The 53,454-nt window shown below is 58.1% G+C and carries 60 protein-coding genes, 1 pseudogene and 1 riboswitch (2 of these 62 only partly in view); of the genes and pseudogenes, 28 read left to right on the top strand and 33 right to left on the bottom strand.

Annotated elements, in window-relative coordinates; genetic code table 11:
• Together ACVWYZ_RS01030 and ACVWYZ_RS01025 are read left to right on the top strand one after the other, a co-directional pair.
• On the top strand, positions 1-599 hold the 3' portion of the coding sequence (locus ACVWYZ_RS01030) for an L-threonylcarbamoyladenylate synthase (RefSeq protein ID WP_457465550.1). 115 nt of this gene lie to the left of the window's left edge; the window shows 599 of its 714 coding nt (coding positions 116-714); its start codon lies off the left edge, out of view; it ends in the stop codon at positions 597-599.
• Positions 600-654: 55 nt separating this feature from the next.
• Positions 655-1,272 carry a PAP/fibrillin family protein gene (locus ACVWYZ_RS01025; protein WP_457465549.1) on the top strand — a complete coding sequence of 206 codons (618 nt, stop codon included), beginning with the start codon at positions 655-657 and terminating at the stop codon, positions 1,270-1,272.
• Positions 1,273-1,280: 8 nt separating this feature from the next.
• On the opposite strand, the gene ACVWYZ_RS01020 is transcribed toward ACVWYZ_RS01025, so the two are convergent.
• From ACVWYZ_RS01020 to trpC, 6 genes are all read right to left on the bottom strand, one after another.
• Complete coding sequence (locus ACVWYZ_RS01020) at positions 1,281-2,174, bottom strand: hypothetical protein (protein WP_457465547.1); 894 nt, start codon at positions 2,172-2,174, stop codon at positions 1,281-1,283.
• Positions 2,175-2,271: 97 nt separating this feature from the next.
• Positions 2,272-3,315 (bottom strand): sirohydrochlorin chelatase, encoded by a 1,044-nt coding sequence (locus ACVWYZ_RS01015; RefSeq protein WP_457465545.1) that lies wholly within the window; start codon positions 3,313-3,315, stop codon positions 2,272-2,274.
• Positions 3,316-3,345: 30 nt separating this feature from the next.
• Positions 3,346-3,481, bottom strand: a riboswitch (cobalamin riboswitch).
• 127 nt (positions 3,482-3,608) lie between these two features.
• On the bottom strand, positions 3,609-5,924 hold the full coding sequence (locus tag ACVWYZ_RS01010) for a heavy metal translocating P-type ATPase (protein ID WP_457465543.1): 2,316 nt from the start codon (positions 5,922-5,924) through the stop codon (positions 3,609-3,611).
• Between the two features lie 112 nt (positions 5,925-6,036).
• A complete protein-coding gene (locus ACVWYZ_RS01005) occupies positions 6,037-6,231 on the bottom strand; it encodes a cation transporter (protein WP_457465541.1) in 195 nt (64 codons plus the stop codon).
• A gap of 64 nt (positions 6,232-6,295) precedes the next feature.
• The gene (locus ACVWYZ_RS01000; RefSeq protein WP_414412982.1) at positions 6,296-6,535 is read right to left on the bottom strand and encodes a DUF5340 domain-containing protein; all 240 of its coding nucleotides are present in this window, start codon (positions 6,533-6,535) and stop codon (positions 6,296-6,298) included.
• A 65-nt stretch (positions 6,536-6,600) separates the two neighbouring features.
• The gene (gene trpC / locus ACVWYZ_RS00995; protein ID WP_457465539.1) at positions 6,601-7,521 is read right to left on the bottom strand and encodes an indole-3-glycerol phosphate synthase TrpC; all 921 of its coding nucleotides are present in this window, start codon (positions 7,519-7,521) and stop codon (positions 6,601-6,603) included.
• Positions 7,522-7,804: 283 nt separating this feature from the next.
• Between trpC and hmpF the strand changes: the two genes are divergently transcribed.
• The 4 genes from hmpF to fabD all read left to right on the top strand — a co-directional run bounded on the left by hmpF (position 7,805) and on the right by fabD (position 12,874).
• The gene (hmpF, locus tag ACVWYZ_RS00990) at positions 7,805-9,538 is read left to right on the top strand and encodes a pilus motility taxis protein HmpF (RefSeq protein WP_457465537.1); all 1,734 of its coding nucleotides are present in this window, start codon (positions 7,805-7,807) and stop codon (positions 9,536-9,538) included.
• A 339-nt stretch (positions 9,539-9,877) separates the two neighbouring features.
• Positions 9,878-10,996, top strand: a complete 1,119-nt coding sequence (gene plsX / locus ACVWYZ_RS00985) for a phosphate acyltransferase PlsX (RefSeq protein WP_457465535.1) — start codon at positions 9,878-9,880, stop codon at positions 10,994-10,996.
• A 5-nt stretch (positions 10,997-11,001) separates the two neighbouring features.
• Positions 11,002-12,003 carry a beta-ketoacyl-ACP synthase III gene (locus tag ACVWYZ_RS00980; protein ID WP_457465533.1) on the top strand — a complete coding sequence of 334 codons (1,002 nt, stop codon included), beginning with the start codon at positions 11,002-11,004 and terminating at the stop codon, positions 12,001-12,003.
• A 4-nt stretch (positions 12,004-12,007) separates the two neighbouring features.
• A complete protein-coding gene (gene fabD, locus ACVWYZ_RS00975) occupies positions 12,008-12,874 on the top strand; it encodes an ACP S-malonyltransferase (protein WP_457406024.1) in 867 nt (288 codons plus the stop codon).
• Positions 12,875-12,895: 21 nt separating this feature from the next.
• On the opposite strand, the gene nagZ is transcribed toward fabD, so the two are convergent.
• On the bottom strand, positions 12,896-14,410 hold the full coding sequence (gene nagZ, locus ACVWYZ_RS00970; protein WP_457465531.1) for a beta-N-acetylhexosaminidase: 1,515 nt from the start codon (positions 14,408-14,410) through the stop codon (positions 12,896-12,898).
• Between the two features lie 584 nt (positions 14,411-14,994).
• Here nagZ and ACVWYZ_RS00965 point away from each other — a divergent pair.
• Positions 14,995-15,864, top strand: a complete 870-nt coding sequence (locus ACVWYZ_RS00965) for a hypothetical protein (protein WP_457465529.1) — start codon at positions 14,995-14,997, stop codon at positions 15,862-15,864.
• Between the two features lie 35 nt (positions 15,865-15,899).
• Here the strand turns inward: ACVWYZ_RS00965 and ACVWYZ_RS00960 are convergent, their stop codons facing one another.
• From ACVWYZ_RS00960 to ACVWYZ_RS00935, 6 genes are all read right to left on the bottom strand, one after another.
• Entirely contained in the window at positions 15,900-17,084 is a 1,185-nt protein-coding gene (locus tag ACVWYZ_RS00960; RefSeq protein WP_457465528.1) for a class I SAM-dependent methyltransferase, read from the bottom strand.
• 76 nt (positions 17,085-17,160) lie between these two features.
• Positions 17,161-17,334 (bottom strand): hypothetical protein, encoded by a 174-nt coding sequence (locus ACVWYZ_RS00955; RefSeq protein WP_011433903.1) that lies wholly within the window; start codon positions 17,332-17,334, stop codon positions 17,161-17,163.
• A gap of 47 nt (positions 17,335-17,381) precedes the next feature.
• On the bottom strand, positions 17,382-17,933 hold the full coding sequence (locus ACVWYZ_RS00950; RefSeq protein WP_414358109.1) for an NAD(P)H-quinone oxidoreductase subunit J: 552 nt from the start codon (positions 17,931-17,933) through the stop codon (positions 17,382-17,384).
• 1 nt (position 17,934) lies between these two features.
• A complete protein-coding gene (locus tag ACVWYZ_RS00945) occupies positions 17,935-18,669 on the bottom strand; it encodes an NADH dehydrogenase subunit K (protein WP_457465577.1) in 735 nt (244 codons plus the stop codon).
• Positions 18,666-19,028 (bottom strand): photosynthetic/respiratory NAD(P)H-quinone oxidoreductase subunit C, encoded by a 363-nt coding sequence (gene ndhC, locus ACVWYZ_RS00940; protein ID WP_414424565.1) that lies wholly within the window; start codon positions 19,026-19,028, stop codon positions 18,666-18,668. The genes ACVWYZ_RS00945 and ndhC overlap by 4 nt, the downstream gene beginning before the upstream one ends.
• Before the next feature lie 100 nt (positions 19,029-19,128).
• Entirely contained in the window at positions 19,129-19,377 is a 249-nt protein-coding gene (locus tag ACVWYZ_RS00935; protein ID WP_011433899.1) for a hypothetical protein, read from the bottom strand.
• 404 nt (positions 19,378-19,781) lie between these two features.
• Here ACVWYZ_RS00935 and ACVWYZ_RS00930 point away from each other — a divergent pair, with 404 nt between their 5' ends.
• The 3 genes from ACVWYZ_RS00930 to ACVWYZ_RS00920 all read left to right on the top strand — a co-directional run bounded on the left by ACVWYZ_RS00930 (position 19,782) and on the right by ACVWYZ_RS00920 (position 22,340).
• On the top strand, positions 19,782-20,441 hold the full coding sequence (locus tag ACVWYZ_RS00930; RefSeq protein ID WP_457465525.1) for an XRE family transcriptional regulator: 660 nt from the start codon (positions 19,782-19,784) through the stop codon (positions 20,439-20,441).
• A gap of 454 nt (positions 20,442-20,895) precedes the next feature.
• On the top strand, positions 20,896-21,735 hold the full coding sequence (locus ACVWYZ_RS00925) for an OmpA family protein (protein ID WP_457465523.1): 840 nt from the start codon (positions 20,896-20,898) through the stop codon (positions 21,733-21,735).
• Positions 21,736-21,854: 119 nt separating this feature from the next.
• Complete coding sequence (locus ACVWYZ_RS00920) at positions 21,855-22,340, top strand: ATP-binding protein (RefSeq protein ID WP_414418594.1); 486 nt, start codon at positions 21,855-21,857, stop codon at positions 22,338-22,340.
• On the opposite strand, the gene ACVWYZ_RS00915 is transcribed toward ACVWYZ_RS00920, so the two are convergent.
• Entirely contained in the window at positions 22,337-23,467 is a 1,131-nt protein-coding gene (locus ACVWYZ_RS00915; protein WP_414352097.1) for a geranylgeranyl reductase family protein, read from the bottom strand. The genes ACVWYZ_RS00920 and ACVWYZ_RS00915 overlap by 4 nt on opposite strands.
• A 129-nt stretch (positions 23,468-23,596) precedes the next feature.
• On the opposite strand from ACVWYZ_RS00915, the gene ACVWYZ_RS00910 reads away from it, so the two are divergent.
• From ACVWYZ_RS00910 to ACVWYZ_RS00900, 3 genes are all read left to right on the top strand, one after another.
• Complete coding sequence (locus ACVWYZ_RS00910; protein ID WP_457465521.1) at positions 23,597-23,917, top strand: hypothetical protein; 321 nt, start codon at positions 23,597-23,599, stop codon at positions 23,915-23,917.
• 130 nt (positions 23,918-24,047) lie between these two features.
• Complete coding sequence (locus tag ACVWYZ_RS00905) at positions 24,048-24,335, top strand: hypothetical protein (RefSeq protein WP_414384205.1); 288 nt, start codon at positions 24,048-24,050, stop codon at positions 24,333-24,335.
• A gap of 182 nt (positions 24,336-24,517) precedes the next feature.
• On the top strand, positions 24,518-24,829 hold the full coding sequence (locus ACVWYZ_RS00900; RefSeq protein ID WP_414399467.1) for a hypothetical protein: 312 nt from the start codon (positions 24,518-24,520) through the stop codon (positions 24,827-24,829).
• Positions 24,830-24,832: 3 nt separating this feature from the next.
• On the opposite strand, the gene ACVWYZ_RS00895 is transcribed toward ACVWYZ_RS00900, so the two are convergent.
• Positions 24,833-24,973, bottom strand: coding sequence for a hypothetical protein (locus ACVWYZ_RS00895; RefSeq protein WP_457465518.1), 141 nt, complete (start codon positions 24,971-24,973; stop codon positions 24,833-24,835).
• 139 nt (positions 24,974-25,112) lie between these two features.
• Between ACVWYZ_RS00895 and ACVWYZ_RS00890 the strand changes: the two genes are divergently transcribed.
• A complete protein-coding gene (locus ACVWYZ_RS00890) occupies positions 25,113-26,684 on the top strand; it encodes a photosystem II high light acclimation radical SAM protein (RefSeq protein ID WP_457465517.1) in 1,572 nt (523 codons plus the stop codon).
• 125 nt (positions 26,685-26,809) lie between these two features.
• On the opposite strand, the gene ACVWYZ_RS00885 is transcribed toward ACVWYZ_RS00890, so the two are convergent.
• The 4 genes from ACVWYZ_RS00885 to ACVWYZ_RS00870 all read right to left on the bottom strand — a co-directional run bounded on the left by ACVWYZ_RS00885 (position 26,810) and on the right by ACVWYZ_RS00870 (position 28,882).
• Positions 26,810-27,505 (bottom strand): chorismate pyruvate-lyase family protein, encoded by a 696-nt coding sequence (locus ACVWYZ_RS00885; protein ID WP_457465515.1) that lies wholly within the window; start codon positions 27,503-27,505, stop codon positions 26,810-26,812.
• A gap of 74 nt (positions 27,506-27,579) precedes the next feature.
• Positions 27,580-28,083 carry an AbrB family transcriptional regulator gene (locus ACVWYZ_RS00880; protein ID WP_414330730.1) on the bottom strand — a complete coding sequence of 168 codons (504 nt, stop codon included), beginning with the start codon at positions 28,081-28,083 and terminating at the stop codon, positions 27,580-27,582.
• Positions 28,080-28,529: a Fur family transcriptional regulator gene (locus tag ACVWYZ_RS00875; protein ID WP_457465514.1), complete on the bottom strand. Its 450-nt coding sequence runs from the start codon at positions 28,527-28,529 to the stop codon at positions 28,080-28,082. The genes ACVWYZ_RS00880 and ACVWYZ_RS00875 overlap by 4 nt, the downstream gene beginning before the upstream one ends.
• 29 nt (positions 28,530-28,558) lie before the next feature.
• On the bottom strand, positions 28,559-28,882 hold the full coding sequence (locus tag ACVWYZ_RS00870) for a DUF1825 family protein (protein ID WP_011434128.1): 324 nt from the start codon (positions 28,880-28,882) through the stop codon (positions 28,559-28,561).
• Between the two features lie 150 nt (positions 28,883-29,032).
• Here ACVWYZ_RS00870 and cobT point away from each other — a divergent pair, with 150 nt between their 5' ends.
• Positions 29,033-30,160, top strand: a complete 1,128-nt coding sequence (gene cobT, locus ACVWYZ_RS00865) for a nicotinate mononucleotide-dependent phosphoribosyltransferase CobT (RefSeq protein ID WP_457465512.1) — start codon at positions 29,033-29,035, stop codon at positions 30,158-30,160.
• Here the strand turns inward: cobT and clpS are convergent.
• From clpS to ACVWYZ_RS00850, 3 genes are all read right to left on the bottom strand, one after another.
• Positions 30,109-30,414, bottom strand: coding sequence for an ATP-dependent Clp protease adapter ClpS (gene clpS, locus ACVWYZ_RS00860; RefSeq protein ID WP_011434126.1), 306 nt, complete (start codon positions 30,412-30,414; stop codon positions 30,109-30,111). The two genes, cobT and clpS, sit on opposite strands and share 52 nt — an antisense overlap.
• A gap of 177 nt (positions 30,415-30,591) precedes the next feature.
• Positions 30,592-32,433 (bottom strand): hypothetical protein, encoded by a 1,842-nt coding sequence (locus ACVWYZ_RS00855; protein WP_457465510.1) that lies wholly within the window; start codon positions 32,431-32,433, stop codon positions 30,592-30,594.
• 140 nt (positions 32,434-32,573) lie between these two features.
• Positions 32,574-32,969, bottom strand: a complete 396-nt coding sequence (locus ACVWYZ_RS00850) for a hypothetical protein (RefSeq protein WP_414349609.1) — start codon at positions 32,967-32,969, stop codon at positions 32,574-32,576.
• Between the two features lie 112 nt (positions 32,970-33,081).
• Between ACVWYZ_RS00850 and ACVWYZ_RS00845 the strand changes: the two genes are divergently transcribed.
• Together ACVWYZ_RS00845 and ACVWYZ_RS00840 are read left to right on the top strand one after the other, a co-directional pair.
• The gene (locus ACVWYZ_RS00845) at positions 33,082-33,750 is read left to right on the top strand and encodes a RibD family protein (RefSeq protein ID WP_414357546.1); all 669 of its coding nucleotides are present in this window, start codon (positions 33,082-33,084) and stop codon (positions 33,748-33,750) included.
• Positions 33,751-34,375: 625 nt separating this feature from the next.
• Positions 34,376-34,576, top strand: coding sequence for a DUF2811 domain-containing protein (locus ACVWYZ_RS00840; RefSeq protein ID WP_041436785.1), 201 nt, complete (start codon positions 34,376-34,378; stop codon positions 34,574-34,576).
• A gap of 37 nt (positions 34,577-34,613) precedes the next feature.
• Here the strand turns inward: ACVWYZ_RS00840 and ACVWYZ_RS00835 are convergent, their stop codons facing one another.
• On the bottom strand, positions 34,614-35,768 hold the full coding sequence (locus ACVWYZ_RS00835; RefSeq protein WP_457465576.1) for an RNA-guided endonuclease InsQ/TnpB family protein: 1,155 nt from the start codon (positions 35,766-35,768) through the stop codon (positions 34,614-34,616).
• Between the two features lie 149 nt (positions 35,769-35,917).
• Here ACVWYZ_RS00835 and ACVWYZ_RS00830 point away from each other — a divergent pair, with 149 nt between their 5' ends.
• A complete protein-coding gene (locus ACVWYZ_RS00830; RefSeq protein WP_457465508.1) occupies positions 35,918-37,762 on the top strand; it encodes a tetratricopeptide repeat protein in 1,845 nt (614 codons plus the stop codon).
• Here ACVWYZ_RS00830 and rpaB read toward each other — a convergent pair.
• From rpaB to ACVWYZ_RS00810, 4 genes are all read right to left on the bottom strand, one after another.
• A complete protein-coding gene (gene rpaB, locus ACVWYZ_RS00825) occupies positions 37,735-38,475 on the bottom strand; it encodes a response regulator transcription factor RpaB (protein WP_414329445.1) in 741 nt (246 codons plus the stop codon). The genes ACVWYZ_RS00830 and rpaB overlap by 28 nt on opposite strands.
• 462 nt (positions 38,476-38,937) lie before the next feature.
• Positions 38,938-39,795 (bottom strand): DNA repair protein RecO, encoded by an 858-nt coding sequence (recO, locus tag ACVWYZ_RS00820; protein WP_457465506.1) that lies wholly within the window; start codon positions 39,793-39,795, stop codon positions 38,938-38,940.
• Positions 39,792-40,487 (bottom strand): deoxyribose-phosphate aldolase, encoded by a 696-nt coding sequence (gene deoC / locus ACVWYZ_RS00815; RefSeq protein ID WP_457465504.1) that lies wholly within the window; start codon positions 40,485-40,487, stop codon positions 39,792-39,794. Before deoC ends, recO begins: the two co-directional genes overlap by 4 nt.
• A 191-nt stretch (positions 40,488-40,678) precedes the next feature.
• Complete coding sequence (locus ACVWYZ_RS00810; RefSeq protein WP_414343843.1) at positions 40,679-41,143, bottom strand: redox protein; 465 nt, start codon at positions 41,141-41,143, stop codon at positions 40,679-40,681.
• A 174-nt stretch (positions 41,144-41,317) separates the two neighbouring features.
• On the opposite strand from ACVWYZ_RS00810, the gene ACVWYZ_RS00805 reads away from it, so the two are divergent.
• Both ACVWYZ_RS00805 and ACVWYZ_RS00800 read left to right on the top strand, forming a co-directional pair.
• Positions 41,318-42,211, top strand: a complete 894-nt coding sequence (locus tag ACVWYZ_RS00805) for a LysR family transcriptional regulator (protein WP_457465503.1) — start codon at positions 41,318-41,320, stop codon at positions 42,209-42,211.
• Between the two features lie 272 nt (positions 42,212-42,483).
• Positions 42,484-43,518, top strand: coding sequence for an E3 ubiquitin ligase family protein (locus ACVWYZ_RS00800; RefSeq protein WP_457465502.1), 1,035 nt, complete (start codon positions 42,484-42,486; stop codon positions 43,516-43,518).
• Positions 43,519-43,896: 378 nt separating this feature from the next.
• Here ACVWYZ_RS00800 and ACVWYZ_RS00795 read toward each other — a convergent pair whose 3' ends face one another.
• The 3 genes from ACVWYZ_RS00795 to ACVWYZ_RS00785 all read right to left on the bottom strand — a co-directional run bounded on the left by ACVWYZ_RS00795 (position 43,897) and on the right by ACVWYZ_RS00785 (position 47,711).
• Complete coding sequence (locus ACVWYZ_RS00795) at positions 43,897-44,451, bottom strand: DUF4079 domain-containing protein (protein ID WP_414358456.1); 555 nt, start codon at positions 44,449-44,451, stop codon at positions 43,897-43,899.
• A 42-nt stretch (positions 44,452-44,493) separates the two neighbouring features.
• Positions 44,494-45,864, bottom strand: a complete 1,371-nt coding sequence (locus tag ACVWYZ_RS00790) for an RNA-guided endonuclease InsQ/TnpB family protein (RefSeq protein ID WP_457465501.1) — start codon at positions 45,862-45,864, stop codon at positions 44,494-44,496.
• Positions 45,865-46,019: 155 nt separating this feature from the next.
• Positions 46,020-47,711: an S-layer homology domain-containing protein gene (locus tag ACVWYZ_RS00785; protein ID WP_457465500.1), complete on the bottom strand. Its 1,692-nt coding sequence runs from the start codon at positions 47,709-47,711 to the stop codon at positions 46,020-46,022.
• A 315-nt stretch (positions 47,712-48,026) separates the two neighbouring features.
• Between ACVWYZ_RS00785 and psbE the strand changes: the two genes are divergently transcribed.
• From psbE to ACVWYZ_RS00750, 7 genes are all read left to right on the top strand, one after another.
• Positions 48,027-48,272, top strand: a complete 246-nt coding sequence (psbE, locus tag ACVWYZ_RS00780) for a cytochrome b559 subunit alpha (protein WP_011433109.1) — start codon at positions 48,027-48,029, stop codon at positions 48,270-48,272.
• A gap of 76 nt (positions 48,273-48,348) precedes the next feature.
• Positions 48,349-48,480: a cytochrome b559 subunit beta gene (gene psbF, locus ACVWYZ_RS00775; protein WP_414356645.1), complete on the top strand. Its 132-nt coding sequence runs from the start codon at positions 48,349-48,351 to the stop codon at positions 48,478-48,480.
• 5 nt (positions 48,481-48,485) lie between these two features.
• Positions 48,486-48,611 (top strand): photosystem II reaction center protein L, encoded by a 126-nt coding sequence (locus ACVWYZ_RS00770; RefSeq protein WP_011433111.1) that lies wholly within the window; start codon positions 48,486-48,488, stop codon positions 48,609-48,611.
• 141 nt (positions 48,612-48,752) lie between these two features.
• Positions 48,753-48,872 carry a photosystem II reaction center protein J gene (locus ACVWYZ_RS00765; RefSeq protein ID WP_011433112.1) on the top strand — a complete coding sequence of 40 codons (120 nt, stop codon included), beginning with the start codon at positions 48,753-48,755 and terminating at the stop codon, positions 48,870-48,872.
• Between the two features lie 526 nt (positions 48,873-49,398).
• Positions 49,399-49,869, top strand: a complete 471-nt coding sequence (locus tag ACVWYZ_RS00760) for a photosystem I reaction center protein subunit XI (RefSeq protein WP_011433113.1) — start codon at positions 49,399-49,401, stop codon at positions 49,867-49,869.
• Positions 49,870-49,907: 38 nt separating this feature from the next.
• Positions 49,908-50,021, top strand: a complete 114-nt coding sequence (locus tag ACVWYZ_RS00755) for a photosystem I reaction center subunit VIII (RefSeq protein ID WP_011433114.1) — start codon at positions 49,908-49,910, stop codon at positions 50,019-50,021.
• 301 nt (positions 50,022-50,322) lie between these two features.
• Complete coding sequence (locus ACVWYZ_RS00750; RefSeq protein ID WP_011433115.1) at positions 50,323-50,589, top strand: ARPP-1 family domain-containing protein; 267 nt, start codon at positions 50,323-50,325, stop codon at positions 50,587-50,589.
• A gap of 83 nt (positions 50,590-50,672) precedes the next feature.
• Here ACVWYZ_RS00750 and ACVWYZ_RS00745 read toward each other — a convergent pair whose 3' ends face one another.
• Complete coding sequence (locus ACVWYZ_RS00745) at positions 50,673-51,050, bottom strand: hypothetical protein (protein ID WP_457465498.1); 378 nt, start codon at positions 51,048-51,050, stop codon at positions 50,673-50,675.
• Between the two features lie 259 nt (positions 51,051-51,309).
• Between ACVWYZ_RS00745 and ACVWYZ_RS00740 the strand changes: the two are divergent.
• A pseudogene (locus tag ACVWYZ_RS00740) lies at positions 51,310-51,493 on the top strand (hypothetical protein); the annotation flags it as partial.
• 84 nt (positions 51,494-51,577) lie between these two features.
• Here the strand turns inward: ACVWYZ_RS00740 and ACVWYZ_RS00735 are convergent.
• Both ACVWYZ_RS00735 and ACVWYZ_RS00730 read right to left on the bottom strand, forming a co-directional pair.
• Complete coding sequence (locus ACVWYZ_RS00735; protein ID WP_457465497.1) at positions 51,578-52,402, bottom strand: 1-acyl-sn-glycerol-3-phosphate acyltransferase; 825 nt, start codon at positions 52,400-52,402, stop codon at positions 51,578-51,580.
• A 144-nt stretch (positions 52,403-52,546) separates the two neighbouring features.
• Positions 52,547-53,454, bottom strand: the 3' portion of a protein-coding gene (locus ACVWYZ_RS00730; RefSeq protein ID WP_457465495.1) for an Hsp70 family protein. 685 nt of this gene lie beyond the right edge of the window; the window shows 908 of its 1,593 coding nt (coding positions 686-1,593); its start codon lies beyond the right edge, outside the window — the gene reads right to left on this strand; it ends in the stop codon at positions 52,547-52,549.

The raw sequence follows: 53,454 nt of genomic DNA, 5'->3' as shown, positions 1-53,454 counted from the left end.
CCATTGGCTGCGACGCGACCCATAAACAAGCAGTGGAGCGGGTACGCCGCATCAAGCACCTCTCCAACGATAAACCCCTCACCTTCTTGTGTCCTTCTCTCTCGCGCATTGCCCAGTATGCCCAGGTCACCGATTCAGCCTATCGACTGATGCGGCGGCTGATCCCCGGCCCGTTTACGTTTCTGTTGCCAGCAAACAAGCTGGTGCCCAAGTTGGTGATGGATCCCAAGCGGAAAACCACCGGCATCCGGGTGCCCAATTCTGCCATTTGTCAGGCTTTGCTGGAAGAGTTGGGCAATCCAATTGTCTCGACCTCTGCCAAGCTGGGGGGGGATCCCGTCGGATCCCTGGGCTTAAGTTTTGGGCAAACCTGGGAATGGGAGAGCGATCCCTGGGATGAGGGTGGGATCTTTGCGGCTGAAGAGATGCGGCAGTTGGAAAAACAGGTGGATCTGGTGCTGGATGACGATGCCCCCCGCCGGGCCAAGGTCTCTACGGTAATCGATTTGACCGGATCCGAGCCGCTGGTGGTGCGGGCCGGGCTAGGGTATGAGCAGGTGGCAGATCTGAACCTGAAACTGGTGGGAGAAGACGGTTAAGGGCAGAGGGATCCCGCGTTCTCTAAAATAGGGTCAGTGCCTTCGGAGTGTGCCCATGTCTGAGGTCCTGGCTCAGCAAAAATCGGCTCTGCTGCACCTACTGGAGGCGACCGACCGGGGCCGGAAAGTTTCCCCTGACCAAAAAGCCCAGATTTTGTCTCAAATTGCCGTCCTAGAAGCGCTCAACCCCACCCCCAAGCCAACATCGGCTCCTGAAGGGTTGGAGGGGAACTGGCTCACCCTATTTACCACGAGCACAGCTCTGCTGCGGCTGGCACAGTTGCCTTTTTTGACCACCGGCGAGATCTACCAGTGTATTCGGGCCAAGGCTGGACGGGTCTTCAACGTGGCGGAGATCCAGGGATCCGGCTGGCTGGGGGCTTGGGTGCCACGGGGAATCTTGGCGGTATCGGCACGCTTTTACCCCGAATCGGAGCGTCGGGTGAGGGTGATTTTCGAGCGATTGGTGTTCGGATCCCAAGCTTTGATGAGCTACGAGATCGAGAGTTTTCTCTATTTGCTCGAGCGGGCTCCGGAGCGGATCCCGGCTATTCAAATCGATATTCGCCGCCGCGAGCCAACGGGCTGGCTGGATATCACCTATTTGGATGAAGACTTGCGGCTGGGCCGGGGCAGCGAGGGGAGTGTATTTGTCCTGAAACGGGTGAGTTGAGACTTCGGCTAGCCGGAGGGCTTAGAGGGTTCCGTTTCGGCTATTTTGTGAGATAGGTTTTGGGTTAGGGTGAAGCCTATTTCCTGGAGAACTTGCAAGGCGCGGTAGGACTCCCGCAAAGCTTGCAGCTCTTGCTGAGTTTGCTCCAGTTGCCGGGCTTTTTGCTCCTGTAAGAAGCGCAGCCTTTGATTTTCGGACGCCGTGCGACGCAGAACGTGCTTGAGTTTCTGCTTCTGCTGCTGAAGCCGAGTCCGCCTCACCTCCAACTGCTGCAGTTGGATTTCTTGGAGTTCCAGTTCTATTTTCAGAGTGGCGACCTGCATCTGGAGTTGGCGAAGTTTTTGGTTGAGCTCTGGCTCTGGTGTGGGTTTTGCCGACTCAGGGCTTGGGGAAGAAGGTGATGACAATTCTTGTAGGGGCTGCAACTGTTGGGCCTTGGCCTGCGAAGCTTGATCCTGGTGCTGCTCGCCCTGCAGTCTTACTTGAGTGTGTTCGCTTACTTCGGTTTCAGTTTCCGTCTGCTGCTCAGCTTGATCAAGAATTTGTCGATCGCGGATCTGGGTTTGAGGATCCTCGTCAACCGACTGCAAAGGGAGAGAATCCTCCTCGGGTTGCCGAGGGTTGCCGCCATAATCGGCGGGATCAAAGGGAGACAGAGCCGCTACCAGCGAGGCCCGAAAATCAGTCCAGGAGCCCGACTGCAGACCCATCTGAACCACCTGCCAAACCCCATAGGCAGACCCAATTCCAGCCAGGATCCCAGGGATCCCGGCCAGGGAGAGGGAAACCTTGGGCAGGGTGGGCAGGATCTGATCCAACAGCCCCACCACCAGAGCGAAAACAAAGATCCCGCTCCCCGCAGCAGCGGCACCTGAAACCCAAGAGGAGCGGGAGAGCATCATCGTTTTTTCGTCATCACAACCGCTAGAGCGGGAAAACCAGGTTCAAAAATGGCCTGTCTGCACTCAGTTTATCCCGCCAGCAGCCTCTGTTTCCCTCTTAGGGCACCTGCCATGCCCGTTGGTGGTAGCCCTCTAATTGGGCCCAGGGATCCCCAGCCGCTGCGTGGGTATGGCCGTGGTCGTGGTGAGGGTGGGAATGAGGATGGTGATGGGATCCGTGCCCGTGATGGTGGTCATGATGCTCGTGAGGGTGGTGATGGCTGGATCCAGCTCCAACCTCTGCGCTCACGGCCAGGCGAAACTTGCACAGGTGGCAGTTCATTTGGGTTTGGCCCTGTAGGGCTTCCTGCTCCAGTTGCTGCAGGCTGTGCAGCACCGTATCCACAAGGCCCAATTCCGGCAGCATCAGCCAGTCGATTTCCGGCTGTCGTTGTCGTTGTTTCTCCACTGCCGCCTCGATTTTTTTCACCAACACCCCCGTAAACAGAAAGTAGGGCAGCACGATCACCCGACGCGGCTGCCAGGACGAGGCCCGCTCCAACCCCACAGGCAGGCGGGGATGGGTAATGCCGATAAAGCAGGTCTCCACAGCGGCAAACCCGGATCCTTCCCAAAGCAGCCGAGCCAGTTTACAGGCTTCGGCATTGGCCTCAGGATCGCTGGAGCCGCGACCCACAAATAGGAGCACGGTTTCTGCCTCTGGGATCCGCTGCGGTTGGGCGGCCATCAAAGCGGCCAATCGGTCTCGCAGCAGTTGCAGGATCTCGATGCGGATCCCCAGCGGCCCACCGTAACGAATGCGCAACTGGGGATAGAGGGCCTGCAGGCGATCCAGTTCCATCGTCACATCGAACTTGTTGTGGCGGGCCCCAAACAGCAACAGCGGCAGGGCCACGATCTCCTGCCACCCTTGGGCCAAGCACTGCTCTACCCCCTGGGCAATGGTTGGCTGGGTCAGCTCCAGAAAGCAAGGGATCACCGGTCGATGGGGAGTGAGGGATTGGTAGACTTGGGCCAACTCCAGAAAGGCTTGCCGCCCTTCAGGGTCGCGGGATCCGTGGCCGATAAGCAATAGGGGCAATGAAGGAGAAGCAAGCTGCCCAACCGAAAGGGGAGGGGAAACACTGAGGGTATTCAACACAAAAAACTCCGTTCCTTGTGAATCGCAAGGGGTACAGGACAACGGCAGGTGGGTGTTCTGGCTGAGGGAGGGATCCCATCACAGTTGCGTCACAGTGGCGGACTTGCACCGCGCTTTCCCCAGTCTGCCTGAGCTTTTTAGGTTAGCTTGCCTCTTGCCATTCACCAAGCTCCCGGGGGGGATGTTCTTGTCTGCCAGAAGATAGCCCTGAGGCATGAGCGGTACGGCAGACTCATGCTCAAAGGGCAGCAAAACTGTTGCCGCGCTAATCCCCCTTGCCCCTGGGAGAGGGCCTAACGCCGGCCCGCTGGTCTGGGGGGCTGAAAGTGTCGCAGGCGCAGGGCATTGGCGACCACCGAAATGGAACTCAGGGCCATGGCTGCCCCCGCCAGCATAGGGTTGAGCAACCAGCCTGTAAAGGGATAGAGCGCCCCAGCGGCAATCGGGATCCCCAGCGTATTGTAGATAAAGGCGAAGAAGAGGTTCTGGCGGATGTTGTTGAGGGTGGCCCGGCTGAGTTGAATGGCTGTGGCGACTCCGCGCAGATCCCCCGACATGAGGGTAATATCGCTGGCGGCCATCGCCACATCCGTACCTGTACCAATGGCGATCCCCACATCGGCTTCTGCCAGAGCCGGAGCATCGTTAATGCCATCTCCCACCATCGCCACCCGGTGTCGAGGTTGTCTTAGGCTGCGTATGTAAGCTGCCTTCTGATCCGGACGGACTTGGGCAATTACCCGCTGAATGCCTGCTTGCCGAGCAACCGCTTGGGCCGTGGTGGGGTTATCCCCGGTCAGCAGGATCACCTCTAGACCCATCTGTTGCAGCTGTTGCACTGCCTCAGGAGAGGTGGGTTTGAGCGGATCGGCAATGGCCAACAGCCCCACCAGACTCTGGGATTGCGCTACGCCGATCACCGTTTTGCCCTGGCTTTCCCAGGTCTGAACCCGCTCTGACCAAGAGGGATCCCAAGGGATCCCCATCTCCTGTAGCCAGCTCAGCCGACCGATGCGAATCCACTGATCTTCCACCCAAGCTTCTGCCCCACTGCCTACCCTTGCCTGAAAGTGCCAGGCAGGAGGGATCACAATTTTTTCGGCTTCGGCTTTCTGCACCACCGCCTGGGCCAAAGGGTGTTCCGAGTGCCGCTCCACTGCCGCTGCCAGGCGCAACACCGTCAGGGGAGAGGAGCCATTAGCCCAAATATCGGTGACGGTAGGGCGACCTTCAGTCAGGGTGCCAGTTTTGTCCAAGACCACCGTGCGCAAGTCATGGGCCAATTCCAGGCTGTCGGCACTTTTCACCAGGATCCCCAATTCTGCCCCTCGTCCCGTGGCCACCAGGATCGAGGTGGGGGTTGCCAACCCCAGCGCGCAAGGGCAAGCGATGATCAGCACCCCAATCGTGTTCACCAAGGCCAGTGTCGGGTTATCGGCCAGCACCCACCAGAGCACAAAAGTTAGAACTGCCACCCCAATCACCGCCGGCACAAACCAGGAGGTGACCCGATCCGCCAACTGTTGAATCGGAGCTTTGGATCCCTGGGCTTCCTGCACCAGGCGCACGATCTGGGCCAGAACCGTGTCTTTGCCCACCCGCCGCGCCTCCATCACAAAGCTGCCCGTCTGATTCAGCGTTGCCCCAATCACCTCATCCCCCGCCGACTTGAGTACAGGCAGGCTCTCGCCGGTCACCATCGACTCGTCGAGGCTGGAGGATCCCTCTAGAATGACCCCATCCACCGGCACCTTCTCTCCGGGGCGCACTCGGATCCGATCCCCCACCTGCACTTCCCGAATCGGAATATCCTGCTCCACCCCATGGCGAATTACCCTTGCCGTTTTCGGTTGCAGCCCGATCAGCTTGCGAATGGCTTCGGAGGTTTGCCCCTTAGCCCGTTGCTCCATCCACTTGCCCACCAGAATCAGGGTGGTGACCACCGCCGACACCTCATAATAGACATCCGGGTGCAGTCCTTGCCGGTGAAAATAGTCGGGGAAAACCGTTGGGAAAACAGAATAGAAAAAAGCCGCGCTCGTCCCCAAGGCCACCAGCGTGTTCATATCCGCTGAACGCCGTTGCCAAGCAGCCCAGGCTCCCCGGTAAAAATGCCTGCCCACCCAAAACTGCACCGGAGCCGTCAGCAGCAACTGCAACCCAGGATTGTGCAGCCACATGGGAAAGCCCGGGATTTCCATTCCCAGCATCATCGGCAGGGATCCGATCACCAGCACCGTGCTGATGCCCACCCCCATCGCCACCTTCAGCTTCAATTCCCGTTCTGCGGCCCGTTGGGCGATCCGCTCTGGGTCTGTCGGATCGTCCAGTTGCCAATCCTCTTGGATGAGGCGCGCCCGATACCCCACCCGCTCCACCGCCCGAATCAACGCCTGCGGATCCACCAGCCGGGGATCCCCTTTGACGGTGGCCTGCTCACTGGCAAAATTCACGGATCCGGAGGATACTCCCTGCACCTGAGTGAGGGCCTGTTCGATGCTGCGGGCGCAGGAGGCACAGCTCATCCCTTGTAAGGCCAACTGCCAGGTGCCCTCAGGAGAAGGCGCAGAGGCCGATAGTGCACCCGATGACCCTTTATGGGCAGACATGGCAACACCTTGTTGATGAAACGACAGCTACTCTCCACCCTGGGCAGGGCGAAGGCAGCCATCTGTACAGAAATTCAAAACAGACGCCCGACCGTTCCCGGCCCAAAATTGACTAGGCCGGGGGATATCCCACCTGGGTGAGGGCCTGCCGCAAATCGCTCACAGACCGCCCAGAAGTAATCCGCACCTGTTTGGTTTTGGGATCCCCTTCCACCTGGGCCTGGGGATCCAGTTGCCGCACCGCTTGCGCAATGGTGTCTATACAGGCCGCACAGGCCAGCTTGGGCACTGTCAAAACAACCTGCATCTTGGGAAACCTCCCCAACCCAATGCCACTGAAAGGATGCTAAACCTTACAGTGGACTGGAAGGTCAAGGGGGAGTCTGAGGCTCGTCCATATTCCAGCGGTAGTCCACCTGATAGCCCCGCTGTCGCCAGTCTTCTTCCAGTTGCACCTGTTGGGTGAGGGCTTTGCGCAGGGAGTTGATCAGCTCTTGCGTGCGGCCTCGGTTGCCAAAATCCTGTTCTTCCACTGCCGGAAAGGTTTGCCGCTCCAACACCCGCAGCAGAAATTCGTAGTGGATGTGAGCCGGCACAGGAATACGTTTCATCGGTCTGAGCAATCCTTAGAGATCCATTGTTCTTAACAGAGATCCATATGATGGAGGGTTCTCATTCACTGAGATGACAACAGGTGGCGCACAGCTTGGCCGGGATCCGGCTGTCTCACCAGAGCTTCCCCCACGAGCACAGAGCGCACCCCCCAGGCCCGCAACTGCTGCAAATCGGCAGGGGTATGGATGCCGGACTCGCTGACAATGGGCAGCTCGCCGAGGAGATCCGAGTGGGCGGCCAACAGGTCGCGCGTTGTGTTCAAGTCCACCGTAAAGGTTCTCAGATCGCGATTGTTGATGCCAATGAGCACCTGCCCTCTGGACTCTTGCAGTTGGGGCAAACGCAGCACCCGCTGCAACTCTTGGGAGGTGTGCACCTCCAGCAGAGCCGCCATGCCCAATTGCCGAATCAGCTTGAGAAAGTAGCCCAAATCCGCATCGGAGAGAATGGCGGCAATCAAGAGCACCGCATCCGCCCCCAAGGCGCGGGCCCAGAGGATTTGGTAGGGGTAGAGAATGAACTCCTTGCACAGGATGGGGATCCCTGCCGCTTGACGGATCTGCCGCAGATACTCGCCACTGCCCTGAAAGAACCGCTCATCCGTCAGCACCGAGAGACAACTGGCCCCACCGGCCTCATAGCTCTGGGCAATGGCCACCGGGTCAAAGGGATCCCGGAGAACGCCGCGGCTGGGGGAGGCTTTTTTGACCTCGGCAATCACAGAGATAGGGTGAGGCGACTGGGTGAGGGCCGCCACAAAATCCCGCACCGGCGGAGCCTGATCCAGTTGCCGTTGCAATTGCTTCAGGGGAAGCTGCTCCCGTTGCCGCTCCACCTCCTGTTCTTTGTGCCAGACGATCTCTTCCAAAATGTGGCGCGGTTTGGCTTCCGGCGCTGTTGTCTGGTACACCTGAGAGGCTACGACCACCGGCGGGGCAGGAGAACGCCGACGAACAGAAAGCGGCTCACCTTGCAGCTCCATACAAACCCTGAGCAGAACCCTACACCACACCCTAGACTACCTTAGTGCTCCGCCACCGGTTTGAATAGCTACCCCGGACATCCCCAAAACTCATCTGGCGAAGGTGCTTTTTTTAGCCTATGGTTGAGTCTAGAGCGGTAAGGTATAGAGTCTGATGCCATCTTTTGCGCCTTGGGGAGCCCTACTCCGGCAGCCGTTCATTGTTCCCCAGCCAGGGGCGAGGGCTCGGTGGGGTTAGGGTTTGGGATTGGCGTTGTCCATGCTGTTTTGAAGGAGTTCAGGCGTGCTGTACCTAGCAGAGCTATCCAAGCCGATTGGATTTGCCAAGTCGTCTCTGCAATTGCTGGCCAAGCAGCAGCAGGACAATACCTGGGTGGCCGTGAACGAAGAATCCATTACTTTGGAAGGCCGCATCGCCCAGGAGGCTGGGCGCTTCAAGGATGGGTCATTGGTGCTGGCGGAAATCTCCGGCAGCCGTCAGGTCGCCCGCATCAGCGAAGCTGCTCGCCAACTGGTGACTTACCTGCAAAACTTCAGCCAACTTCAGCTCAAAGCCCGCAGCCAGGAAGAGGAGATCGAGGTTTGGAAACAGTCCCTCACCTTTCAGGCCCATGAGCTTAAACGCCGCGAGATGGATCTGGCAGCCCAAGAAGAAGAGGTGCAGCGGCTGTACGAGCAATACAAAGCCGTAGAGGAAGATCGCAAACTCCTGGACAGCCTCAAAGAGGAGCTGGCAGCCCAGCAAGCTTACTTGGCCGAACAACAGCGGCTGATCGGAGAACAGCGGGAAGCTCTGAATCGACAGCGGCAAGAGTTGGAAGCTCAATTGCAAGAAGCTCGCTCCAGCCGATTGGGGGAAGCAGAAGCAGCGCAGCTACAGGCTTTGGTGCAGCAGCTCCAGGAGACTCTACATCCGGCTGGGGATCCCTTGGCGCTTCTGCAGAGCTTGAAAAGCCACATTCAGCAGCAGCAGGAGCACTTGAATCAACAGATTGCCCAACTGGAAGCAGAACGTCAGCAGGCCCAGATCCGGCAAGACGAGCTGGATCGGGACTACCGCGCTTGGCAAGAACGCCGCGCCGCTTGGTGGGGATCCCGACAATCCCTGGAGCACAGCCAAGCAGAATGGCAAACTCGGCAGGGATCCCTGCGAGCCTATCAAGAACAACTGCAACAGATCACCCGCCACCTGCATTTGCAGGAAACTCTCCAGCAACAGACGTATCGCCTGGTTCAAGAGTACGACTTCATCATCGCCCATCACGACGGCAGGGCAGGATCCGCGGATCCTCCCATCTCGGTCGAGGAGCTGGCGGCTTTGGTCAGCCAACTGCGCCGGGATTACGAGCAGCGGGCGGCCCAAGTTAGCCAGCAGCGGGCCGAGCTGGAGCAAAATCGCCAAGCCCTACGGGAGCTGCAAGAGCGTTTGGCCACTGCCTCTCCCGAAGAGCGGTTCGATATCGAAATGGATATTGACTACGCTCAGTCTGCTTGCAGCGCCCTCGAAGAAGCTCTGCTGCCTCAGGAGAAAAACCTACAGCGGGAATACGAAGAGTTGACCCGCCAAGAGGCCCGCCTCAGCCAGCTTCAAGGGCAGGCCGCTGCCGCCCCTACCTTGGTCGATATTGGCCCGATTCTGGATCAGATCGGCAGCCAGAAGCAGGATCTTCTCCAAGAAAAAGGTCGTCTGCAAACCCTCATTCAACAACTGGAATCGTCCTTGCCTTCTCAGCAGGAGCAGCTTGCCCGCCAACGGCAAGAGTTGGAGCAGCAGTGGCAACAACTGGAGCAAGAGGAGGGATCCCTGCGGGCGCGCGCCCAGGCCATGGCAGAAACCTGGGGTCGCCTGAATCACCTGCAGGCCACCCTCTACCCAGAGCGGGATCGGTGGGCAGCGTTGGCAGGAGAATTGGCGCAGTTGGAGACGGAGCTGGGCCAACACCAGGCCAGAAACTCCACTGCACACGCCCACGTCCAACAGGTACGCTCTCTCTTGGCTGCCCTCACGCAGGCGTGAGGAAGTCCACGTTTCCTATGCAGGGTGGGGAAGAAGCAGCGCAAACGGATCCCTTCGGGCTCGGTGCGGAACCTACGGCCTTGATTGAGGAAAACAAATCTGTTGACATACCCCCCGCTCTAGAGGGCAAGGATTCTGGTTTCTGGTTCTACGACAGCACTTACGAGGAACTGCGTAGCGGTAGGGCGGGGCTTTAGATCCAGTTTTTTGGTACAATTCGGTAGCATCCTGCAGCCATTAAGGCTCCCAATTTTCCGGCAGGGGGACTGCAGAGGTCGCTGCACTTTCCCTGACGCTTGACTTGCAGTTGCCGAGGATATTCCAGTGTGAGGTCAGCTTGTGCGAATTGCGGTTGATGCGATGGGGGGCGACTACGCTCCCGAAGAGATCATCAAGGGCGCCTTGCTGGCCCATCGGCATCTGCGGGTCGGGATTGCGCTGGTCGGTCGTCCAGAGTCCCTCAAGCCCTTTTTGCCTCAGCCCTTGCCTGCTGGGATCACCATCGTGCCTGCCGAGGACGATGTGGGCATGGCGGAAGAGCCGTTGATGGTACGCAAAAAGCCCAAAGCCTCCATCAACGTCTCAATGCAACAGGTGCGCTCCAACCAAGCCGATGCTGTGGTGGCCGCCGGGAATACCGGAGCAGCGATGGCTGCGGCCTACCTTCATTTGGGCCGGCTGGCAGGGATCGATCGCCCGGCCATTGGTGCTCTTCTGCCCACTTTAAGAGGCAAGCCGGTGTTGCTTTTGGATGTGGGAGCCAATGTAGATTGCCGGCCCCGCTTTTTGGAGCAGTTTGCCCGTATGGGATCCCTCTACTGCCAGTGTGTACTGGGGGTCGAGCGTCCGCGGGTGGGCCTGCTCAACATCGGCGAGGAGCCCAACAAGGGAAACGATTTGGCTCTGGCCACCCACCAGCGCCTGGCCCAATTGCCAGGGATCCATTTTGCCGGCAATGCCGAGGGGCGGGATGTGCTGACCGGGGAGTTTGATGTGGTGGTGTGCGACGGCTTTGTGGGCAATGCCCTCCTCAAGTTTGCCGAGAGCGTCGGACAGGTGATCACCCAGGTGCTGCGGGAGGAGCTGCCCCGCGGTTGGCGCGGCAAGTTGGGCTGCTGGCTGCTCCGACCCAACCTAAAACAGGTGAAGCGGCGGATGGACTACGTGGAGTATGGCGGCGCTTTGCTGCTCGGAGTCAACGGCATCTGCGTGATTACCCACGGCAGCTCCAAGGCGGCGATGGTTTACCATGCCATTCGTTTGGCCAAAGAAGCGGCGGAGCAAAAAATCCTGCAGCGACTGCAGGCGGAGATGGCCGATCCTCGCGAGTCTAATCCCAGCTCTGAACGGCCTTTAAGGACTCCGTCCCGCTGTCGCGAACAGTCCGCCTCTGACTCCGTCCCGCTGTCGCGATCAGAGGTGCTGCCTCTGCGGCCCTTGGATTGCGTGGAAGGGTAGTGTCCATGCCCAGCAATGGCCTCCCGACCGTGCGGCTGGTGGGGGTGGGGGCTGCCCTGCCGGATCCCTGCCTGAGCAACGACGACCTCAGCCAGATCGTTGCAACTTCTGACGAATGGATTTGGCCCCGCACCGGTATCCGCCAACGACGCATTCTCCCCCCCCATCTGAGTTTGGTGGACTTGGCGGCTCAAGCGGCGAAGGCTGCTCTGGATCGGGCTGGGATCCCGCCACAAGATCTGGATTTGATCCTGCTGGCCACTTCCACCGGCGTCGATCGGTTTGGCTCGGCCCCTCAGGTGCAGGCAGCTCTGGGAGCAACGCGGGCGGTGGCTTTTGATCTGACGGCAGCCTGCACGGGCTTTGTCTTTGCAGTGGCCACGGCAGCGCAGTTTTTGCAAACCGGGCTGTACCGGCGGGCCTTGGTGGTGGCGGCGGATGTGCTCTCCCGTACGGTGGACTGGGCAGATCGCACCACCTGTGTCTTGTTTGGAGATGGGGCCGGGGCGGTGGTTCTGGAGGCGGGGGAAACCGGCGGGATCCTCAGCATTGAGCTGCGCAGCGATGGCAGTGGCAGCCAGCTACTCAGCTTGTCCATGGCTACAGAGGCCAAGCCCCTGGTGGGATCCCTGCAGGTGGGGCAGTATCGCTGCTGTCCCATCACCATGAATGGCCGCGAGGTGTACAAGTTTGCCGTCCAGGCGGTGCCGGAGGTTATCGAGAAGGCTCTCTTCCGGGCCGGGATCCCGGCGGAGGCGGTGCAGGGGTATTTTATTCATCAGGCCAACCAGCGCATTCTCGATGCGGTAGCCAAGCGCCTGCAGCTGGATCCGCAGCGGGTGGCCAGCGTCCTAGAGTATTACGGCAACACCTCGGGCGCTTCGGTGCCAATTGCCTTGGCCACTTGGATCGAGCAGGGACGCTTTGGCGCCGGCGATCTGGGGGTAATGGCAGGCTTTGGTGCCGGCCTCACCTGGGGGGCGATTGTGTTTCGTTGGGGGAAGTGAATTGATGACCGTTGCCTGGATCTATCCCGGCCAGGGATCCCAAGCGGTGGGCATGGGAAGGGACTTGCGGAACTGGCAGGGAGCAGCCCAGAAGTTGGCTTTGGCCCGTGAGATGTTGGGATGGGATCCCCTAGATTTATCGGAAGACCAGATCCACCAGACCGGCTACACGCAACCGGCTTTGTTCACCGTATCGGCCCTGTTGACAGACTATCTCTACGCCCAGGGTCAGGCTCCTGCCTGCACTGCCGGCCACAGCCTGGGAGAATACAGCGCCCTCTATGCTGCCGGCGTGTTTGATTTCGAGACCGGCCTGCGGCTGGTGGCGCTGCGGGGCCAACTGATGGAAGCTGCAGGGGATCCCCCGGGCAGCATGGCGGCAGTGATGGGGTTTGACCGCGACAAGCTGGAGCACCTGTGCCAGATGATCCCCGATGTCACCCTTGCCAACGACAACAGCCCGGATCAGGTGGTGATCAGCGGCTCAGTGGAGGGGGTGCAAGCCGTCTGTGAGCAGTTGCAGGCCAAGCGCACCGTTCCCCTCAAGGTAAGTGGCGCCTTTCACTCGCCCTTTATGCAGGCTGCTGCCGAGGAGTTTGCCCACACCTTGCGCGCTGTTGACTTTCAGCCGCCGCGAGTGCCCGTCTACAGCAACTGCACTGCCACCGCCAGCCGGGATCCGCAAGCCCTTAAGCAGGCGCTGCTGGCCCAGATGACTGCCCCTGTCCGCTGGCGAGAAACCGTGTTGCAGATGGCCGCCGACGGCATCCAAGAGGTGTGGGAAATCGGCCCCGGCAACGTGCTGACGGGCTTGGTGAGGCGAACGGTGCCGACCCTGACGCGGTGCAATTTCAGCAACCTCAGCAGCTAGGGGATCTGCTATGGAGCTCCGCTAACGCGACCAGGATCCCTCCGGGTGGGATCCAACCGGCAAGCGACCCTGGGCCGGAATCTGTCCCAACAACACCTGCAGCAACGCTTGCAGAGAGACGGGGGTAGTGCCGTAGCAGGCCAAGTAAACCGGGATCTGGGGCAGGGCAAAGGCGTCGTAGGGGGATCCCAAGGCCAACCCAATCACCTTCTCCGGGGGAAGGGATCCCAGTAAGTCCGCCAGCAACTCCTTCTGAAGCGGGTAACGAAACAGATCAAGGGATCCCACCAGCACTTGGTCAGCTCTTGACGCCCCTTGCAGGGTTGTTTGCAAATCCTCAGGGGTAGGCTCTGGGCTGATCTTGAGAACCTGAGCACCGGGCCAGACATTTTGGAAAAGATCCCCCAGAAGAGGCACAGGGGTAATGAGCAGCGGGTCAGGGGCCAAGGGAGGCAGGGATCCCCGTACCAGGGTGATGCTGTCTTGGGCGATTTGGCGGGCCAGCGCCTGGTGGCTTTCCAGGGTGGAAGGGGGGAAAGGGGGGCAGGGGGATCCCAATCCGTAGCGCCGCTTCAAGGTCAAAATTCGCTCCACTGACCGATCCAACTGCTCAACCGACAAACGACCGGCACGGAACTCCCGCAGCAGATGGGCATAAGCTTCTTTTTGGATGGCCGGGCTAAAGCCGGGATCTGCCCCAAACAGCAGCACATCGGCCCCTGCCCTAAAGGCCAGTTCTGCCGCTTCGGGAATGCCGTAGGTGCGGGCAATGGCCCCCATGGTCAGGGAATCCGTCAGGACGAGACCCTGGAAACCCAGCCTCTGCCGCAGCCAGCCCGACACCACCTCAGGGGCCAGCGTTGCCGGTCGCACGGATCCCAGAGCCGGCATCACCACATGCGCCGTCATCACCGCCTCTGCCCCTGCCCGGATCAAAGCCTGAAACGGGCGCAATTCCGTGGTCTGTAGCGCCTCCAGAGAGCGATCCACCCGCGGCAACCCCAGGTGGGAATCCATATCGGTGTCCCCATGGCCGGGAAAATGTTTGGGCGTACAGAGGATCCCGGCTTGCCGATAGCCGCGCCACAGGGCCAGGCCATAGTCCGCTACCTGTTTCGGGTCTGACCCAAAGGCTCGGATGCCGATGATGGGGTTGTGGGGGTTGCTGTTCACGTCCACAACAGGGGCGAAGTTGAGGTTAAACCCCAAACTTTTCAGCTCCGTTCCCACCGCACGGGCCATAGCTTCCGCCTTTGCCAGGGATCCCGCTGCTGCCACTGCCATGGCGCTGGGGAACACCGTCACCCCCTCGGTAAGGCGCACCACCGGCCCCCCCTCTTGATCAATGGCTATCCACAGGGGGACAAGGGCTTGTGCCTGAGCCGCGGCAATAAGCTGGGCCACCTGAGGCAACGTTTGAATGTTGCCGGCAATCGAATAGAAGATCAGCCCGCCCACGTGGTAGTCCCGGATCATCTCCTCGAGAGCGGAGGAAAACTCAGCTCCCTCAAAATAAACCAGAAACAGTTGCCCCACTTTCTCCTCAAGGCTCCAAGCCCTGGGATCCACTGCGGCAGCGGGACGGGGTCCTATCGAGCATGTCAAAGCAGATGTCCTTGGGCGTCGCTGCCAAGAAAGCCGGTCAGGATGAGCGTAAACTACCCGACATCAACCGCTAGGCGGTACGGAGCGGGCTTTTAGTAGCCCTGCAGTTAGCAAGCCAACCACGAGCCTCTGGGGTGGTTTACAGCACCCCCAATCGACCGTTACCAGTGCCTTAAACAACCGTTTCTGGTGTCCGCAGTATTATTATAGCATTCCTCCCGACACCGACCCTACGGGTACAGTGCGGGGCTCCTGCAATTTCTAGCTGAAGTGGCTCTTGCAGGTTTAGAGTGGCGATTGACTTGTAGTTGTGGCCATACTGGAGGGATGGCGTAAAGAACTGTAACCTCAGCAGTACACCAGAGTCATCTTGAAGTGCAGTGATGAAGTGCAGTGAAATAGTGCAGTAAAATTGTCTCTAAGGCGTTCTTTGTTCTTTGTGTTGGTTCTAGCTCCCCTTTCTCCTTAAAAAAAGAGGAGTTGTGAGTGAGAGAAAACCTACCCAAACATTACCTATGGTCAAAACAATCTTCAAGACAATCTCCTCTTCCACCCTGGGGTCGATGATGTTGCCTTTCTCCTGCCGCCAGCTTTGGATAACTGCCTTTCCCGCGTTGGCCGGAGTTACGGTGGCTATTGGTGGCCTTGGGGCGGGAGGATCCCTGTGGCAGGCAGGAGCAGCAGGTTTGGCCACGGGGATGACGGGCTATGTGGCTTCTGCTCTATCTGGGAGCGAGGCCAAAGCCAAAATCCAGCTTCTGCAGCACCTCGAAAATCGACAGAAGCAAAACGAAATCACTCCTTCAGACCTACAGCAATTGCAAAACGAGTTGGCCAGTCTGCGTGCTGCCCTTGAAGATTGGGCAAAAGTCCAGCAGAATGGAAAAGCTGCTGCCAAAACTCATGAGAATGCTCATTCGCAAGCTCAAACTGCTCAGCTCCATTTTGAGGAGATAGAGACCCAGATCCAATCTCAAAAAGAACGGCTTTCTCAGTTACGCGCAGAAGAGCAAAGTCTGAAAGCCTCGATTGGAGATTTACAAGCCAAGAAACAGAAACTCATTCAGTCCCTTAAGGAGGGCATAGCCAAGGTAGAACAACTCCAATCAAAACAGAATCTCCTGAAGCAGGATATTGCCCGCTTAACCCAGGCTTGTCGGTCAACAGGCTCTAGTAACTCCATTAAACGGTCACCTATGCCCGCGAAAGGATCTTCAGACGTATCTCTTGGCTCGGCCCGCATGACCAAAACTGCCGCCGGCGTCGCATGGGCCGACAAATATGACGAAGTCTTTGCAACCCTCGAGGAGCGAATCGACAACCTGGAAGATAGCGCCAGAGCAATGGCAGAACTGGCATCGATGGAAGGCAACGGTAGCCGGTAGGGGCAGACATCCCATCCCAATAGCACCGAAACGGTTCACAGCTCTGGCTCGCCAAAGCCCCGCAGAGGGTGAGCGTGTTCTGAGGGGATCAAGCCCTTGGCCTGCACCAATACCCCAAAGCCCCCCAACCCCATGGGATCCAGCAGCGCGTGAAGAGCATGTCGCCGCCGCAAAACCTGGCCCACATCCACAGCTTCGCCATCAACCGGGTTCCCCATTTGGCTAAGGGCGGCCAGCCGCTCGGTCAATCCCAGGTTGACCAAAAAGCTGCTTTGCCGGGTGAACCCCAGACATTTTAGCCCCAGAGATTCTCCCACCTGCTCTAGGGTGGTAAAGTCCACATGAGCGGTGAGATCCTGGGATCCCACCCGAACATAGGGATCCGTGTAGCTGCCGTGCTGTCGGTAGGCCAAGAGCGTACCTTGGGCGCGGTGGGGGCTGTAGTAGCGCTGGGCGGTGTGGCCATAATCGATGGTGAGCACGTAGCCTCGCCGCAGCTTACGGGCCAGCAGCTGCAGCCACTCCAAGGCTTTTAGGTTCACCTCGGTTTGGTAACCGGACGGATAAGTTTCTACAGGGATCCCCAGACGGGCGAAGTACTCTCTTAGCTCAGGGGTGGACAGATCCCCCAGCACTTCCCGGAAGTTGGCTTCTGCAGCCTCGCCGCAATCGACATAGATTTCTCGCAAAGCCCCATCCTGTACCTGCACCCGATGCACCGGAAAAGCATCCACCAGCTCATTGGAGAAGAAACAGCCTGTGACCGACTCATCCGGGATCCCGTCCCAATCCAACCAGCGCACCTTCTCCCCAAAAGGAGCCAATCGCTCCTGTTGGAGCCGCCGCAGGTGGGCAGAACGCTCCAGGATCCCATATTCCAGTGCCTGCCAAAAAGGGGGGTTAGCGGAGCGCACGTAGGTCAGCCAATCCTGGGCCAGGCGACCGCTGCCCGCCCCCATCTCGATCACCTTGAAGTCAGGGGGGGATCCCAAAATGTGCCAGAACTGAAGGATCTGCTCTGCCAACAGTTGGGCAAAGTCCGCCGCCAGGTGGGGAGAGGTGAGGTAGTCGGGGCCAATCGGGGATCCCTGCTCGTAATAGCCCAACCCTGGCTCGTAGAGAGCCCACTCCATAAACTGGGCAAAGGTCACCGGCCCTTGAGCGCGAATGCGGCTGCCGATCAACTCCTGCAACTTCTGCGTGGCCTGGGGTGATGACAAAGGAAAGCTTGGGTTGCGCGGGTGTTGCTCAGGAGCGAGCACAGGCGAGGATTCCAGGGATCCAGACTCACTCAACTTACTTGTTCAGGGGACGACGCCAATTTTGGCGAAACTGACGGTTTGAGAGCAGCAGCACCGGCCAGAGGGCCGATACCAGCCACTTCCCAGATCCCGAATAGATGCGATCCGCCTTGCGGGCCGAGTACCAAACTCCTCCTGCGTAGATTGCCAAGAGCAAAAAAGGCCACATCTCAACCCATCCTATTCAACGCTGCTCACCGAGTCAGGGATCCCCAATCAGTAGGCATCCTGCAGCTCATAGAAGTCAGGCGTGATGTAGTCCTTGCGCAGGGGCCAACCTATCCAGTCTTCCGGCATTAAAATCCGCTTCAGGTTCGGGTGTCCCTCGAAAACAATGCCGTACATGTCGTAGGTTTCCCGTTCCTGCCAATCCGCCGACTTCCAAATCCAGTATACGGAAGGCAGCCGTGGATCGTGGCGAGGCAACTTTACCTGGAGCCGCACCTCCTGAGGGCGATCCGCCCCGTCTGACAGCTTGATCAGGTGGTAAAGGCTGACCAGTGGCTGCCCTGCCCCCAGGTCATACCCGCACTGGCACTCCAGGTAGTTAAAGCCGTAGGCATAGAGGGCGGTACACAGGGGCAGAAGAAAGTCCCGCTCCACCTCCAACAGCTCTACCCCCGCTGCGTCTCTCCCCAAATACTGGTGCTCGAAGCCGTTGTCGGCCAGAAACTGGGAAACCGGGCCCCGCTCCAACGTCACCAAGGGTTCCGACTGCTCGCCTACCGCTGGCGGCGCTTGCTTTTCTCGGGCATTTTCCTCTGCCATCTCACATCCCTCCTCGCAAGGCTTTGAGCTGCTGTTCCGCCTGCTTAAAGTCGGCAGTTTGCAAAGCCGGGGGCACCGGCAGGCCGATGGCAGCAGCCAGTTCCGGCGGAGGAGCTTGGCGGGTCTCGCTCTCCAGATACTTGCCGGTGATGATCTCCGGCACAGGCTTGAGGTTGTGCTTGACCGTGTAGTAGCGGTGGGTTTGTTGCAGACGGCCCCGCTCCCGCATGTCTTCTGCAGCGATCTTCTTGCGCAGCTTGACAATGGCATCCATGATCGCCTCTGGACGAGGGGGGCAGCCAGGAATGTACACATCCACCGGGATCAGCTTGTCCACCCCCCGCACTGCCGTGTAGGAATCGGAGCTGAACATGCCACCGCTGATGGTGCAGGCCCCCATGGCGATCACGTACTTCGGCTCAGCCATTTGCTGGTAAAGCTTGACCAACGCCGGCGCCATTTTCATGGTGACCGTACCTGCCGTGATGATCAAATCAGCCGTGCGCGGCGAAGAACGAGGCAGCAGGCCAAAGCGGTCGAAGTCGAAGCGGGATCCCAGCATGGCAGCAAACTCGATGAAGCAACAGGCAGTGCCGTAGAGCAGCGGCCAGAGGCTGGACATCTTGGCCCAGTTGTACAGGTCGTTCACCGTCGTCAGAACGACGTTGTTGGAGAGGTCGGTAGTCACCTGGGGGGCAGCCCCCGGAAACAAGACTTGCGATTTCTCAGACGTCATGACCATTCCAATGCTCCTTTTCTCCAGGCGTACACAAGACCCACCACAAGGATGGCGATGAAAATCAGGGCCTCCACAAAGGCCAACAGCCCCAAGCGGTGGAACGCCACTGCCCAGGGATAGAGGAACACCGTCTCTACATCGAAAATGACGAAGACCAGCGCGAACATGTAGTAGCGAATGTTGAACTGGATCCAGGCTTGCCCAAACGGCTCCATGCCCGACTCGTAAGTGCTGCGCCGCAGGGATCCCCGCCGCTTTGGCGCCAAGAGTGCGGAAGCCCCCAGAGCCAAAACCGGCAGCAGAGAGCAGACGATTAGAAAAACCAGCAAATACTCGTAGCCGGACAGAACAAACACGACGCCAGACTGCCTCAGGTGCTCAACATTTAGATACGTTTCCAGTATAGAGCCAGTCTGGGGCTCCCCTGCGCCACGGGATCTTCAGTTCTATTGATGATCATGATTGTTGGGAGCGGCGTTTTTCCAGCCAGCCCCACACTCCGCTCACCACCGCCCCGGCCATCAGGATCCCCAAAGCCGGCTGAAACAAAGGCAGCCAGAGCCGCATCCAAAGTTTGTAGCCCAGTGGGATCCCAAGAAAAGCCCCGGTTACGGAAAAGACAAACCAGACAAACCCGGCGAACACCAGAAAGACAACGGCAATCAGGAAGTTATCCAGCCAGCGCTTGAGGTCAGAGGAAACCATAGGGATTGAGGCAGAACAGCTTGAAGTAGACCCAGAGGCAATCTGGGAACCGAACCTTTTGGGCCGCTAATGCCGATATCTCAGCATCTTTCACCCAGACAGACTGCCGGAATAAGTTCAACAGACAGGGTAGCTTACCCCAGCACTTGGTGAAGATCCCACGTGCACCTTTTTGGGTAGAGTAAGCTGTGCCGGCCCGCTGCTGACCCGCTGTGAACACAACCCAAAACCACGGTAGCGCCAGTAGGATTCCCCAGCCAGCCTGCTAACAATAAGTGAGATTTCCCTTCTGCCGCTTGGTCAGCTCAGGTTGAAGATTCTCCCCAAATGGCTGCACCGGTTGTTGACTTGTCAAGATATAGTGGTGAAAAATCTGCCTATACACAACCTGTAGCGTTAAGCCGATGTCCATCTCCTCTGGTTCTTCTTTTGCAGACCGCTTACGACAGGTGATCGGCGATGAAGCCGTTTATGCGTTTGGGCGACGGGCCGGAATTAGCGATACGGCCTTGCGCAGCTACCTGAAGGGATCCGTGCCCAGCATTGACAAGGCCGTGAAAATTGCCCAAGTGGGCCAGGTCAACCTCAGTTGGCTGATCACAGGGGAGGGATCCCCGCAGTTGCATCCCGACGCGAAAGCAGAGTATGTGTATGTGCCTTTTGTCGATGTAGCCGCCTCTGCCGGAGCGGGGGTGTTGGTGCGCGAAGAATCGATCGAATCGGTGATTGCTTTTGAGCGAAACTGGCTGCGGACGCACTTGAAGGGAAACCCTGCCGATCTAAGTCTGATTCGGGTGCAGGGGGATAGCATGTCTCCCACGTTGGAGGATGGCGACTGGATCTTTGTGGAACGGCAAGAGGGCGGGGATCTAAGCTGTGAAGGCATTTACGTCTTTCAGATGGATGGGGATCTGTTGGTCAAACGACTGCAGCGCCTGCCCGGATCCCAGGTGAAGGTGATCAGCGACAACCCCCGCTTTCCCCCCTTTGTGGCGGATTTGGCGGATCCCGTCAACGGCTTAACCCTCATAGGACGTTATCGAGGTCGCATCAGTTTTGATTAGCCTCTGGCAGCAGATGGCGGAAAGTGGCAGCTTGACCGACCGAGAATCCCCTTGGCGAGATTGGGTCGCCGGTTAGGATTGGTTTTAAGGGTTGAGTTGAGAGGAGTTCCCGCTCCTTACCTGCGCCCATCCAGCCGGAGCATGACTCTAGTCAATAATAAGCTCAACTATACTGAAAATAATGTATAATATGTTCAGTACGGATTACTACCAGTTGATCTTTCTGTTTACTTTCGAGTCTGCCAACATGGTAGCCAAAGCAAAGCAGAAAATTGGTAGTAAGACGACACGGAAACTGCGCTTTGGGTATTCTACTCAAAGCTTTGCGGGATACCGCCATTCTGTTTGGACTCCGTCCCGCTAACGCGAATGGAAACAAACAGAATGCTATCGCTGCATAGTTGAACAGTGATGTTCAGCAGTGTTCAGCGTAAATGTATCAGGTTTGCCTGCAATGGCTCGTTCGTCCCAGCTCCTAACAGTCGCTCTCCATTCCCTAAGCGGGATCCTCTTGGTCAGCAGCGGGATCTGGGTTGGGATGGTGCTTCCCCAGCAGGCTCAGCCTCAGCCCCAGCCGAAGACCAACATCTCTCCCACTCAACCCGTTTCTCCCACACCACCGATCCTGCCCACCTTGGCTCCACCCCAGACCAATCTTCCGGTGGCCAGCCCAACAGCCAATGCAGATCCAAATGCAGATCCAGAGGAAAATCACGAGAGCCCCACGGATCTGGAAGGGGAGATCCGGGAAATCCGCCAGCAGGTGATCCAGCTCTTGATCAGAATTGAGGAATTGGAGTCGCGGCTGCAACGGCTGCGTTCTCAAACAGGTCCTGAGCCTATCAGGGAATCTTCCACTGCTGCTGAGATCGCTCCAGGGGCAGAAAGCGCCTCTGCGCCCACCCCGGCTCCGACCACAACGCCAACCTCCTTTCAGGTGGGAACCCAAACCATCAGCCTGCCGGGCGATTTGCTGTTCGATTTTGACAAAGCCGAGATTCGACCTGAAGCAGCGGCGCTGTTGGCCCAGGTGGCAAAATCCTTGGAGGCCATGCCCGGCGCTCGCGTTCAAGTCAACGGCCACACCGATAACATCGGGCCCTTAAACTACAACTTGGCTCTTTCCCTGCGCCGCGCCAATGCGGTTAAGGACTATTTGATAAAACTGTTGCCGGAAGGCCATCCCATCAGTTGGACAACCTCTGGCTTTGGCCCCACCTTGCCGGTGGCCGATAACGACACAGAAGCCGGACGGCAGCGGAACCGCCGCGTGGATTTGGTCATCGCTCCCTAGCTGCACCCCCCAAAGTGGGGGATGACACGTTCTAGCAGAGCTCTGGTCTAGAATCTGGTAGGGTCAATCCGGCCAGGATTGATGGGCTTGAGTTCAATCCTCATCGTTGGGGTTCGGTTTTGAACGCGGCAGGGATCCCTCTGGACAAGAGACAAACGTTTGCGCTGAGGGTTGACACAACCCTGGACGCGCTTGACCAGGTTTTGACCTGGTTTGAGTCTTTCCGAAATGCGGGCATCCCGGATCCCATTTGGGCGGAATGTCAGTTGGCTTTGGTAGAGGGGTTTACCAACGCCGTTCGCCACGCCCACCGCGCTCTGCCGGAAAGTACGCCCATCGACATTGAGCTGCTGCTGATGCCGCAGGGGTTGGAGTTGCGCATCTGGGATCAGGGTCAGGAGTTTGATCTGGAGGGATTTGCCCGGAACTTGTCGGATCCCACATCGCCCAACGCCAATCTTGAATCCGAGGGGGGACGGGGTATTTTGCTGATGAAAGCTCTCTCTACCCACTTGAGCTACACCCGCCAGGCCGATGGTCGCAACTGCCTGGTGATCGGCAAGCGCTTCGACGATCCTGTTCGAGTCTGTCGGTGCCGGGCCTAGGCGAGCAAGCCGCCGCTTAACTTGCGAATGGCCGAGCTGGCTACATCGCTGTAGCGCAGTTCACCGGCCAGGATCTGGCCCATGCGCCGAGTGGCTCCCGGTCGCTTAACGCCCACCCTATAGCCCACGCCCGGAAAGCGATAGAACAACGCCGCAATCCGCTTGGCCCAACGCATCTCGGAGCCCCATTCCTGCTGGACGCGGGCGGAGTAGTTCTCCAGAGCTTCTGTATCCCCACCCAGGGCTTGATCGATGGCCTGGGCCGCCAACATGCCGGTGAGAAGGGAAGGGCGGATCCCTTCGGCGGTAAACGGATCGATGACGCAGGCGGCATCTCCCACCAAGAGGGCATTTTGGGTGTGTAGCGGTTGATCTTCGTCCCAGAGGCAGATGGGATGGCCAAATGGCTTGACCGATTTCAAGTCCACACCAAAGCTTTGGGCATATTGGGCGGCAATTTCCCGCAGGTTTTGTTTTTCTCCACCCCGAAAGGTGCCCGCTCCAATTGAGTAGCCATCGGCCTTGGGGAAGTTCCAGATGTAGCCATTGCTGACGGCACCGAAGTCAAAATGGGCGGCTGCAGTTTGCGGCTGCGAGAGGGGCACTTCTGCTTCCAAGGCGGCAGCCAGGCGACGACGGCGTTCCTGAAAGCCCAGCCACTTGGCCATCGAGCCTTTTGCCCCATCGGCCCCAATCACGTACCGACCCCAGACTGGGCCGGCGGATGTCATCACCTGCCAGTGGTCACTTTGCCACTCAAGGCCGGAGACGGGGCATTCTGCCTGGAGCGCAGCCCCTTGCTTTTGCGCCTGCTGAATCAAGTAGTGGTCGAAAATATCCCGCCGCACCATCCAAACGGGCTCTTTTAAATCCAAATCGACCACCACCGGATCGCCACCACGCCAGGTGTAGCGGATTTGCCGGATCTTGAGGGAAATGGCGGGGCCAAAGTCGAAGTCAAACCAAGCCGCCACCATAGGAGAAACTCCCCCCCCACAGGGTTTGTAGCGGGGCAAGGGATCCTTTTCCAGAACCAGCACTGAGCGTCCCCGCTTGGCCAGATGGTAGGCAGCAGATCCGCCGGCGGGGCCAGCCCCGACGATGACACAGTCGTAGAGTTGCGGCATGGTTTTCGATCTGCAAGCCCCCTTGACCGGGGTTCTGGTTACCAGAAGAACTGCCCAAAAGAATTATATTGGGTCTACGAATGACGGTTACAAGGGATCCCTTCACAGCAGCCGGCTAGACAGAAGACGATGCGAATTCGATGGCAGCGGCTTGCCAGCCAGCCCTCAACTTGCTACTGTGCCGCCTGCGGAAAGCGTTTTGCGGGCGGGAAGCGAGTTCGTCACCTATTCAACGATAAGGGGTTGGATCTCGGCTCCCTTTGCCCAGCGTGCTTTGCCCTTCCCCCAGAGCAGTTGCGAGAACAAATCCGCCGCTACGCCTATTTGATTCGCCTAAATCGTCTGCGGCATCCCGGCATCCAAGACCACGCCCATCATCTGGAGCAAGCGGCCCAGGAGCGCTCCATTCGGTATCCGGGCCTGTGGGGCTGGCTGCGGCAGTGGTGGTAGCGTTGGCAAGGGCATTGGGCATTCTGGAAAAGATGCAGGAAAATCAGGAGAGGTTGCCTTCGGGATCCCAGATCCATCTCGATTTTCCAGACCCGTTGGCTTGTTTGCTCTCGTTGGTTGAGGAGCCCCCATGCACGACCTGGACAGTTTGCCAGAACCAGTAGCCGATGCCTTGATCAAAAGCCTGCTTACGGATGTGGAGCGGCTGATCAACCAGCACGGCCTGTCAGAGGTTCTGGTGGGGTTGGCCATGTATTGCAACGTGCAGTTCAAGGCCAAGTTCAACAAGCCCAACCGCACGGAGAAGGATGAGGAGTTGGGGTTTTATTTCCGCGACGCCGCCAAAGCTCTGGAGGTGGCTGCCAGCCTTACCTATCGCACCATCGACCGCTCCCAACCTGCCCGGCCCAGCACCTAGCCGCCGGGATCCCTTTTTGGCCTCCACCCCCAAGCCCCTCTCCCAGGGGGAGAGGGGGGCAGGCATTTAACCAGCAAACCGTTTCACCGCAATGGGAAGGGAAGGAACGCGGCATCTTGGGGTGGCAAGGGATCCCCCTGGGTTTTTATGCTGGTGGGCAACAAGTTGCATTGAGGCTGAGCGTGAGAATCGTCTGGGAACGCAGCATTTACGCGGGCAATGGCCGAGTGCCCTGCATTATCTGCGGGGGATGGGCCAACCCCATCCAGAAAAAAGGGCACCAAGTGTTGCTGGCGGTGGTCTACAACGACCGCGGGCAAATCTACGGGGAAGTCTGCCGCAGTTGTCTCAGTTTGGGGGCCAAAGGCATCAAGGAGTGCCTGCAAGAGCGGATTGCCCGCCTGCGCAAACAACTGGAAGACTTGGAAGAGCTGGAGCAGGGAGAGGTGCAACTGCCCACACTGGAGCAGGAGTTGAGTGCCTATTTGGATTGACAACTACACCTTCTGCCGTTCAACCGGGATCTTCAGCCAACGGCTCAGCTCCGCGGCCAGCCACTCCAACTCTGGCTCTTGCAGATCCTTTAGCTCGTACTTGCGGTTGCCCGCCCAGACGTTCAACTGTGGGCTTACCTCCACCCGATCCCCATCGGAATCCCGTCGGGTATGGCGTGGGATCAGCTCCAGCCGGTCAATATCCCATCGCCGACTGGGCCGCCGCGCCCCTCAAAAACCGACTAGAGTGAGTGAAGAGATGTGAAGTAAGCTCTCAGGTTGTATGGCCTCGAACCTGAAGATTCAAAAAATCCTCTATGTGCGGCTGCCCTGCAACCCCATCTTTCCCATTGGGGTGGTTTACTTGGCCGATCACGTCCACAAGCTGTTCCCCCAAGTTGAGCAGCGCATCTTCGATATGGGCACCTTTCCGCCCTTGGATTTTCGCCGCTGCATGCTGGAGCAAATTGATCAGTTTCAGCCGGATTTGCTGGTTTTCTCTTGGCGAGATATTCAAGTCTATGCGCCGGTGAACGGGCGGGCCGGCAACCTGTTGCAACACTCTTTTGAGTTTTTCTACGCCCGCAACCCCCTGAAAAAATTGCGGGGATCCCTGAATAGCCTCAGGCTGGTGCTGGCCTACTATGGCGAGATTTGGCGCAACACACGGCTGGTCTGGCAGGGGCTCCGCAGGGCCAGGCGCTACAAACCTCACGCTGAAGCGGTGCTGGGAGGTGGGGCAGTCAGCGTCTTCTATGAACAATTGGGCCGCTATCTGCCCAAAGGCACCATCATCTCGGTAGGGGAGGGGGAAACCCTGCTGGAAAAAGTGATCCAAGGGCAAAGCCTTGCTGCAGAGCGTTGCTATCGGGCCAAGCTGGAACAGCCTCGCCCAGGCTTGATCCACGAGCCGCCCCAACCTCTGCAAAAAACCGCCTGTGATTACACCTACATCACCGCCATTTGGCCGGAAATTGACTACTACCTAGAAGGGGGCGATTTTTACATTGGGGTACAAACCAAACGCGGCTGCCCCCACAACTGCTGCTACTGCATCTACACCGTCATCGAAGGCAAGCAGGTGCGCCTCAACCCTGTGGATGAGGTGATCCGAGAAATGATGCAGTTGTACGAGCGAGGAGTGCGAAACTTTTGGTTTACCGATGCCCAGTTTATCCCTGCCCGCCGCTACATTGAGGATGCGGAGGAATTGCTGCAGAAAATCCTTGATGCCGGCATGACCGATATTCGTTGGGCTGCCTATATTCGGGCCGACAACCTCACCCCAAAGCTGGCCGAGATCATGGTGAAAACTGGCATGAGCTACTTCGAGATCGGCATCACCAGCGGATCCCAGGAGCTGGTGCGCAAAATGCGCATGGGCTATAACCTGCGCACGGTACTGGAGAGCTGCCGCTACCTCAAACAGGCAGGGTTCAACGATCTGGTTTCGGTCAATTACTCCTTTAATGTCATCGACGAGCGACCGGAAACCATTCGGCAAACAGTACGGTATCACCGCGAGCTGGAAGCCATTTTTGGCCGCGACAAAGTTGAGCCGGCTATCTTTTTTATCGGCTTGCAACCCCACACCCACCTGGAAGATTTTGCCCGCAAAATCGGTGTTATCGACGACCGCTTTAACCCCATGCACATGACTCCTTGGACGGCGCGCAAACTGCTCTGGAACCCAGAACCCCTGGGATCCTTTTTTGGGGAAGTGTGTCTAGAAGCTTGGGATCGCAACCCCCATGATTTTGGCCGCGAGGTGATGGATATCCTGGAGCGTCGTCTTGGCCTGGCAGAGTTGGAAGAAGCCCTGAGCGCGCCCCTGACAGGGGTTTACGTGTCTTAGATCTTGGCCAGGCAGCCTCTCTAACCTTAGGAGGACTATCAGCGCATCTCCGCCAGTGCCCAATCAGATCCGCAGGTGGCCGCCGCCATCACCGCAGCCGTGCGCCGTTGGAGGTCTCCGTCGCGCTAGCGGGACAGAGCCCTCGCACCCAGCCGTGGAGAAAACACCTCGTAGATGACCGTCAAAGGCTTGCCCCTGTGCCACAAGAGATAATGCCTGGCCCAAAAGGGGCCGGAACACCGTAGCAGCCGGGCAACCGGGTCTGCCTCGCCGTGGTAAAGGCCGCGCAGCTCGCGAAAGGTCTCCAGTTTTTCTTGGATCAGATTTTGGCCGATGGGCTGATCGGGATGGGGCAAGTATTGGGCCAAATGTTCAGAGTTCCACCAAGAGGTGGCATAGAGCAAGGGCTGTTGAGAGGTTGCCCCGCACAGCCAAACCCGCCGCCGCATCAAAGGGGATCCCAGCCGCCCCAAATCTCTGGCCAGCTGTTGCATGGACTTGGGGGCAGTGCCCTGCTCTGCCTGTAAATCAACCCGGCCCGTGTCCAGCAGATGAGCCTGAATCGGCTCTTGGATCAAGGCAGCAAGATTACGGGTGGTAAAGCCATCCCCCAAAAGCAGCAAGCGCAGCACGGGATCCACCTGCACCAGCTCAGGCTGTACCGGGTCTGGCTCCCCCTGCCAATGCAGCTGTAGAGGCCACCAATCGCCTTGGCCAGAGGAGACATTGCCCAAAGAGCCATCTGCAGAACGGAGAGCAGCGCTCCAAGGGGATCCGGCAGCGTCGGCATGGCAGGTGAGGGGAGAAGGGGAAAGTTCCAAGGCAGCGGTTCAGTTGTTAAGTTCTGTATCGCCCTTAGTCTAACCCACCCACCATCTCTGCTCTGAGGAGTTTCCTAGCTCGTGCCCGGCTGAACCAACAGCCGCACCACCCAGGGGACGACCACGACGACGCTGATCAGGCGTGCCAAGTGCATGACCACCACTGTGCTGGTTTGGGCTCCCATGTCCAGGGCTATCAGGCTCATGTCGGAAATGCCTCCTGGAGCTGTGCCCAAGATGGCAGTCAAGCGCTCGATCCCCAGCCAACGGGAGATCAGGTACCCCGACAAGACCCCCGTGCCCACCGCAATCACTGTACAGAGCAGGGCTGGTCGCCACAGATCTTTCAGGGCCAGAAGCGTATCGGCAGTGAGCTTAGTACCCAAAAGAATGCCCAACACCACCTGCATGGCAAAACGGATCCCGGCTGGGGGAGCGGGAATTGGGATCGCCCCCCAGACATTCACCAAACCCACCGCCACCATGGAGCCCACCAGTGCTCCCGCCGGAAGCCTCAGCTTGACCCCGATCAGGGCGCCGGCCAGCCCGATCAACACCGTCCAGAGATAGCTCATCATTTGGGCTTAGCTTTGAGAAAAGAGGAACGCTGTGAGTCCGGGCTTGGCCCAACTCCTCTACGGCACTGGGCACAGACGCCGTAGAAGTCAAGCACATGGTACTCGATCGCAAATTGGTATCGGCTGGAAAGCTGTGCCTCCAAATCTTCCACCGGACAATCGGGCAAAGGCACCACCCGCCGACATTCGGTGCAGATCAGGTGGTGGCGGTTGTGGCCATTGCTGGGCAGAACCTGGTAGTAGGTCTGCTGGTCTCCCAAGTTGACCGCTTGCAGCTTGCCCTCATTGCGCAGAGCATCCAAAACTCGGTAAACCGTGGCCAGACCGACGGTGTGGTTGGCATTGCGCAACTCCAGAAAGATCTCTTGCGCCGAAAGGGGTTGTGAACGATGCTCTAGCACCTCCAGAATCAATTTCTGGTTGCGGGTCTGGCGGGAAGAAGACATGATCCCTTCGTGTAGGTCGTTCTTGGGGGTCAACGCTCAGCGTCTGCCTCAGCTTTCATGCGCTCTAGGGTCTGGTGCATCTGGTCAAACATTTGGGTCAGGGAGAGCCCAAACCCCCCAAGCTGAGTTTGCAGTTGTTTGATGGTCATTTGAGCCATAAAGTCGTCGGAGAGTTCCAGCCGCTTCATGAAAATGCGCTGGCGCTCCAGCAACTCCTCCATCTGTTCGATGAAGATTTTTTTGCCTTCCCGGTCGAATTGGCCGTACCGTTGACCAAGCTGCATCAGGTTTTGGAAATCCTGAAACAGTTGCTTGGCTTCCTCTTGGACGATCTCAGAGTCGAAGAAGCTCATGGCCTTCCGTTTGCCCTGAATAAACTGCATTGGGTATACCCATCCTATCCGAATCCGATTGCCTCAGCAGGAGGCAACCCCTCCTGCGAGTACGGGATCCCGCCCTTCTGGCTCAGGATAGACTCTGGCTTGTTTGCCTCGGTGTCCGGTATGCTTCCGTTTCCTTGCGTTAAGGCTTACACTCAGCCGGCTGTGGCCCGGCGGTGGTGCGAACGGGTGCAGGGATCCCGACCTCTGTTTCTGGCCTGCTTGGGGTTTACCGAAACGGCTCTTGTTCCGGGCATTTCGGCTGCCGGCGCTACCCCCTCCTTGCGTCGCTACACAGCTCTTGCCGATGGGGAAGTGTTGCTGGCGGGCCATTCTCACCGCTTGCCCACCTCTCCGGATGGCTATCCTTCCCCAGTGGTGATCAGCTGCGCCATCCTGAGGGAGTTGGGGATCCCGTGCCGAGTGTTCGATTGTGGCTTGCCGGAACCTTTGCCGGGGGCAGAAACGGTGAGCTCTGGGGGAGTGGCCCGCTGCTTGAGCACAGGACAGGCTCTGTCTTTGGAGCAGGTGGGATCCCTTTGGCAAGAAGGGTACGACCGCGGATCCCGGCTGGAGCAAGGCTACTGTGTGATTGGGGAGTGTGTGGCAGGGGGCACCACCACGGCGCTGGCGGTGTTGTTGGGACTGGGGTGGGCAGCAGAGGGCATGGTGAACAGCAGCCACCCGGTCTGTAACCACACCCAAAAGCTGGCCTTGGCCCGGCAGGGATTGGCCCGTCTGCCAAGGGGAGCTTCTGCTGCCGAGGTGGTAGCCGCAGTGGGGGATCCCATGCAGCCCTTTGTGGCCGGGTTGGCGATGGGCGCAGCGCAACGGGGAGCTGTGCTGCTGGCAGGGGGAACCCAAATGTTGGCGGTGCTGGCCTTGATGCAGCGCTGGGGGGAAGAGCAGGGGATCCCTTGGCCCCCGGAGAACGTGGTGGTGGGAACCACCCGCTGGGTGGCAGAGGATCCCTCGGGCAATACGGTGGCCTTGGCAGAGTTGTTGGGGGTTGCCCCCCTTTTGGCCACCCAACTGAGCTTTGCCAATAGCCGCTATCTGCCTCTACAGGCTTACGAGCGGGGCTATGTCAAGGAAGGGGTGGGGGCGGGTGGGCTGGCCATTGCCAGCAGCCTTTACGCCGGTTGGGGCCAAGCGGAGCTGTTGGCAGCAGTTGAGCGCAGCTACGAACGCCTGGTGCTTCAGGCCGGCTCCAAGGGGGCCATGGTCAACCCCTCCCGCAGCAATTGCTGATGGTAGAGCTCCGCCTGTTCTTGAGGGCCGACCCAAACAACTGCTTGCCCTTCGGCATCCACCTGCACGGTCAGTTGCCGCGCTAGGGGCAAAGTCATGCCGGGGATGTATTTCAGCAGACATTCCGTAACGTGCTGAAAGGTATTGAAATCGTCATCCAAGACGATCACCTTGAAGTGGGGGTAGGGCTGGCGAACCTGGGTTCTCGAGGGCGAGAACTGCTGAGCAGGTCGAGTTGGAGCTTCCGTAGTCATAGCAGAAGAGATCGACACAACTACCGAGTAACTTGGGTCTCTCAGGGGTGAGAAACCGGTCGCTTCTGATGATCTATCTCTATCTAGTTTCTAGTCTAATTGGCATCTTGTTGGCAGCTTGTGTCTGTATTCGGATCCCTTGTCGGTCGTTGGCGTCAGCGATAGAGCATGGTTCCTCTAAAGCTCTTCCCGCAGCGGGCGGCGGGGCTTTTGCCCGCCGAAGTGGCGCTCGAAATACAGGGCAGTGGCCCGGCGTAGGATCCCGGCTTGGGCAAGGGCCTGACACAGGGATCCGCCTGGCGGCAGGTGCTTCTGGATCTGTTCGATTTGGGCGGCGCTGACCAACCCAGAAGCCTTGAGGTAATCGGCCACGTGGCGTCCCCCTGCCAGTTGAACAGAGTAGCCCCCTTCGCTGAAAAATTTGACGGTCTCCGGCTTGAGGCCGCTGTGGTGGGCCAGCACATCCGTGAAGGTGCCCCCTGCCTTTTCCCAAGCGTGAATGACGGTTTCGATGCCGGCATTGTCGATTAGGCCAGCCGCCCGCAATTGGGTCAATACCCGCTGTACCCAGGGGGTGGCCCGCTGTAGAGCTTCCAAGTCCTCTTCCCCCAAATATTGCTGCGGGGGCAATTCGCTTTCTGGGGCACTCAGCTCGGCTGCCCAGTCGGCTACGGTCAGGGTCTTGAGATCCTCTGTCTCTGGCCGGGCTTTCTCCGAAGCTGGGGTCGGTGCAGCTGCAGGTGGGGAAGTTCGCCGGGCTTCGGCTACCGCTGCGGCTAGAGCACGGTTTTCCGCTTGGGCCGCCTGCAGTTGGGCCTGGAGCTGGCTCACTTGGGCTTGGGCTTCCTGCAAGCGATCTTGAGTTTCTCGCAGTTGGGCTTGGGTTTCTTGGAGCTGCACTTGCAGGCGGTGGGTGGCCTCGGCAGCTTCTTGGCGAACGTGGGCTAGGTCGGCAGTTAAGCGCTGCTTCGTAGACTGGGCCAGTTGGAGTTGGTGTTGGTGCTCCTGCAGCGACTGGTTCAGGGCAGCCACTTGGGCTTCCATTTGCTGCAGAGCATGACGCAGGTGGGTTTGCTCTTGGAGCTGCTGTGCCTGATCCTGCTGTATCTTCTGCTGCTCCTGCAGTTGGGATCCCAGCTCTTGCAGCTGGTGTTTGGCTTGAGATTGCCATTCTGTCAGCTCGTGGCAGCGGCGACGTAGGATTTCCAGCTCTGCTTGGGCGGCTTGCAGTTGCGCGGATCCCTGAGTTTGCTGGGCTTGGAGTTGCTCCTCCAGTTCCCGAATGCGCTGTTGGGCAGCCTTTTGTTGTTCTGTCTCCTGTTGAATTTGGGCTTCCAATTGGGCAATGCGCTGCTGCTGTTCCTGCTGGCGGGCTTGATAGTCGGCGACCTGCCGCAGCGACTGTTCGGCCATGAGCTGTTGCTGCTGCCGCTGTTGCTCCAGTTGCGCTTCTAAGGTGGCAATTTGCTCTTGGTAGCGCTCCAGTTGGGCTTTGTACTGCTGGGTGGCTTTGTAAGTCTCTTGAGCTACCTGTAGAGGTGAGACGTAAAGAGGGGGCTGATCGGGAATGGTGGACCACTGCTCCACCATCACCTCCCAACTGTTGGCAGCTCCTTTCTGGCGCCGCAGCCGCTGCTGCTTGTCCAAGGCCCATTCCAACCAGTGGGGTTGTACCCAGCCCTGCTGCACCAAGATCTCCCCCAGCTTGCGCTCCGGGTGCTGCCGCTGCTGAATCAGAGCCTGATGGATGTGCTCCAGCTCCAGATACCCATGCAGCACCAAGATCTCGCCGATGCGCACCAATTCGACCGGAATCAATGGGTAGAGATCTCGGGGGGCAATCCAGCCGTGCTGCATACACAGCTCCCCCAACATCAAGGGGGTATCGGCCTTTTCCCACATGGCCTGAGCCAGTTGGGCGGGGGTGAGCAGTCCTGCTCGGTTGAGGGCTTCTCCCAAGCGGATCTCAAACTTTCCCTGCTCGATGGCGGTTGGGGTGGGGCTGGTCGGCGGATTCATTGGGCCTCTCGGACGGGAAGAGTAAGCTCTGCTACAACTATCGTAGTGGAAAATCCTTAGAGAAGTAGCATGCTGCAACCGAAACGCATTTTGTCAAGCCGAGGATCCACGGATTTTGCCGGAAGGTCGCTTTTTAAGTCCTAAGAGGGGCGCTGTTCTTGGCTTTGGGCAAACTGTTGCAGCCGCCGCAGCATCAGCAATTGTCCCAAGCCCAAGGGCAGGAGAGAGACAGCCTCTACCCGCAACTGCACCCAGCCGTTCCCCCACAGCCAGTCACAGTAGCCATCGGCTCCTCCCCACATCAGCAGGCGCAGCCGTTCCGGCAGCAGGGTTTCCACCTGGTGCATGATCGAGAGGGGGCCCCATTGGGCGGCAAAGGTGCTGCCCAGCTCCAGCCTTTCGGGAAGGGATCCCTGCAGTTGCTGGGGCCAGATCCACTGCTGCAACAATCCCACCTCTGTCAGACAGCGCTGCACGGTCGATGCACTGGCCTCGACTTCAACCCGGATGGTGGAGGATTGAAATGTTCCTAACATATCCGTTCCGCATGGGCGAGCTGGTGACCGGTGCCACGGTTCCCCCGGCGATGCCTGACTCTATTCTGGTCAATTTGTAGGGTTTGCCCACCCTTTCCCAGCGATCTTGCCTTTGAATCGTCCCCACTTGGTTGCCATCTTCGCCCAGAGCTTGGATGGAAAGATCGCAGCCCACCGAGCGCAGAGGCCCTCCTTCAGCAGCCCTGAGGACTATCGGCATTTGGAAACCCAAGCTGCTCAGCAACAGGCTTTGATCATGGGGGCAGCCACTCTGCGGGCCTACGGCACCAGTCTGCGTATTCGGGATCCCGAGTTGATCCAACGCAGAACTGCTCAGGGCCTATCCCCCCAGCCTCTGACGATCATCTGCTCTGGCAGCGGAGATATTCCTGAGGATTTGCCGTTTTTTCGCCAGCCCCTCACCCGTTGGCTGTGGACAACTCCCAAGGGATCCCGGATTTGGCGGAACCGAACCGGCTTTGAGGACATCTGGGTGGCTGCCGATTGGGATCTGCCGGCACGGCTGGCCCGCCTGCGCAGCTTGGGCATTGAACGGGTGGGGTTGTTGGGCGGGGGGCGGCTTTTGGGGGCATTTCTCCAGGCAGGGGCCTTGGATGAGCTGTGGGTTACCCTCGCTCCGGTGCTGCTGAGTGGATATGCCGATGCGCCTGCCAGCATTGAGGGTTGGCAAGTGCAGGGATCCCCGCCCCAGTTGGAGCTGCTGGAATGCCGCCGCGGTTCCAAGGAGCTGTTTTTGCGCTACGGAGTTGAGTGGCCCTGAGAAATGCTCGACACAAACACAAAAATTTTTGGACAAATTCAGATTTCCCGGAAATCCACAGGTTTTCCCCAGACTTTCCACAGGCGGGTGGGCTGTTTTCCACAGGGCCTTTCCCTCAGGGGGCGGCATCGGGGGTTTCTGTGGAAAAGTTGAGGTGGGTAAGGTTCAGGCAATTACACCCTGAGAAACGTAACGGGATCGCGCCGTTTTTTCCGATCCCATCAAGGCCAATGGAGAGCTTTTGTCCTGTTGGATCCCTGGCTTGGGATTGACATCCCCCATAGGGCAGAGGGCAGAATAGCCCCACCTGAGGGCGAGTGGTGTGGAGATTTTCCCGAGCGCTCTCCTTAGAAAGAAAGGACTTTATCTGTTCTACGGCCCACGACAGGCTTAGGAACAGTTGTGAATGCCCTCCCTCCCATCCGCCGGGATAGGGGCAAGCTATGAACCTATATCTATATCGCTTGCTTTTCTTCTTGCGGGCCTGCTGAGGCCCCTAGCCTACCTAGGTTGGGTTTTGGTGTTGCGGGCTCGCTCTGTTCGGGCTGCCCAAGTTCTGGCTGTGGCCGCAGGTTTTGCGGGATGCCGTTTTCTCCCCTCTTGACCCCGAGTGAGTGGTTGGACTATGAGTTCTCACAGCGTTAGCATTTTGAGTGAAATTCCCGAGGAGCTGCATGACACCCTCCAAAACTACCTCTCCCGCCATCCCGACTGGGATCAGGATCGGGTGGTGACGGCAGCGCTCTCGTTATTCCTGCTCCAAAGCGGGGAGAGCGACCGGCGGGCGGCACGCATCTACTTGGACAGCCTGTTTCGCCGCAACTGAGCTCCAAGGATGGCCCGTAAACTACCCGGCACCCGCGCTATGCGCAGGGTGCGGGCTTTATCCCAATCCCTAGCGGCCCCAGGGGACAGCTAAGTTTCGGAATTTCAGGCGAGTTTACAGTCGCCCCAAGGAGAGAGATTACCCGAGCAGCGTTATAGTCAGCATCCCCCTCCCAGCCACAATGTCCACACTTGAACGACTTGCCGCTTCGGTAGGATTTGCCCTGCTCAGGGTGGATGTGCAGGTAGTTATGACAGGTCTGACTGGTATAGGCGGGCGGAACCAGTACCACAGGCACTCCAGCAATGGCAGCCTTGTAGGTCACAAACATCCTGAGCTGGTAGAACGCCCAGTTGTTAGGCCTGCGCCGCTCAGTCTTGCTGCGAGGCTTCTGATTCAGGCGCTCTCGAATGCCTGTCAAGTCCTCAAAAGCCAGTGCCGCACCAATAGCCTGGGCATCCCTGACCAAGGTTTTGCTGATGTTGTGGTTCAGCCATGTCTGGTAGCGTCGTTCTCTCCCAGAGAGCCTTCTCAGCAGCCTCCTAGAGCTGCGAGTGCGTTTGGATTGAACCTTGGCGCGTACACGGCTGAACCGGTCGCGGACGGCCTGGATGTGTTCTCCACCCCAAGAGCGTTCGTTACTGGCGGTGGCTATATCCCGCCTGCCCAAGTCAACTCCGATTACCTTAGGAGTCTTGCCAGTTGGGGGAGTGTCCAACTTAACCGCAATGTTGATGTAGTACTCCCCTTGCTTGGTCTTGGACAGAGTAGCGCTTGTTGGCTTCTGGCCCCGCAGAAGCGCTATCTGATAGCCGCCGATCTTGAGCTTGAGCCGAACCCGTCCACTCATCAGTGTTACACCAACAACCTGTTCGGACTCTCGGTACTCGAAAGTACGTACATCCAAAGTCAGGCTGGTGGGGCGAAACTTGTGGACTTGTTTCACCGCTTTGGCGTTGCTAATCACACGGCGGAGTGCCTGACAGACGTGGTTGGCTTTCAACCCCGTTGCCGCTCTCACTGGCCTATAAACCAAGTGGTGTAGCTTGGCGATGTTCCAGCACCTTTCGCGTTTGGCGGTGTCGAGGATCTGGTTGCAGGCGTCAGCAAATCCCTGCAAGGTGCGGTCAATCTCTTGACGCAACTCTTGTGGGACTATCAGCTTGCAACGTACAGAGATGGTCTGGCTCATGGGCTCATTGTAGCTCATCCAGGTTCTATCCCAGTACTCTTATATGGAGGCGGCTTTCCTCCCGGCACCAAGCCTGCGGCTATGGTGCGGGCCTCCAGCCCGAAAATAGGTGAAAAGGATCTCAAAAGAGGCAAAAAAGAGGCAAAGACGTGCCACGGGGCTTTGGGCGAGGGAAAGACAATCGGCAAGCGGCTAAGTCACAGAATCCAGAGCGGGGATCCGAGATCCCATCCCCAGAGGCGGCTCTGACGTGGGTTCAACGCTACCGACAGGCGGGGGATCTGAAAGCTGCTCTGCACCTCTGCCGGCAGCTTACCCGCGCCCATCCCCATCTGTTCGCCGCTCAGGCGTTGCTGGGATCCCTTTATCTCCAGATGGGGGATCCCCGCCAAGCTTTGACCCCCTTGCAACTGGCTCTGCACCTGCGGGGGGATTGGGTGCCGGCCTGGCAGGATCTGGGCGATGCCTGGATGCAGCTTGGCAACCCAGAGGAAGCGGCGCGAGCCTACGAACAGGGCCTGGCCTTTGCGCCCGGTGATGGGCAATTGCTTTTCCGATTGGGCAGTTGTTGGCTTACCTTGGGGAAATTGGCCCCAGCGATTGCGGCGCTACGGCAGGCAGCAGCAGCCCAGCCTCCCCAGGTTTATGCTCTGGCAGCTTTGGGGAATGCCCTGATGCTCGATGGCCAAGCTGGGGAAGCCGAAAGCTGGTTTCGCCAAGCTCTTGCCCTCGCACCCCAGGAGGGGCGAATTCTCGTTAACCTCGGCCATTGCCTGCACCTGCAAGATCGCCTGGAAGAGGCCGCCGATTGTCTGCAACGGGCCATCTCGCTGTTGCCGAGGGATGCCCAGCCCCACAACAACTTGGGCACCATCCTGCAAGAACAAAACCGGCTGGAAGGGGCTATTGAGGCTTATCGGCGCGGCTTACAACTGGCCCCCCACTGGCCGGAGATCCACTACAACCTGGGCACGGCTTTGCTTACCCTGGGCCGCTACGAGGAGGGGTGGCGGGAATACGAATGGCGGCTGCAGCGACAAGAGGCGGCCTACCCGCGCTTTCTTTCGCCTCTGTGGACGGGATCCCCTCTGGGCCGCCAGACCCTGCTGATCTACGCCGAACAAGGGTTGGGGGACACGCTTCAGTTTGTGCGCTACCTGCCGCTGCTGGCCGAGGCCCATCCCCAAGCGCAAATCTGCCTCCGCTGTCAGGGATCCCTTGTCGAGCTGTTCAGAGGGTGCTTCCCCCTTCCCCAGGTGCAGGTGATCTCGGAAACGGATCCCTTGCCCTCTTTCGATTGCCATCTGCCCTTGCTCAGCTTGCCGCAGCGGTTGGGCACCACTCTGGAGACGATCCCGGCCCGCATCCCCTATCTTGTCTATCCCGTTCATGCCGGCGGGCTGCAGATCCCTTTGAGCCTCTCCTGTCGGGAAGACTGGCCGGAGCTTTCCCAGGAGCGGATGAAAGTGGGGCTGGTGTGGGCCAGCGGCCGGCGTGCCCATCCTGAGCTCAACCGCGTACAAAGGCTGAAAAGTTGCCCTCTGGATCTGCTGCTCCAGCACTTGCATGGGCCTTCCATCCAGTGGGTTAGCCTGCAGGTGGGGGAAGATCTGTCCGCGCCACTCGGACAGAGTCCTCACCCGGTGGGATCCCTATTGGAGCAGCACCAAGTGTTGGAGCTGGGATCCCGTTTCCGCAGTTTTGTCGATACAGCCGCAGCCGTTGCCCAGTTGGATCTGGTGATCAGCGTTGATACAGCCGTTGCTCATTTGGCCGGGGCGATGGGCAAGCCGGTATGGGTGCTGCTGCCCTTTGCCGCCGATTGGCGCTGGCTCCTCCATCGAGAAGATAGCCCCTGGTACCCCGGGGTAATGCGACTGTTTCGACAAGACACACCGGGAGACTGGGTTGGCGTGTTGAGGCGGGTGCAGGCCGCTCTTGAAGAGAGGTTGCGAGGGATCCCCTCTCAAGACCGTGCCTGTTCCTCCCCCTGAATGATGCGCTGAAATAGATAGCCGGTGCCTCGGGCCGTCAGGATCAGCTCTGGGTTGCTGGGGTCATCTTCCAGCTTGGCCCGCAGCCGCGAGATGTGGACATCCACCACCCGCGTATCCACATGGCGCTCCGGGGTATAGCCCCACACCTCTTGCAAAATCTCGGAGCGGGAAAAAGGCTCCCCCGACCGACTGACCAGCAGCTCCAGCAGACTAAACTCCATCCCCGTCAGGCGAATGCGTTCGTCCCGTTTGTAGACCTGCCGCTTGTTGGTATCGATGCGGATGTCCCCCACTTGAATCACCCCGGAACTGGGGATCCCATCGTGGGCCGACCGCGCCACCCGTCGCAACACCGACCGAATGCGAGCTTCCAGCTCCTTGGGGGAAAAGGGCTTGACCACATAGTCGTCTGCCCCCAGCTCCAGCCCCGTGATACGGTCGGCCACATCGCCCAGCGCCGTCAGCATGATGATGGGGATGTCGGATTCTTTGCGCAGCTCCTGGCAAACCCCATAGCCATCCAGCTTCGGCATCATCACATCCAGCACCACCAGGTCGGGATCCTGCTTGTGGAAAACCTCCAGCGCCTCCTCGCCGTCCGAAGCTGTGACCACGTCGTATCCGATCATGGACAGACGGGTTTCCAAAATGCGTCGAATGCTGGCCTCATCATCGACCACCAGAATCCGTTCCTTACGCTGTGCTTCCACGGTGCTGCAACTCCTGAACTTCTAACGGTACTCGGTAAAAGAGAGATCTGAAAAAGAACTAAGGTGGGCGCTATCTTGAGTTGGGCGGATGCAGGAACCTCAGGGGCTGCTCCTCAGTTGGGCAGACTCACCGAGGAAATTGAACACTCACAAGCAATCATCTGCAATTAACCAAAGCCGCACCTCAGGGATGCAGCTCCGGGAAACAAGCACAAAACAGAAGGCCCTCTCGGCAGTGGATTCAATCTTGTTAAAAGCTCCAACTTCAATCCCACCTGATGATGCTGTCCAGTACCTGGTGCAAGGCACTCCTCCCCAAAAAACATTGCTCAAACCTGAGAGGCCTTCGTAAGAAGTTACTTTCCATAACCTAATTTATCATCCAAAATCGGCTGCCAACCCGCCTCGATGCTCTATTTTGCGGCTATTGGGCCGGACTTGATACATACCTTCACAACTTTTTCAGGCCGATGCCCATGTTTTGGGATGTCCCTCAGGAAAAGCCGGGGATCCTTGACCGTTTGCGGTGGGAACAGCGTAGCAACTGGCCAATAGCTCGGCGGAACGGATCTCTCGATCCGTATGATGCTCCAAAACGCGCCGTAACAGACGTTCTGCTTCCAGCCAAGCAGCCAAAGGCAGGGAATCCTCCGGCAGAGGCAGTGTGGAGCTGGGCAGGGATCCCAAGGCACGTAAGGCAGAAGCGGAGACCCAGGCAATTGGGCTGGGCCGCTGGGCCACCCGGCAGGGATCACAGACCAAGCCACCCCATTGGGGGCTGAAAAAAACGCCGTCGACCAACTCCCCTTGACAGAAGTAACAAGCCTGCACCTGAGGGGCGAACCCCGCCAACGCCAGGAGGTGGTACAACCCGTGGGTGAGCAAGGGCAAAACGGCCCGTTCCGAAGCAGCCCGCTCGATGCGTTCCAAGTGTTCGACCAACACCACAAACAGCTCTTCCTGAGCTTGATCGGGCAAGGCCAACAGCAAGGCCACCTCCGCCAAATACTGCGCTGCCGTGAGATGGGCTAAGCTGCGGCTGAGGCGGGGAAAAGTCTGCAGGGTTTCCGCTTGGACGATGCGCTGTAGACGCTGGGAAGTCTCTGCTTGGGCAGACCAGCGCCCCCGCACCATCAGCAAGTCGTTGATGACAAAAGGCTCCATCCGCCCGCCCAGCTTGGAAGGCTGCTTACGGGATCCCTTGGCCACCGCCCGGATCAACCCTTGCTCGCGGGTCAAGATGGTTACAATCCGATCCGCCTCTCCCAGTGGGATCCCTTTGAGATTGATGCCCGTAACCCGATAGGTGCGCCCACTCATGGGGTTCCTCTGGCTCGCAGCTCTTGCATCAGCTCCAGCCCCCAAGAGGTGCCGATACGGCTGGCCCCCGCCTGGATCATGGCCTCTGCTTGAGCCACCGTGCGAATGCCGCCCGACGCTTTCACCCCCACTTTGCCGCGGCTGAGTTGCCACAACAGTTGCACATCTGCCAGCGTCGCCCCCCCCATCCAGCCGGTGGAAGTCATCAGAAAAGCCGCCCCCGCATCGATACAAATCTCCCCGGCCAGCTTTTTCTCCTCCTCGGTCAGCAGAGCCGTTTCCAAAATGGCCTTGATGCAGACCCCCGTTTCTTCCACCAGTTGGGCAATCTCAGCATGGAGGCGATCCAGCTCTCCCGCCTTGAGCCAAGCCAAGTTGATGCGGACATCCAGCTCCCGGCACCCCTGCTCCACCGCCAGTTGGGCCTCGTAAAGCTTGGCCTCTGCAGTGGTTGTGCCCAGGGGAAACCCCACCACCGTGCTCACCTTGACCGGGGATCCATGCAGCCGCTCCACCACCCGCGGCACGTAGCAAGGAGGAACGCAAAAAGTGGGGAAGCCATAGCGCAAGGCAATCTCACACCCCTGGTCAATCTGTTCTGGAGTAACCATCGGCAACAGCAGAGTATGGTCGATGTACTCCGCCAAATTGAGCGAGCTATCCGCTATGCCCTTGCGCTCCAGAGAGAGCATTGGTCGATCCCCCAGCACCCATCTTTACTCTAGCTTCAGTTTTCACCTGCAGGGATCCCCAAAGAGGGCTGAGCCTTGCCAACTCAGCAGGGCGACACCTCGACCCCTCCATTCCCCAGGCACAGCTCACACAGGCTGCTGCCCGATTGCGAGCCCTGATTGACTCGCGGGGGGGCATGGGTTAACTGTACTCAGGCACAAATGCGGGGCAAAGGTGCAGGCGCCGAGGTCACCTGCAGCAATCGGGGAATACGGCTGCTGTCGTAGATGCGAAATTCCTTTTCCAAGATGGCTTTTTCGTCGCGCACCGCCTGGTTCAACACGATGGATCCCTCTGGATCGGAGACGGAACGGTGAAAAGTGCCGGGAGGAATGCGCAAAATACCTCGATTCGCTTCCAGGCGCACAATATGGAAGGGATCCCTCCAGCTAAAATTCACCAGGTAAAACGTCCGTCCGCCCCATAGAGCCAGTAGGTTGTCCTCTTGGTGTGGATGCATATAAAACTGCCAATAGCCCTGAGGATTATTGGGGGGACTGATGGCCGGCCCATCGTGGTAAACCAAATCGCGGGCGTTGGATCGCGCAACCGTGATGTCGAAAAAGCGCACGCCGGGAGTATCTCGAAATTGATGGAATGGCAGCAGGGCAAACATGGATCTCGACATAGGGACACTTGACCAACGACAGGAAGATAAAGAGGTTTTCACACTGTTTCCCGCTGTTTCGCAGTGTGAAGGGGAAGCTATGTCGTAGTTTAGTCAGGTGCGGCGGAGGGTTCAAACCTGAGATAGCATCACATCTATGCGCAGATCGAATAGATGGGATCCATGAACATCTCACAACTGCAAACCCTGGTGGCTGTGGTGGAGCGGGGGAATTTCAGCGATGCCGCTCTGCAATTGCACATTTCCCAGTCGGCGGTGAGCCGGGCCATTGCCAGCCTAGAGGAAGAATTGGGGGTGACTCTACTGGTGCGCGGTCGCTTTGGGGCGCGCCTGACGCCGGTGGGAGAGCGACTGCTGCGCCATGTTCGCAAAATGCTGCAACTGCGGGAACAAATGGATTATGAGGCCAACCTGGAAAAAGGGTTGCGGGGGGGAAATGTGCGAGTTGCCGCTTTTCGCAGTGCTGCAACCCATTTGCTGCCGCCGGTGATCGCCCGCTTCCGCCAACAATTTCCCCAGATTACCCTCACCCTTACAGAGGAAGATCCGGCCACTGTTGAACATCTGTTGCGATCTGGCCAGGTGGATATTGGTCTATTGCCTCTGCCGCGGGCTGGTGAGGATCTACAGACGTGGGAGATTGCCCGCGATGAGTTCATTGTGTTGGTTCCGCTGAGTTTTGGGCCCCTGCCGGAAACCCTGACCTGGGAGGATCTTTCCCGTTTTTCCTACATTCTCTACAACTACGCCGAATGCACCACCGCGGTGCGGAACCACTGGGAAGCCGCTCACCAAACCCTCAAGGTGGCCTACTTGGTGAAGGAAGACTCCACCATTGTGAACATGGTGGCACAGGGTCTGGGGGCTGCCATCTTGCCCCGCTTGGCCGCCATTCCCATTCCCGAAGGGATCCAGATCCGCCGGCTGCCAATCCCACTGGAGCGGGTGATCGGGGCTGCCGTTCTGGCCTCTGCGCTGCATCCGCCTGCAGTATTTGCCTTCCTGGAAGCCTTGCGGGGAAACCCATCCCAGTTGCCAAGTCAAGTTCGGAACTGACCGCATTCGGGATTGTCTTAAACTCCTCTTAAATGCTGTTTTATGGATAACTGCTAGCATGAGGCCAACTTCACTCCCACCCCCCGGAAAGGAAGGCCTCTATGAACTGGCTGACGCTGCTTGGGCTACTTTGTCTTCCCGGCTCTCTGTTTTCATGTGTTGAGTATTTGCGCTCCCAAAGGTTGGTTCAACAGCTCTCCACCACTCGGTTGCTCAAGGTAGCCGAGCTTCGCAATCTCGGTCAGACAAGTCCACAGGCAAAAGGAGCAAACTTGGCCCAAGTTTATGGCAGGATTTTGTGCAATCGGCCTTTGGTATCGGAATTTTCGCGACAGCCTTGCGTCTACTACAAGTCCGAGATCTCTTGGGAGTATGACGAAGTCGAATGCTATCGAAAGTATTTGAACAGCGAAGGCGACGTAACCTACAGCGAACGGATCAGCGAAGGCGAATACCAGAACGCTCTGCGCTTGGGATCCCGGGCAAAATCCTATCCGGGGAGAATGACCGCAAAGGAGCCCGGATTGGGCTATTCTGCCCCCAGTTCTTTCCAGAAAAGGGTTGATCCCGGCTACTCCGATTCTTTCCCACAAAAGTCCAACCCTGGCTACTTCGGCGCGGCATCCTTTCCGCAAAAAACCGGCTCTGGCTACCCCGGTTCGGATGCTTTCCAGAAGAAGCCTGGTTACCCCGATTACCCACAAAAGCTCGGCTCTCCAGCCTATCCCGAAAAATGGCCGTTTTCTGAAGCAGGCTCTCCCCAAAAGTACTACAACAATGTGTACTCCGATCCGAGCACAGGCCGGGAATATCTCCTGGAGAGAGAGACGAGAACGAGAGATGAAACCCTTCACTCAGTGGTTCGCCAGATCCCTTTTTTCATCGAAGACGAAACCGGAAGGGTGAGGGTGGATCCCACGGGTGCGGAGGTAGAGGCTATGGCGGTTGTGGATGAGCGTGTCTTTCCCGGAAAAGGCCCCAGCCGCTTCAACTTCGATCTCAAGCGCTACCTTTCCCAAGTGAGAACAGAAAACCGCTCCACTCGCTCTTTCATCTATAAGGAATGGGTGATTCCGGTGGATGCGATGGCCTTTGCCATGGGGCAGGTGCGCTTCGAGGCAGGGGATCCCGTGATCCGAAAACCTCTTTCTGGGGGACGGTTCATGATCGCGCCCAAATCCCCTGAAGCCCTCTTGGAAGAGCAGCGCTCCAATGCCAGCAGCTACCTGGTGTTGTCCATCGTCCTGCTGGGCATCGGCGTTTTCACCGTGCTCTACCTGCTGCAATCCCTGCAACCTTATCGCTGATAGGCTCCCGGCCTTCCTGTCCAGGGAGAGGGAAACCTCGGGTTACCAAAAAACTGGGTCTAAAGCCCCGCCCTAAGGCCTACGGCCCGCTGACGCGACTAGGGCGGCTTTGTGCTATGCTGCCCGCAGCGGCAGGGTAGTCAACCGCTCTAAAAACCCAACAGTCTCACGACTGGATACAGCCTCAGCAGGCTTTGTAGTTGTTGTTTGCAACGGTACCTAAGGGCATTAGGGAACCGCTCTGGGTGCTAGGGCTTGCGTAGCGCTTGGGGAGACGAGCACCGCTGCCGTGGAGGGGCAACCCAACACGATAAGTGCTGTCGCAGAACCAGGAACCAGAATCCCCTGCCTTTAGGCAGGGGAGCATGTCAATGCCACTCACAGCGACAAGCCCAGCTTGAGCCCGAACAAGGCATGGGCAAACAGTATGCACAGGATGAGGCTGCCCACATAGGCATGGGTGGTGCGCAGAGCAGCGCGGTTGCCCCCAAAGCCGCTGAGAGACAAAGCTCCATTCACCGCCAACAACAGCAGCACCAGGGATCCCGTCCAAAAATGGGGACTGCTCAATAGGGGCTTCCCTTGCATCACCAGGGAGAGAATGCCGCCGGTGTAGCCCAGAGCGATGAAGGTGGCCATCCAGGGAGCCAATTTGCGGTGATCCAGCAGAGGCTTTTGGGCCGATTCCGGCAGGGATCCCTCTGAGGTTGGGGAGGCGGCTGCCAGACGCAAGGTTCGCCCTCGCCACCCGGTCAGGCCGACAAAGCTGCCCATCACCACCACCACGATTCCCATCATCAAAGGGTGACCCCATTGCACAATGGGTTGGGGCAAGTTGAGGCCGGCAAAAAACTGGGCTACGGGCTGCAAGGCGGCGGTTAACCGATCCGAAGCTGCCGACAGATCCGGCAAGGCCAAGCTCAACAGGTTCATGGCGATCCCTCTACCTCTGCGACGAATCTACAACTGCATGAACTACCCCACCGCATAGGCGGATGGGGTTTCTGATGCCCCATTCGCTTGACGGTGAAGTTTCTGTCTCCTCCTCTGCCCCAGTTGCTTCATAGCCCCGCAGGACTTTGAAGTAGTGCTGAGACATCCAAGACTCACGAGGCTGGTTCCCAACCCCGGTTGCCGATTAGTGGCAACGGTGTACATCACCATCACCGAGCCCCGATCCCTGGGGATTTCAAACCCACAACCAGAGCAGACATGATAGCGGTTGCTCAAGCATGATAGCGGTTGCTCAAGTCCGCCCACTCCTTGTGGACTGCCCCACATTGGGGACAGCGTTGGCTCGGTTTGAGGGTCTGAGTGGGAAGCATGAGGACTAAACCACCTTTCTGCTCGATCTTGTAGGTAATCATCTGGTTCAATGTACCGAACCCCACCGACAGAATGGACTTGTTTAGCCCTGCCTTGCGCTTCCCACCCTTGCGGGTCATCCCCTTGACATGCAGCTTCTCCGTTACGCCGTTCGCCTACGGCGGCGCGGAGCGCTTCGCCATAACGACAAGCTATCTCTGACGTCACTTTGTGTTGCCAGTCTTTGCGCTGACGGGCGACTTTGGCTTTGAGTCGGGATTCCCGCTGATGGATTTTCCGCCAACGACGGGACGCTTTCACCCCCTTCTTCGGAGCGCGCTTGCATCGCTTCAACTTGGCAAGCTTGCGTATCTTCGCCTCACTTCTCTGGGTAAAGCGGGGATTGGCGATCTTCTGAAACTCAGACCCATCAAACAGGGTCAGGGCGGTCTCTGTACCCAAGTCATAGGCAACTATAGATTCGTACTGCAAATCCGACTGTGAACCAAACTTAGGTTCAGGTATCGCCACCTCCACCGTCAACGACGCAAACCACTGCCGTCGGGACGGCTTGTAAACAAGGGTCAGCGTAGTGGGCACACCCCAGTTCCTAGCCTTGCCCCGCATCTTGAGAGTCATGCCCACATCATTCAGCGTTACGGTGCCGTGCTTCCCCATGCTGTTGACCTTCCACCCCGACCGGGCAGGATACGTCCAGCCCGAATACCGGCGAATGGACTTGAACCTCGGCTTCCTACTCAGTCCTCGAAAGAACCTTTGGTAAGCATAATCCACCCGCTTGACGGTAGCTTGCAAAGTTTGGGAGTTCAGTTGGGCAAACTCCCCCCACACCTGCTTGAATTCGGGGAGTAGGTTCTGCTGTTCCAGGTAGGTCACCGTTCGGCGGTGGAGGTGGTACTCGGTTTCCCGATGGGCAATGCAAGCATTGTAAAGATAACAGTGCAGGCGACGGGCCTCAAACAAAGCCTTTTCCTGTGCTTTGCTGGGATACAGTCGAAAGGTCTGCCTTCTTGTTGCCATGTGCACACTTTATCCCAGTTCTGAGGGCTTTATCCCCCGAACAACCGATCCGGTGGTGCTATCCATCCCCACCCTACAGAGGGTGGGGAACTCCGCACGTTTTGTTAACAAATCTACAATACCCTGATTTTAGTTGACCCTTTGCAGGGATCCCGCTAGGGGGCAATGGTAATGGGCGAGGGGCTGGTTTGGGTGGTCTTTTGGCCCCCTCTTTGCAAGATCACCTCGATGATGCCGTTGTTGACCGGCTGCATGTTGAAGGGCAGTTGCTGCTGGGTTTCGTATAGGCCCGGCGCCACCTCCCGCATTTCAACTTCGGGCGTTATCCCAATAATCCGAAAAGCAGCCCGCCCCCCTGGATCTCCTCGCATGGTGACTTTGAGAATTTCTCCCATGTGCAGGTTGGTGCTGTTGGTGGTGACACTAAAAATCCGGGGCGGCCCCACGGCAACAGGCGCGGAGACCGGCTGAATGGTGGAGCGGGTTCCTCTGGAGCCATCGATGGAAAAGGGAAAAATCTCCCGATGTTCCTGGCTGAGGCCGTCCTTGGTGAGCACAATCCGCAAGGTGGGATTGTTGGCCTGGTGGGTGGGGGCCACCACGTAGGTGCCTTCGTAGTGGTTGGGTCGTACCTCCCGCATCGGCTGGTTCAGGGCCAGATTCCCCAGATCAAACTGGGCGATCCCTCCGGACTCTCCCCAAATGGCAATGGTGAGAATATCCCCTTCCACCAAGTCGCGCTGGGGATCCAAGCGAATGGCCTCAATGCGCGGATAGCGATTGCCGGCTGCAGTCAAAGGGGCAGGGGACGGCTGCGGCAGAGGAGCCGGGGGCGGAAACACCGACTCCACCGGCGGGGGAGCGACATTGCCCAAGGCCAGTTGAGGTAGCCGCCGTTGAACGCGGGTACTGACGCCATTGAGGGTCAATTGAATGCTGATGTCGGGGCTGAGGGCGCTGTCCTGAGGGCTAAGGCTGTAAACTGCGCGGTAATAGCCGGGCTGCACCTCTTGCATCGGCAGACCCTGAACCACGCCGCCGATATCGACCGTAGCCCTGCCGTTGGGAGTGGCCTGCGCTTCAATGGTCAGAGTTCCCCCCGCAGGAACACTTCCTTCTTCGGGAGTGATCCGCGTTTGGAAGATTTCGGGGTGGACAGTCTCGGCCACCCGGGCTGGGGAGGGACGCAACTGGGCCACAGGGGGTGGCAAGGGCGGAAGCTGACCGCGATATACCAGGGCCTGATGCAACAACACTGCCCCTTCTGCTCGCCTCAGCACCCGATTGGGCTGAAGACGGGCCGGATCCGGCACATTCACCAGCAGCCCCGCCTCGCCTGCCATGGCCACAAAAGCCCGCCCTACCTCCGGCACATCAGCCGCATCGGTGTACAGAGCCATCCAGCGCTCAATATCGGCCTGAGTGGGAGCAGGCAATTGCAGAGCCCGCACCAAAATGGCCAGGGCTTCTAGGTGGGTAATGTCCCCTTGCGGGCGAAACTCGTTGCCCTCGTATAGGCGCATGGCCCCCGCCTGTAGCACGGCTTGGGCAGTCCAATAGTCGGGGGTGTTGGGCTCCAGGTCGCGAATCTCCTGCACCTGGTTGGGATTGGGGATGTAACCGAAAAACTCCGTCAGCCACTGGGCCAATTCCAAGCGGGTCAGGGTGGCCGACAGAGGTTCTCGGGTGATCACCACATCCGTCTGACGCTCCAGAGCCGCCACATAGGCATCGGCCCAGGCCAGCGAGGCTTGCTGCTCCACCCCTTGGGCCCAAGCCGGCAAGCTGACACCCGACCAGCCCAGCGTCCAACACAAGCTCAGAGCCAGGGGCCACGAGCACCGCATAGCTGTCACTCCTGTTCCAACAACATCCCCTCAGGGCCAGCTTATCTCAAACTTCCGCCGTGTCCCTAAGCCCTCGATACTCGTTGGGATTGCGCCCTTTGGCAGTGAGATTCTGAAAACTCGGGTGAGGAGGTTGGTCACAGGAACCCCATAGGAGATTTTACTTATCCAAGACAAGATTGGGATCCGGCTTGACAGCAAAGGGCCTAAGCAAGGGTCTCGTAACTTGTAGTTGTGCATCCAAATCCTTATCATTGTGTTATAGACTCAGAAAGTTCAGAAAGCACTTTTGCCCCTACCCTAGGGAGGAGTTTCATGGCTGGCAGCACCGGAGAGCGACCTTTTGTCGATATCATCACCAGTGTCCGCTACTGGGTCATTCACGCCCTGACCATTCCCGCTTTGTTTTTGGCAGGCTGGCTTTTTGTGAGCACCGGCCTGGCCTATGATATTTTCGGCACCCCACGCCCCAATGAGTATTTCACGGCAGAGCGCCAGGAGTTGCCGATCGTCAGCGATCGCTTCAATGCTCTGGAGGAGTTGGAGAGGCTGACTCGCTAAGGGTGGCTGTGGGCAAGTGGTTCATGCATTGTTGCAACTTGTAAATTGATTGAGCTTTTTGCGTAGGGTGATATCTATGGCCAGTAAATCTGATGAACCCGTTTTTTACCCTGTTTTTACCGTCCGTTGGCTGGCGGTGCATACCTTGGCGATCCCAACGGTTTTCTTCTTGGGAGCCATTGCTGCAATGCAGTTTATTCAACGGTGAACCCAATGGCTGATCAACCCGAAAGGAATCCCAACTCCCAACCGGTGGAGCTAAACCGCACTTCCCTTTACCTGGGTTTGCTGCTGGTGTTTGTGGTTGGGCTGTTGTTCTCCAGCTACTTTCTCAACTGAGGCCAGGATCCCACTCTGCTCTTGGAGTTGGGAAAGAGCGCAGGGGACAATGCTGGCTTTTGGCTAGCCCTTGCTCCCCTTTGCTAAGTTTACTGAGAATGTAATTGCTGCTAGTTCTGTCTTTTTTGGAGACCAGTTGCTATGACCAGTCAAGCAAGGATCCCTTTGTGGATAGTGGCTGTGGTTGCCGGTTTGGGTGTGATCACGGTAGTTGGGCTCTTTTTCTATGGCTCCTATGTGGGCCTAGGCTCTAGTCTGTAGGTTTGAGGTTTTCGGTCTGGTAGTAGCCCCCAATAGGTAGGGGTAAAGGGTCCCATGGTTTTTACGACCTGGCCGAATTCAGTTAGGCTTTGTTGACCCATGGCCAGTGTATCTACCACTTTTTTCGGGGCTACCTACCACAGCGCAATATCGATCCCTTGCCTAGCAGGGATCCTACTTCATTGCAGACCTTAATACTCAACTTAATACTCAATACACAGTCCGAAAAAGCTGCCGCTATTCCTCACCACTGGTTACAACCAGGCGGTGAATATGGACTTCTCTCTTCTCCCCCTGGAGAGGGTGAAGTTCACGTTAGCAGGTCAGGGATCATGGGCAAGAGCGCGAATTGCTGAGGACAGGTTCTGCGAGGGAATGTCTCAAACTTATGTCTCAAACTTATTTAGAAGAGCTATCTCTGTGTTAAGCGAGCATGAACTTTTTTAACGATCCGGGTGGTGGTTGCCGAGAGGGTAACTTAGGCCCCGTAGAATGAATCGCAAAATTCCAGGCAGGACTTTCGGACATGGATTACATTCGCACCTTTAACGACGATCCCTGCGAGGGGCATCTTTCGACGCCCATCAGCGATTCTCCTGTCACCCGTCTGTTTATCAACAATCTTCCCATCAACCGTCCTGGCTTATCGCCGCTGTTGCGGGGTCTAGAAATTGGGCTGGCCCATGGCTATTTCTTGGTGGGGCCGGAAATTGTGCTGGGGCCGCTGCGGGATTATCCTGAGGCAGCTAACTTGGGCGGGCTGGTTACGGCGATGGCGATTGTGCTGCTGGGAACCGCCTGTATGTCGGCCTATGGCAGCGTTACCTTCGGAAACAAGCCGGAAACACCGGGGGCCGCTCCTCTGGCTACAGCTCGGGGTTGGGGGGATCTGACGGCAGGATTTTTCTTGGGAGGTATGGGTGGAGTGTTTGCTGCCTACTTCCTGCTGGAGAACTTTGCCGGGATCGACGCCATCTTTCGAGGGCTGGTGAATTAGTTGTCAAGTTTGTCAAGTCACTTGAGAGGAGCAAAATCATGACCGGTTCTTACGCTGCTGCTTATCTTCCTTGGATTTTTATCCCCATTGTTGGTTGGCTGCTTCCTGCAGTGGGCATGGCAGTGCTTTTTTTGTACATTGAGCGGGACTAGTCCCGGAGTGCTTTGATACTCACTAGTGCTGATTAATTTCAATTATTTCAGGCTAGAGATCAACCCCAGATATTGAGGCAGGGATCCCAAAAAAGGGATCCCTGCCTTTTTGGCAGGATGAAAAGCCTTTGTCCGCGCTGCCAGAATCTCGCAGGGCAAGGGCCGTCCCTCATCTCTTTTTAGGAAGGAGGAGCTTCCAAAAGATTTTAGAGTGGAGCAGGATTCAGCAAGCTGATCCCATGCTAACGAGGAAAAGGGCAGCTTCTGCAACACCCTTTTAAGTTTTAAGAAGGAGGAGTCGATGGCCAGCCTTAACTTTCCAACCCTGCGTATTGGGGATCCCATTCAAGAGGGCAGTTTCCAGGTTTTCCCTCTCTTTTCTCAGGGGGAGCAGGAAGTTGCCTATCGCCTTCCAGATCTGCAAACTCAGGAAGCAACCATCACCGAGGTGAGCGAGGCCGGAGCAGTACCTCACCTGGTTGTGGAAAACCACAGTGAGTTCCTATTGCTGCTGGGAGTACCGAGCAGAGTCCCAGCGGGGCGACCAAGGCTCAGCTCTGTTCTATGATGGGAAGGTGGTTTATCTTTCAGCAGTCTCTCGGCAGTAGTGCCAGGCTTCTCACCTAAGCTGGTTCCCCCTTTGGGGGATCCCTAGAAACTGGAAAAAACTGGAAAAAACTGGAAACGAGTCAACTCCAGAACCGCTTGCATGGCTGCCTGGCGGCCTTGGCGGTACTGCTCCCACCGCTCGCTAACGGAGATGGGATCCCCGACGGTCACGTGAACCCCCCGCCAGCCTAGGCGAGGGCGGGCTGGGTAGGATTCCCCTCGAAGGCGGGCCAGCACATCAAATAGAATGAGGGCAGTTTCTGCCAGCCGCTCAAAAGAGGGTTTGCTCAGCAAATACTCTTCCTGGACGGCTACACAGCTTTCCACCAAGCGCATGTGCTGCAGGTAGAGCGTTGCCTGGTGGGCTTTCCAGTCGAGCAACCCCCGCTGCAGGGGAGACAGGGATCCAGGATGCCGCAATTCTTCTCGGTAAATCTGGATCCAGGCGACTTCTTCAATGCGGCGGCAGCGGCTGTTCCAATCCCCCTGAGGAGATAGGCCAAAGTAGGTCTCTGCGGTTTCCAGGGCTCTGTGGAGCAGCCGCTCCAGGCGAGCGTTAAAGTGGCCAGGGGCTAGCCTCTGCTCTATCCGTGGTTCTTCTTCATCTCTCCCAGAGATGAAGGGAGCATGACTCTAGTCAATAATAAGCTCAACTATACTGAAAATAATGTATAATACGTTCAGTACGGATTACTACCAGTTGATCTTTCTGTTTACTTTCGAGTCTGCCAACATGGTAGCCAAAGCAAAGCAGAAAATTGGTAGTAAGACGACACGGAAACTGCGCTTTGGGTATTCTACTCAAAGCTTTGCGGGATACCGCCATTCTGGTTGGAAACAAACAGAATGCTATCGCTGCATAGTTGAACAGTGATGTTCAGCAGTGTTCAGCGTAAATGTATCAGGTAGGTCGTAGAAAGCTTCCAGTTGTCCCAGGAGATGCTGGGCTAGGCGGCAGATCCGCTGGGTGTAGCGAAGGTTGGGTGGGTGTAGCGAAGGTTGGGGCTCCTGGAGGATCTTGGCTCTGGCTTTGGAGGGGTCAACCCACTCAGGTGCTCAAGGCGCGCCAGCAGGCGCTCCAGCTTCGTCCAGGAGGGATCCGTGTAGTAGTACCGAATGCCAATGGGCAGCAAAATGACGGTCTCTGAGCGACCAGCTTTGGCCAGGTCCTCGGCGCACCAAAAGCACAGCTGAGCCATTCCCGGTTCCAGGGGGTTGATCCGTTCGCTGTGGCCGTTGGTGGCTCCTTCTGGGGCGATTGCAAAGGGAAATTGCCCATCCAGGAGCAGTTGCCGGGCCGCCTTTAGCGCCACCCGATCCACCCTCCGACCGCGGCGTATAGGGATCCCGCCCAGGCGAGACAACAGCCACCCCAGCCATTCCCCTCCCCAGAGGGGCATGCCCCGGTCGTAGAGAAAATGGGCGTGAAGGGGTTCTCGAAGGCGGATCCCTTGTCGACGGGTGGCTTCGGGCACCAGGCGAGATAGAACGTACAGGCCCACCAGCGGGTCATCCACCTCCACATGTCGGAAAGCCAGGACTAGGCGAATTTGACCCTCCTGGAACTGGTGGTAGAGCCGCGCCAAGATCTCCGCCCCTGTGGCCTCGATTTTGGCAATGCCGGAAGGAAGCCAGCGCCGCACCCTCACCCGCAAGAGCAGGGGCAGGATCCCGTGGACGAGCCGTAGCACCCAGGCGCTATAGGCGGGCGGAATAAAGTCGAGGGGAGGACGGGCAAAATGGGGCGGTGGTGACACACGCCGTCGGCGCAACCGCTCTCTACTCTCCTCAAGCCCCCGACCCCTCTCTCACAAGGGGAGATGAGAGTTGGGAATCGTGGCCATGTCGTGCCCTTTACATTGCTTTCTTTGTCTTCCGTTGCAGTGAAGACGCTCTCTTCTCTCTACTTTCGTCTCTTAACTCAAGGTGGCTACAGGCTGGGCCTCTGCCAAGAGCGCCTGAGTTTGCAGGTCGGTGATGGTGACCAACAAGCGCCGCGAGCTATCAATGGCAAATTCGACGCGAAGGCGATCCTCTCCCACGCGGCCAGGGGGCTGCAAACGGGCCAGACAAACCGGTAAGGACTCCGTCTCGCTGAGGCGAATGGGCAGGGATCCAAGAGGAGCTAGGGATCGGAAATCGGTTTGCCGGGTGAGTTGACGGCTGCTCATCCGCCCCAGCTCGTCGTAAACCACTTCCGACTGGACTACCTGGGCCACTTCTCCCACCTCTAGGCGAATCTCCGTTTGTCCGTCGTTGGCCACTTGCAGGATCAAGGGCTCAGCCCGTCGGCAGGGATAGGGGCTGCCCTGTTCGAAGAGGGGGTAGTAGATGTAGCTTTTCTGCAAGGGATCCCAGAGGCGGAGGGCATAGCTGTGGTGCAGGCGATCCTCCAACTTCACCTGGCGGCCCACCTGCAGGGCGCCCAGGGCCACGGCATCGAAGGGGCGTTCGCAGCGCACTTTCTTTTTGCCGAAGTAGGAGCGCAGCAGCTCTTGAACTGCTGGCAGTTGGGAGCTGCCTCCTACCAAGAGCACCTGCTCAATTTGGTTCTTGCCCAATCCCCTCGCCTGGGCGGTGAGGAGAACGTCGTCTAGGCACTGGCGGATTTGATCCAAAAGCTGGTGGGTTTCCAGGATCTCTTCCAGCTCCTGCCGGCTTAACTTCAACTCATGGGCAGTGAGGGCTTCGTCGTCAAACCAACTGCCCACCGCTTCCATCTGAGTGGAAAGGGCGATCTTGAGCTGTTCCGCCTGCTCCAGGAGGTTGAGCCAGCCCAGAGCTCCAATTTGCTGTCGGCTTAGCCCCAGTTGCTGCAGTAGGT

The sequence above is a fragment of the Thermostichus sp. MS-CIW-37 genome, assembly GCF_054060065.1.
The sequence above is the reverse complement of the archived record's forward strand: the minus strand, read 5'-3'. Positions and strand labels throughout refer to the sequence as shown.

What these genes read in the sequence shown, in the direction of transcription:
- psbE (WP_011433109.1), top strand. Translation starts at nt 48,027, where the DNA reads ATGGCTGGCAGCACCGGAGAGCGACCTTTTGTCGATATCATCACCAGT.
- ACVWYZ_RS00765 (WP_011433112.1), top strand. Translation starts at nt 48,753, where the DNA reads ATGACCAGTCAAGCAAGGATCCCTTTGTGGATAGTGGCTGTGGTTGCC.
- ACVWYZ_RS00785 (WP_457465500.1), bottom strand. Translation starts at nt 47,711, where the DNA reads ATGCGGTGCTCGTGGCCCCTGGCTCTGAGCTTGTGTTGGACGCTGGGC.
- ACVWYZ_RS00910 (WP_457465521.1), top strand. Translation starts at nt 23,597, where the DNA reads ATGCGAATTCGATGGCAGCGGCTTGCCAGCCAGCCCTCAACTTGCTAC.
- ACVWYZ_RS00810 (WP_414343843.1), bottom strand. Translation starts at nt 41,143, where the DNA reads ATGTTTGCCCTGCTGCCATTCCATCAATTTCGAGATACTCCCGGCGTG.
- ACVWYZ_RS00855 (WP_457465510.1), bottom strand. Translation starts at nt 32,433, where the DNA reads ATGAATCCGCCGACCAGCCCCACCCCAACCGCCATCGAGCAGGGAAAG.
- psbF (WP_414356645.1), top strand. Translation starts at nt 48,349, where the DNA reads ATGGCCAGTAAATCTGATGAACCCGTTTTTTACCCTGTTTTTACCGTC.
- ACVWYZ_RS00950 (WP_414358109.1), bottom strand. Translation starts at nt 17,933, where the DNA reads ATGGCAGAGGAAAATGCCCGAGAAAAGCAAGCGCCGCCAGCGGTAGGC.
- ACVWYZ_RS00835 (WP_457465576.1), bottom strand. Translation starts at nt 35,768, where the DNA reads ATGAGCCAGACCATCTCTGTACGTTGCAAGCTGATAGTCCCACAAGAG.
- ACVWYZ_RS00755 (WP_011433114.1), top strand. Translation starts at nt 49,908, where the DNA reads ATGACCGGTTCTTACGCTGCTGCTTATCTTCCTTGGATTTTTATCCCC.
- cobT (WP_457465512.1), top strand. Translation starts at nt 29,033, where the DNA reads ATGCTTCCGTTTCCTTGCGTTAAGGCTTACACTCAGCCGGCTGTGGCC.
- ACVWYZ_RS01025 (WP_457465549.1), top strand. Translation starts at nt 655, where the DNA reads ATGTCTGAGGTCCTGGCTCAGCAAAAATCGGCTCTGCTGCACCTACTG.
- ACVWYZ_RS00870 (WP_011434128.1), bottom strand. Translation starts at nt 28,882, where the DNA reads ATGAGCTTCTTCGACTCTGAGATCGTCCAAGAGGAAGCCAAGCAACTG.
- ACVWYZ_RS00850 (WP_414349609.1), bottom strand. Translation starts at nt 32,969, where the DNA reads ATGTTAGGAACATTTCAATCCTCCACCATCCGGGTTGAAGTCGAGGCC.
- ACVWYZ_RS00805 (WP_457465503.1), top strand. Translation starts at nt 41,318, where the DNA reads ATGAACATCTCACAACTGCAAACCCTGGTGGCTGTGGTGGAGCGGGGG.
- ACVWYZ_RS00935 (WP_011433899.1), bottom strand. Translation starts at nt 19,377, where the DNA reads ATGGTTTCCTCTGACCTCAAGCGCTGGCTGGATAACTTCCTGATTGCC.
- ACVWYZ_RS00965 (WP_457465529.1), top strand. Translation starts at nt 14,995, where the DNA reads ATGGTCAAAACAATCTTCAAGACAATCTCCTCTTCCACCCTGGGGTCG.
- trpC (WP_457465539.1), bottom strand. Translation starts at nt 7,521, where the DNA reads ATGGAGCTGCAAGGTGAGCCGCTTTCTGTTCGTCGGCGTTCTCCTGCC.
- ACVWYZ_RS00750 (WP_011433115.1), top strand. Translation starts at nt 50,323, where the DNA reads ATGGCCAGCCTTAACTTTCCAACCCTGCGTATTGGGGATCCCATTCAA.
- ACVWYZ_RS00945 (WP_457465577.1), bottom strand. Translation starts at nt 18,669, where the DNA reads ATGACGTCTGAGAAATCGCAAGTCTTGTTTCCGGGGGCTGCCCCCCAG.
- ACVWYZ_RS00890 (WP_457465517.1), top strand. Translation starts at nt 25,113, where the DNA reads ATGGCCTCGAACCTGAAGATTCAAAAAATCCTCTATGTGCGGCTGCCC.
- ACVWYZ_RS01020 (WP_457465547.1), bottom strand. Translation starts at nt 2,174, where the DNA reads ATGATGCTCTCCCGCTCCTCTTGGGTTTCAGGTGCCGCTGCTGCGGGG.
- ACVWYZ_RS00880 (WP_414330730.1), bottom strand. Translation starts at nt 28,083, where the DNA reads ATGATGAGCTATCTCTGGACGGTGTTGATCGGGCTGGCCGGCGCCCTG.
- ACVWYZ_RS00795 (WP_414358456.1), bottom strand. Translation starts at nt 44,451, where the DNA reads ATGAACCTGTTGAGCTTGGCCTTGCCGGATCTGTCGGCAGCTTCGGAT.
- deoC (WP_457465504.1), bottom strand. Translation starts at nt 40,487, where the DNA reads ATGCTCTCTCTGGAGCGCAAGGGCATAGCGGATAGCTCGCTCAATTTG.
- recO (WP_457465506.1), bottom strand. Translation starts at nt 39,795, where the DNA reads ATGAGTGGGCGCACCTATCGGGTTACGGGCATCAATCTCAAAGGGATC.
- ACVWYZ_RS00840 (WP_041436785.1), top strand. Translation starts at nt 34,376, where the DNA reads ATGAGTTCTCACAGCGTTAGCATTTTGAGTGAAATTCCCGAGGAGCTG.
- ACVWYZ_RS00930 (WP_457465525.1), top strand. Translation starts at nt 19,782, where the DNA reads ATGTCCATCTCCTCTGGTTCTTCTTTTGCAGACCGCTTACGACAGGTG.
- ACVWYZ_RS01000 (WP_414412982.1), bottom strand. Translation starts at nt 6,535, where the DNA reads ATGAAACGTATTCCTGTGCCGGCTCACATCCACTACGAATTTCTGCTG.
- ACVWYZ_RS00955 (WP_011433903.1), bottom strand. Translation starts at nt 17,334, where the DNA reads ATGTGGCCTTTTTTGCTCTTGGCAATCTACGCAGGAGGAGTTTGGTAC.
- fabD (WP_457406024.1), top strand. Translation starts at nt 12,008, where the DNA reads ATGACCGTTGCCTGGATCTATCCCGGCCAGGGATCCCAAGCGGTGGGC.
- ACVWYZ_RS01010 (WP_457465543.1), bottom strand. Translation starts at nt 5,924, where the DNA reads ATGTCTGCCCATAAAGGGTCATCGGGTGCACTATCGGCCTCTGCGCCT.
- ACVWYZ_RS00905 (WP_414384205.1), top strand. Translation starts at nt 24,048, where the DNA reads ATGCACGACCTGGACAGTTTGCCAGAACCAGTAGCCGATGCCTTGATC.
- ACVWYZ_RS00875 (WP_457465514.1), bottom strand. Translation starts at nt 28,529, where the DNA reads ATGTCTTCTTCCCGCCAGACCCGCAACCAGAAATTGATTCTGGAGGTG.
- ACVWYZ_RS00925 (WP_457465523.1), top strand. Translation starts at nt 20,896, where the DNA reads ATGGCTCGTTCGTCCCAGCTCCTAACAGTCGCTCTCCATTCCCTAAGC.
- ACVWYZ_RS00915 (WP_414352097.1), bottom strand. Translation starts at nt 23,467, where the DNA reads ATGCCGCAACTCTACGACTGTGTCATCGTCGGGGCTGGCCCCGCCGGC.
- ACVWYZ_RS01005 (WP_457465541.1), bottom strand. Translation starts at nt 6,231, where the DNA reads ATGCAGGTTGTTTTGACAGTGCCCAAGCTGGCCTGTGCGGCCTGTATA.
- ACVWYZ_RS00770 (WP_011433111.1), top strand. Translation starts at nt 48,486, where the DNA reads ATGGCTGATCAACCCGAAAGGAATCCCAACTCCCAACCGGTGGAGCTA.
- clpS (WP_011434126.1), bottom strand. Translation starts at nt 30,414, where the DNA reads ATGACTACGGAAGCTCCAACTCGACCTGCTCAGCAGTTCTCGCCCTCG.
- ACVWYZ_RS00790 (WP_457465501.1), bottom strand. Translation starts at nt 45,864, where the DNA reads ATGGCAACAAGAAGGCAGACCTTTCGACTGTATCCCAGCAAAGCACAG.
- ACVWYZ_RS00760 (WP_011433113.1), top strand. Translation starts at nt 49,399, where the DNA reads ATGGATTACATTCGCACCTTTAACGACGATCCCTGCGAGGGGCATCTT.
- ACVWYZ_RS00980 (WP_457465533.1), top strand. Translation starts at nt 11,002, where the DNA reads ATGCCCAGCAATGGCCTCCCGACCGTGCGGCTGGTGGGGGTGGGGGCT.